At 62.7% G+C, this 57,091-nt stretch carries 51 protein-coding genes, 1 tRNA gene and 1 pseudogene (2 of these 53 only partly in view); 32 read left to right on the forward strand and 21 right to left on the reverse strand.

Annotated features, from left to right (window positions below; all coding sequences use genetic code 11):
- The 4 genes from BLQ92_RS33745 to BLQ92_RS33760 all read left to right on the forward strand — a co-directional run.
- A protein-coding gene (locus BLQ92_RS33745) for a sugar dehydrogenase complex small subunit (RefSeq protein WP_090693292.1) crosses the window boundary here: on the forward strand, positions 1-284 show its final stretch. Its footprint begins 310 nt before the window's first position; 284 of the gene's 594 nt are visible here — the last part of the coding sequence; the start codon falls outside the window, past its left edge; it ends in the stop codon at positions 282-284.
- Between the two features lie 199 nt (positions 285-483).
- On the forward strand, positions 484-2,085 hold the full coding sequence (locus BLQ92_RS33750; protein ID WP_090693295.1) for a GMC family oxidoreductase: 1,602 nt from the start codon (positions 484-486) through the stop codon (positions 2,083-2,085).
- 24 nt (positions 2,086-2,109) lie between these two features.
- Complete coding sequence (locus BLQ92_RS33755) at positions 2,110-3,582, forward strand: cytochrome c (protein WP_090693299.1); 1,473 nt, start codon at positions 2,110-2,112, stop codon at positions 3,580-3,582.
- A 164-nt stretch (positions 3,583-3,746) separates the two neighbouring features.
- Positions 3,747-4,484 (forward strand): metallophosphoesterase, encoded by a 738-nt coding sequence (locus BLQ92_RS33760; protein ID WP_090693302.1) that lies wholly within the window; start codon positions 3,747-3,749, stop codon positions 4,482-4,484.
- Positions 4,485-4,554: 70 nt separating this feature from the next.
- On the opposite strand, the gene BLQ92_RS33765 is transcribed toward BLQ92_RS33760, so the two are convergent.
- Positions 4,555-5,256: an RES family NAD+ phosphorylase gene (locus BLQ92_RS33765; RefSeq protein ID WP_090693306.1), complete on the reverse strand. Its 702-nt coding sequence runs from the start codon at positions 5,254-5,256 to the stop codon at positions 4,555-4,557.
- Entirely contained in the window at positions 5,253-5,690 is a 438-nt protein-coding gene (locus BLQ92_RS33770; RefSeq protein WP_425194968.1) for an MbcA/ParS/Xre antitoxin family protein, read from the reverse strand. Before BLQ92_RS33770 ends, BLQ92_RS33765 begins: the two co-directional genes overlap by 4 nt.
- 117 nt (positions 5,691-5,807) lie before the next feature.
- Here BLQ92_RS33770 and BLQ92_RS33775 point away from each other — a divergent pair, with 117 nt between their 5' ends.
- Positions 5,808-6,413, forward strand: a complete 606-nt coding sequence (locus tag BLQ92_RS33775; RefSeq protein WP_143016728.1) for a hypothetical protein — start codon at positions 5,808-5,810, stop codon at positions 6,411-6,413.
- An 89-nt stretch (positions 6,414-6,502) separates the two neighbouring features.
- Here the strand turns inward: BLQ92_RS33775 and BLQ92_RS33780 are convergent, their stop codons facing one another.
- The 3 genes from BLQ92_RS33780 to BLQ92_RS33790 all read right to left on the reverse strand — a co-directional run bounded on the left by BLQ92_RS33780 (position 6,503) and on the right by BLQ92_RS33790 (position 8,947).
- On the reverse strand, positions 6,503-7,444 hold the full coding sequence (locus BLQ92_RS33780) for an HTH-type transcriptional regulator ArgP (RefSeq protein ID WP_090693318.1): 942 nt from the start codon (positions 7,442-7,444) through the stop codon (positions 6,503-6,505).
- Between the two features lie 91 nt (positions 7,445-7,535).
- The gene (locus BLQ92_RS33785; protein ID WP_175772960.1) at positions 7,536-7,937 is read right to left on the reverse strand and encodes a DUF2442 domain-containing protein; all 402 of its coding nucleotides are present in this window, start codon (positions 7,935-7,937) and stop codon (positions 7,536-7,538) included.
- Between the two features lie 155 nt (positions 7,938-8,092).
- Positions 8,093-8,947 carry a LysR substrate-binding domain-containing protein gene (locus BLQ92_RS33790; RefSeq protein WP_090693327.1) on the reverse strand — a complete coding sequence of 285 codons (855 nt, stop codon included), beginning with the start codon at positions 8,945-8,947 and terminating at the stop codon, positions 8,093-8,095.
- 99 nt (positions 8,948-9,046) lie between these two features.
- On the opposite strand from BLQ92_RS33790, the gene BLQ92_RS33795 reads away from it, so the two are divergent.
- Positions 9,047-9,430 carry a tautomerase family protein gene (locus tag BLQ92_RS33795; protein WP_090693331.1) on the forward strand — a complete coding sequence of 128 codons (384 nt, stop codon included), beginning with the start codon at positions 9,047-9,049 and terminating at the stop codon, positions 9,428-9,430.
- 376 nt (positions 9,431-9,806) lie between these two features.
- Positions 9,807-11,438: a CHAD domain-containing protein gene (locus BLQ92_RS33800; RefSeq protein ID WP_090693334.1), complete on the forward strand. Its 1,632-nt coding sequence runs from the start codon at positions 9,807-9,809 to the stop codon at positions 11,436-11,438.
- Positions 11,439-11,465: 27 nt separating this feature from the next.
- Here BLQ92_RS33800 and BLQ92_RS33805 read toward each other — a convergent pair.
- Positions 11,466-12,176: pseudogene (locus BLQ92_RS33805) on the reverse strand (phosphatase PAP2 family protein).
- A 409-nt stretch (positions 12,177-12,585) separates the two neighbouring features.
- Here BLQ92_RS33805 and BLQ92_RS33810 point away from each other — a divergent pair.
- A complete protein-coding gene (locus BLQ92_RS33810; RefSeq protein ID WP_090693338.1) occupies positions 12,586-13,779 on the forward strand; it encodes an extracellular catalytic domain type 1 short-chain-length polyhydroxyalkanoate depolymerase in 1,194 nt (397 codons plus the stop codon).
- Positions 13,780-13,909: 130 nt separating this feature from the next.
- Complete coding sequence (locus BLQ92_RS33815) at positions 13,910-14,086, forward strand: DUF3563 family protein (protein WP_090693341.1); 177 nt, start codon at positions 13,910-13,912, stop codon at positions 14,084-14,086.
- A 119-nt stretch (positions 14,087-14,205) separates the two neighbouring features.
- Here the strand turns inward: BLQ92_RS33815 and BLQ92_RS33820 are convergent, their stop codons facing one another.
- From BLQ92_RS33820 to BLQ92_RS33845, 6 genes are all read right to left on the reverse strand, one after another.
- A complete protein-coding gene (locus tag BLQ92_RS33820) occupies positions 14,206-15,699 on the reverse strand; it encodes a cryptochrome/photolyase family protein (RefSeq protein WP_090693345.1) in 1,494 nt (497 codons plus the stop codon).
- A 107-nt stretch (positions 15,700-15,806) separates the two neighbouring features.
- Positions 15,807-16,226: an organic hydroperoxide resistance protein gene (locus BLQ92_RS33825; RefSeq protein ID WP_090693348.1), complete on the reverse strand. Its 420-nt coding sequence runs from the start codon at positions 16,224-16,226 to the stop codon at positions 15,807-15,809.
- A gap of 147 nt (positions 16,227-16,373) precedes the next feature.
- Positions 16,374-16,826, reverse strand: coding sequence for a MarR family winged helix-turn-helix transcriptional regulator (locus tag BLQ92_RS33830; RefSeq protein WP_090693352.1), 453 nt, complete (start codon positions 16,824-16,826; stop codon positions 16,374-16,376).
- A gap of 205 nt (positions 16,827-17,031) precedes the next feature.
- Positions 17,032-17,838: a BPSS1780 family membrane protein gene (locus BLQ92_RS33835; protein ID WP_090693356.1), complete on the reverse strand. Its 807-nt coding sequence runs from the start codon at positions 17,836-17,838 to the stop codon at positions 17,032-17,034.
- Positions 17,829-18,824: a homoserine kinase gene (locus BLQ92_RS33840; RefSeq protein WP_090693359.1), complete on the reverse strand. Its 996-nt coding sequence runs from the start codon at positions 18,822-18,824 to the stop codon at positions 17,829-17,831. The genes BLQ92_RS33835 and BLQ92_RS33840 overlap by 10 nt, the downstream gene beginning before the upstream one ends.
- A gap of 150 nt (positions 18,825-18,974) precedes the next feature.
- Positions 18,975-19,370, reverse strand: coding sequence for a hypothetical protein (locus BLQ92_RS33845; RefSeq protein WP_090693362.1), 396 nt, complete (start codon positions 19,368-19,370; stop codon positions 18,975-18,977).
- A gap of 197 nt (positions 19,371-19,567) precedes the next feature.
- On the opposite strand from BLQ92_RS33845, the gene BLQ92_RS33850 reads away from it, so the two are divergent.
- A complete protein-coding gene (locus tag BLQ92_RS33850; RefSeq protein WP_090693366.1) occupies positions 19,568-21,094 on the forward strand; it encodes an AMP nucleosidase in 1,527 nt (508 codons plus the stop codon).
- 204 nt (positions 21,095-21,298) lie between these two features.
- Here the strand turns inward: BLQ92_RS33850 and BLQ92_RS41305 are convergent, their stop codons facing one another.
- The 4 genes from BLQ92_RS41305 to BLQ92_RS33870 all read right to left on the reverse strand — a co-directional run bounded on the left by BLQ92_RS41305 (position 21,299) and on the right by BLQ92_RS33870 (position 24,038).
- Complete coding sequence (locus BLQ92_RS41305; RefSeq protein WP_208449403.1) at positions 21,299-21,559, reverse strand: VRR-NUC domain-containing protein; 261 nt, start codon at positions 21,557-21,559, stop codon at positions 21,299-21,301.
- Positions 21,534-22,562 carry a hypothetical protein gene (locus BLQ92_RS33860; protein WP_090693369.1) on the reverse strand — a complete coding sequence of 343 codons (1,029 nt, stop codon included), beginning with the start codon at positions 22,560-22,562 and terminating at the stop codon, positions 21,534-21,536. Before BLQ92_RS33860 ends, BLQ92_RS41305 begins: the two co-directional genes overlap by 26 nt.
- 379 nt (positions 22,563-22,941) lie before the next feature.
- Complete coding sequence (locus BLQ92_RS33865; protein WP_090693373.1) at positions 22,942-23,472, reverse strand: chromate transporter; 531 nt, start codon at positions 23,470-23,472, stop codon at positions 22,942-22,944.
- Positions 23,469-24,038 (reverse strand): chromate transporter, encoded by a 570-nt coding sequence (locus tag BLQ92_RS33870; RefSeq protein WP_090693376.1) that lies wholly within the window; start codon positions 24,036-24,038, stop codon positions 23,469-23,471. Before BLQ92_RS33870 ends, BLQ92_RS33865 begins: the two co-directional genes overlap by 4 nt.
- 98 nt (positions 24,039-24,136) lie before the next feature.
- Here BLQ92_RS33870 and BLQ92_RS33875 point away from each other — a divergent pair, with 98 nt between their 5' ends.
- Entirely contained in the window at positions 24,137-25,036 is a 900-nt protein-coding gene (locus BLQ92_RS33875; protein ID WP_090693380.1) for a transcriptional regulator GcvA, read from the forward strand.
- A gap of 88 nt (positions 25,037-25,124) precedes the next feature.
- Here the strand turns inward: BLQ92_RS33875 and BLQ92_RS33880 are convergent, their stop codons facing one another.
- Positions 25,125-25,868 (reverse strand): LOG family protein, encoded by a 744-nt coding sequence (locus BLQ92_RS33880; RefSeq protein ID WP_090693383.1) that lies wholly within the window; start codon positions 25,866-25,868, stop codon positions 25,125-25,127.
- Between the two features lies 1 nt (position 25,869).
- On the opposite strand from BLQ92_RS33880, the gene polA reads away from it, so the two are divergent.
- The 3 genes from polA (at position 25,870) to BLQ92_RS33895 (ending at position 31,172) form a co-directional block, all read left to right on the forward strand.
- Positions 25,870-28,635: a DNA polymerase I gene (gene polA / locus BLQ92_RS33885; protein WP_090693387.1), complete on the forward strand. Its 2,766-nt coding sequence runs from the start codon at positions 25,870-25,872 to the stop codon at positions 28,633-28,635.
- Between the two features lie 170 nt (positions 28,636-28,805).
- Complete coding sequence (locus BLQ92_RS33890; RefSeq protein ID WP_090693391.1) at positions 28,806-30,167, forward strand: NAD(P)/FAD-dependent oxidoreductase; 1,362 nt, start codon at positions 28,806-28,808, stop codon at positions 30,165-30,167.
- A 132-nt stretch (positions 30,168-30,299) separates the two neighbouring features.
- Positions 30,300-31,172 carry a dienelactone hydrolase family protein gene (locus tag BLQ92_RS33895; protein ID WP_090693395.1) on the forward strand — a complete coding sequence of 291 codons (873 nt, stop codon included), beginning with the start codon at positions 30,300-30,302 and terminating at the stop codon, positions 31,170-31,172.
- Positions 31,173-31,250: 78 nt separating this feature from the next.
- On the opposite strand, the gene BLQ92_RS33900 is transcribed toward BLQ92_RS33895, so the two are convergent.
- Positions 31,251-32,120 carry a sulfurtransferase gene (locus tag BLQ92_RS33900; protein WP_090693399.1) on the reverse strand — a complete coding sequence of 290 codons (870 nt, stop codon included), beginning with the start codon at positions 32,118-32,120 and terminating at the stop codon, positions 31,251-31,253.
- Positions 32,121-32,283: 163 nt separating this feature from the next.
- Complete coding sequence (locus BLQ92_RS33905) at positions 32,284-33,390, reverse strand: aromatic ring-hydroxylating oxygenase subunit alpha (protein ID WP_090693476.1); 1,107 nt, start codon at positions 33,388-33,390, stop codon at positions 32,284-32,286.
- A 284-nt stretch (positions 33,391-33,674) separates the two neighbouring features.
- Here BLQ92_RS33905 and BLQ92_RS33910 point away from each other — a divergent pair, with 284 nt between their 5' ends.
- The 4 genes from BLQ92_RS33910 to folE2 all read left to right on the forward strand — a co-directional run bounded on the left by BLQ92_RS33910 (position 33,675) and on the right by folE2 (position 37,916).
- Entirely contained in the window at positions 33,675-33,980 is a 306-nt protein-coding gene (locus tag BLQ92_RS33910; protein ID WP_090693403.1) for an exodeoxyribonuclease VII small subunit, read from the forward strand.
- On the forward strand, positions 33,977-34,858 hold the full coding sequence (locus tag BLQ92_RS33915; RefSeq protein ID WP_090693407.1) for a polyprenyl synthetase family protein: 882 nt from the start codon (positions 33,977-33,979) through the stop codon (positions 34,856-34,858). Before BLQ92_RS33910 ends, BLQ92_RS33915 begins: the two co-directional genes overlap by 4 nt.
- 85 nt (positions 34,859-34,943) lie before the next feature.
- Positions 34,944-36,851 (forward strand): 1-deoxy-D-xylulose-5-phosphate synthase, encoded by a 1,908-nt coding sequence (gene dxs, locus BLQ92_RS33920; protein ID WP_090693409.1) that lies wholly within the window; start codon positions 34,944-34,946, stop codon positions 36,849-36,851.
- A 252-nt stretch (positions 36,852-37,103) separates the two neighbouring features.
- Positions 37,104-37,916: a GTP cyclohydrolase FolE2 gene (gene folE2, locus BLQ92_RS33925; RefSeq protein WP_090693413.1), complete on the forward strand. Its 813-nt coding sequence runs from the start codon at positions 37,104-37,106 to the stop codon at positions 37,914-37,916.
- A gap of 17 nt (positions 37,917-37,933) precedes the next feature.
- Here folE2 and tsaD read toward each other — a convergent pair whose 3' ends face one another.
- The gene (gene tsaD / locus BLQ92_RS33930; RefSeq protein ID WP_090693416.1) at positions 37,934-38,962 is read right to left on the reverse strand and encodes a tRNA (adenosine(37)-N6)-threonylcarbamoyltransferase complex transferase subunit TsaD; all 1,029 of its coding nucleotides are present in this window, start codon (positions 38,960-38,962) and stop codon (positions 37,934-37,936) included.
- 181 nt (positions 38,963-39,143) lie between these two features.
- Between tsaD and BLQ92_RS33935 the strand changes: the two genes are divergently transcribed.
- The 12 genes from BLQ92_RS33935 (at position 39,144) to BLQ92_RS33990 (ending at position 53,665) form a co-directional block, all read left to right on the forward strand.
- On the forward strand, positions 39,144-40,370 hold the full coding sequence (locus BLQ92_RS33935; protein WP_090693420.1) for a BaiN/RdsA family NAD(P)/FAD-dependent oxidoreductase: 1,227 nt from the start codon (positions 39,144-39,146) through the stop codon (positions 40,368-40,370).
- Between the two features lie 97 nt (positions 40,371-40,467).
- Positions 40,468-40,680, forward strand: coding sequence for a 30S ribosomal protein S21 (rpsU, locus tag BLQ92_RS33940; RefSeq protein WP_074266548.1), 213 nt, complete (start codon positions 40,468-40,470; stop codon positions 40,678-40,680).
- Positions 40,681-40,904: 224 nt separating this feature from the next.
- Positions 40,905-41,351: a GatB/YqeY domain-containing protein gene (locus BLQ92_RS33945; RefSeq protein ID WP_090693425.1), complete on the forward strand. Its 447-nt coding sequence runs from the start codon at positions 40,905-40,907 to the stop codon at positions 41,349-41,351.
- A 77-nt stretch (positions 41,352-41,428) separates the two neighbouring features.
- Positions 41,429-43,297, forward strand: a complete 1,869-nt coding sequence (gene dnaG / locus BLQ92_RS33950; RefSeq protein ID WP_090693429.1) for a DNA primase — start codon at positions 41,429-41,431, stop codon at positions 43,295-43,297.
- A gap of 81 nt (positions 43,298-43,378) precedes the next feature.
- A complete protein-coding gene (gene rpoD / locus BLQ92_RS33955) occupies positions 43,379-45,763 on the forward strand; it encodes an RNA polymerase sigma factor RpoD (protein ID WP_090693433.1) in 2,385 nt (794 codons plus the stop codon).
- 169 nt (positions 45,764-45,932) lie between these two features.
- Positions 45,933-46,020, forward strand: a tRNA-Ile gene (locus tag BLQ92_RS33960).
- 261 nt (positions 46,021-46,281) lie between these two features.
- Positions 46,282-46,992, forward strand: a complete 711-nt coding sequence (locus BLQ92_RS33965) for a haloacid dehalogenase type II (RefSeq protein ID WP_090693437.1) — start codon at positions 46,282-46,284, stop codon at positions 46,990-46,992.
- Between the two features lie 341 nt (positions 46,993-47,333).
- Positions 47,334-49,610 (forward strand): TonB-dependent hemoglobin/transferrin/lactoferrin family receptor, encoded by a 2,277-nt coding sequence (locus BLQ92_RS33970; protein WP_090693441.1) that lies wholly within the window; start codon positions 47,334-47,336, stop codon positions 49,608-49,610.
- Positions 49,611-49,671: 61 nt separating this feature from the next.
- Complete coding sequence (locus BLQ92_RS33975; RefSeq protein ID WP_090693445.1) at positions 49,672-50,748, forward strand: hemin-degrading factor; 1,077 nt, start codon at positions 49,672-49,674, stop codon at positions 50,746-50,748.
- The gene (locus tag BLQ92_RS33980) at positions 50,745-51,647 is read left to right on the forward strand and encodes a heme/hemin ABC transporter substrate-binding protein (RefSeq protein WP_090693449.1); all 903 of its coding nucleotides are present in this window, start codon (positions 50,745-50,747) and stop codon (positions 51,645-51,647) included. Before BLQ92_RS33975 ends, BLQ92_RS33980 begins: the two co-directional genes overlap by 4 nt.
- A gap of 55 nt (positions 51,648-51,702) precedes the next feature.
- Positions 51,703-52,797: a FecCD family ABC transporter permease gene (locus BLQ92_RS33985; protein ID WP_425194967.1), complete on the forward strand. Its 1,095-nt coding sequence runs from the start codon at positions 51,703-51,705 to the stop codon at positions 52,795-52,797.
- Between the two features lie 37 nt (positions 52,798-52,834).
- Positions 52,835-53,665 (forward strand): heme ABC transporter ATP-binding protein, encoded by an 831-nt coding sequence (locus BLQ92_RS33990; RefSeq protein ID WP_090693457.1) that lies wholly within the window; start codon positions 52,835-52,837, stop codon positions 53,663-53,665.
- Positions 53,666-53,697: 32 nt separating this feature from the next.
- Here BLQ92_RS33990 and BLQ92_RS33995 read toward each other — a convergent pair whose 3' ends face one another.
- Entirely contained in the window at positions 53,698-55,275 is a 1,578-nt protein-coding gene (locus BLQ92_RS33995; RefSeq protein WP_090693461.1) for an acid phosphatase, read from the reverse strand.
- A 216-nt stretch (positions 55,276-55,491) separates the two neighbouring features.
- Between BLQ92_RS33995 and BLQ92_RS34000 the strand changes: the two genes are divergently transcribed.
- Together BLQ92_RS34000 and katG are read left to right on the forward strand one after the other, a co-directional pair.
- On the forward strand, positions 55,492-56,874 hold the full coding sequence (locus BLQ92_RS34000; protein WP_090693465.1) for a cytochrome-c peroxidase: 1,383 nt from the start codon (positions 55,492-55,494) through the stop codon (positions 56,872-56,874).
- Between the two features lie 190 nt (positions 56,875-57,064).
- On the forward strand, positions 57,065-57,091 hold the 5' end (the start) of the coding sequence (katG, locus tag BLQ92_RS34005; protein ID WP_090693468.1) for a catalase/peroxidase HPI. Its footprint extends 2,154 nt past the window's final position; only the first 27 of its 2,181 coding nucleotides appear in the window; the start codon lies at positions 57,065-57,067; the stop codon falls past the right edge of the window.

Below are 57,091 nucleotides of genomic sequence, written 5' to 3' on the forward strand. Positions count from 1 at the left end.
TCGCGCAGAATGTCGCCGCCCTCAACACCTGGCTGCAAGGTCACGGCGGCGTGCCTTCCGACACCGTCACGCAAGCCTTGCAGGTCGACCAGCCGGCGCTCGCGAAGACCGTCGGCGCCATCATGCGCGCCTGGTATCTCGGCCTTGTCGGCGACATGCCGCATGTGCAAGTGGTGGCCTACGAGAGCGCGCTGATGTTCGATCCGGTCAAGGACGTGCTGACGGTTCCGTCCTATTGCCGCGACGTGCCGTTCTACTGGACCCAAAAGCCCGCCGGCGCTTGAAGCACGGCATGCCTCTCGCGCGTGTCGACGGTCGTGTCGGTTGCGACTGCGGCATGCACAAAACAAGCAAGCAGCAATAAGTGCGACAAGTTGCATGGGACCGGAGTAAGTGCGGTGCATGGGACCAGAGCAATGCGCTAAAGCGCGAACTCTGGTCGACAGGTGAAGCGCTGACTCTGTTCGACATAAGAGGGCAACAATGGCAAATTCCAATTCCGCCGACATCGTCGTAGTCGGCTCGGGCGTGGCAGGTGGTCTGGTGGCGCATCAGATGGCGCTAGCAGGCGCCTCGGTCATTCTGCTTGAAGCCGGGCCGCGCATTCCGCGCTGGCAGATTGTCGAGAACTTCCGCAACTCCCCGGCCAAGTCCGACTTTGCCACTCCGTATCCTTCCACGCCTTACGCGCCCCATCCCGAGTATGCGCCGGCTAACAACTACCTGATCCAGAAGGGCGACTATCCGTACAACTCGCAGTACGTGCGGCTGGTGGGCGGCACCACCTGGCACTGGGCGGCTGCTGCGTGGCGGCTGCTTCCTTCGGACTTCCAGTTGAATAAGCTGTACGGAGTGGGCCGCGACTGGCCCTATCCGTATGAAACACTCGAACCCTGGTACTTTGCCGCTGAAGAGCAGCTCGGCGTGTCCGGTCCCGATAGCGGCATCGATCTCGGCTCGCCGCGCTCAAAGCCCTATCCGATGAGCCAGTTGCCGTTGTCGTATATGGATCAGCGCTTTAGCGACGTGCTCAACGCACAAGGTTTCAAGGTGGTGCCCGAGCCGGTGGCGCGCAACAGCCGTCCCTACGATGCGCGCCCCACCTGCTGTGGCAACAACAACTGCATGCCGATCTGCCCGATCGCGGCCATGTACAACGGCGTGGTGCATGCCGAGAAGGCGGAACAAGCGGGCGCGAAGCTGATTCCACAAGCGGTGGTGTATCGCGTCGAAGCCGACAATAAAGGTCTGATTACCGCTGTCCACTACAAGGATCCGAACGGCAACAGCACACGGGTGAGCGGCAAGCTGTTCGTGCTTGCGGCGAATGGCATCGAAACGCCCAAGTTGATGCTGATGTCGACCTCCGACAAATTCCCGCACGGCGTCGGCAACAGTTCCGACCAGGTGGGCCGCAATCTAATGGACCATCCGGGCACGGGGGTGACCTTCCTTGCTAACGAGCCGCTATGGCCCGGACGCGGGCCGATGGAAATGACCTCGGTGGTGAACTTCCGCGACGGCGCGTTCCGCTCGGACTACGCGGCCAAGAAGCTGCATCTGTCCAACGGCGTGCCGACCATGTCGGTGGCCGCCGAACTCATCAAGCAGGGCCTCACCGGCGCCGAACTGGACCGCCAGATCCGTGACCGCGCGGCGCGCACGCTGAACATCAACAGCTTTCACGAGCACCTGGCCGAGCCGCAGAATCGCGTCGTGCCTTCGGCGGATCACAAGGATTCGCTCGGCATTCCGCAGCCCGAGATCTACTACTCGATCAACGACTACGTGAAGAAGAGCGCAGCGAACACGCACGAGCTCTATGCGCAGATCGCGGCCCTGTTCGGCGGCGCCGAAGTTTCGTTCGACGACACCTTCGCGCCGAACAATCACATCATGGGCACCACCATCATGGGCAGCGATCCGGCGGATTCCGTCGTCGATGCGGATTGCCGCACGCACGACCACTCGAATCTGTTCATTGCGAGTAGCGGCGTGATGCCCACGGCGGCTTCGGTGAATTGCACGCTGACAATTGCGGCCTTGTCCCTGAAGCTGGCGGACAAGCTCAAGCGTGAAATCTGACCCGCGCCCTGACGGAGAGCCACAATGACGAACGAGACGTCTCGCGTGCAGCCGGCCGGTTCGCCCGCACAGGCCACGCGTCGCCGCCGTATCCGGGTGGCCACCTGCGCCGCCGCTTTTTCGCTGTTTGCGTTATACGTTGCGTGGCATGCGGCGTATGACCCGCCGACGCGCCAGGACGACGAATCACCGATTACGCAGGCGCGAGCCGACGACGCTTCCCAATCCGGACAGGCTGGACAACCCGCGCAGCCTGCACAGGCCGCGCAACCCGCACAACCGGCTGCAAGCGGCGCGGCTCTCGCCGAGCAGGATCTGGTCAAGCGCGGCGAATACCTCGCCCGCGCCGGCGACTGCGTCGCCTGCCACACGGCCGACAAGAGCCGCCCCTTCGCCGGCGGTCTGCCGATCAACACGCCGTTCGGCACGATCTATACGCCGAACATCACGCCTGATCCGGACACCGGCATCGGCCAATGGACCGACGCCGATTTTCAGCGCGCGATGCATGAGGGCATCGGCAAGGGCGGCGAGCGGCTTTACCCCGCTTTCCCCTACGCCGAGTACACCAAGGTCACCGGCCAGGACGTGCAGGCGATTCGTGCCTATCTGAACACGCTGACGCCGATCCATTACGTGCCGCCGCGCAATGACATGCGCTTTCCGTTCAACCTGCGCTGGCTGATGGTGTTCTGGAATCTGTTCAATTTCAACGAAGGCCGCTTCGTGCCCGATCCCAAGCAGAGCGCGGAATGGAATCGAGGCGCCTATCTGGTGCAAGGGCTCGCGCACTGTGAGGAATGCCATACACCGCGCAACATCCTGCAAGGGCTTAAGACGTCCGAGCGCTTCTCCGGCGCGGCCCAGGCCGGCTGGCATGCGTTTAACATCACGCCGGACAAGAACAGCGGGGTGGGCAACTGGAGCGACGACGAACTGGTCAGCTATCTGTCCACCGGGGTAGTGCCGGGCCGCGCGAATGCCGCGGGGCCGATGGGCGAAGTGGTCGCGGACAGCACGCAGTATTTGACGCCCGAAGATCTGACCTCAATCGTCACGTATTTGCGTTCGGTCGCGCCGGTTAGCGGTGGCGAGACGCATCCGCGCGACCAGTGGGGCACGCCCGCGCATGACGTGACCGCGCTGCGCGGCACGGAGATTACCGCGGTGAATGGTGCGCAACTGTTCGTGGCCAATTGCGCCTCGTGTCATAACTGGACCGGGCAAGGCATCGGCGCGAGTGCACCGGGCGCGTATCCGTCGTTAATTCACAACAGCACCGCAGGCGCCAGCAGCCCCGACAACCTGGCGATGGTGATCCTGCACGGCGTCAGTCGTACGACGAAACAGGCCGATGTGCTGATGCCGGCGTTCGGCGGCGAACTCACCGACGATCAGGTGGCCGCCATCACGAACTACGTGACCAAGCAGTTCGGCAATCCGCAAGCGGTGTTGACGGTCGATCAGGTGGCCAAGCTGCGTGCACAGCAACAATGACCGCTTGAGACCGTAGGCGTAAGGCGCAATCCGGCATGGTTTTCCGGCTGCGCCGCAGCACAGCCAAAAAAGGGACAGCGAAGCGGCGCATGGCGCGGCCAAGCGTCTGAGAAAAGATAGAAACCGCGCATACGCGCTTTGCGTTCGCGTTCTATCATGCTCGAATGGTTACCGCACTCGTCAACACTGTCGAGCATCACGCTGTCAATCGCACCGGCCGCGATTTTGTCGTCGGCGATCTGCACGGCTGCGTCGATGCGCTGCGCTACCTGCTGCGTGAGGTGGCGTTCGATCCCTCGCACGACCGGCTGTTCTCAGTCGGCGATCTGATCGACCGCGGCACCCAGTCCGAAGAGGCGCTGGCGCTGCTCGACAAGCCTTGGTTTTACGCGGTGCTCGGCAATCATGAGGACACCTTGTGTGCGGTCGCCGAAGGGCGTCTGCGCCGGCAGTGGTGGTACGGTATTGGCGGCTCGTGGGCAGCGCAATTGTCCGACGAGAAACTACGCCAGTATGCGCAGCGCTTAAACCGATTGCCGCTCGCGCGGGTGATCGGCAGCGGCAATGAGCGCTTTAATGTGCTCCATGCCGAATTCTTCGGCACCGACGCAGATCTCGACGTGGGCGAGTTTACCGCCGACGAACGCCAGCAACTGCTGTGGGGTCGCCAGCTCGCAATGGGTAACGGTGACCCGAGCCGGCAGCGCAGTCTGTCGCTGACCTACTGCGGCCACACGCCAATGCGCAGCATCCAGCAGATCGGCGCTCAGGTGTTCATCGATACCGGCGCGTTCGGACCCGGCGGCAAGCTGACCATGGTCGAAGCCCGCCGGCCGCAACGCTGGTCCGTAACGGTGGATATGGCGCGGGCGGAAGGGGCGGCGGCGCTGGCCTTGCCTTGAGCGCTGGCGCGGCCTCGCGTTGAGCTGCGTGTTGCGTTGCACTGCGGTGTTGCACCGCGCTTTGCGCCGCCTATCCCACCTGATTCAATTCGAACACCATATCCACCGCGTTGCCGTTCCAGTTGTATTCCAGATATGCCGCGTGATGGCAGTCCCGCAGCAGTGAAGTTCTGAACGCCGCGAGACATTCGCCGCCCGGATCGCGCACCGACGGATAAGCGAGCCCCGGCGCCCCGGCGGCGCGCACCGCCCGCCCCAGCGACTGGCCGGCAACATAGTCGTGCGGCGACAGAACGGCTGCGTCGAGCGACGCGTCGTCGCGCAAATCGACCACCACTCCACTGGCGATCACCGTGTATAGCCGCATCTGCTGGCGCATCGGCGCCTCGGCCGTGGCCGCGAGGAATTTGCCGGTGTGATAGCGCGTTTCGGCGATGGCAGTGGCGCGCGAACGGGCGCAGTAGAACACGCCATAGCTGCCGTCCGAAAAGCGGCTGCCGAGCGGATTCAGATGCGTGAGCGCCGCCATGATCGGCCCGTAGCCCGGCCCGAAGCGGCGCTCTTCGCGCGGCACCAGATCGATTTCGCCGACCTCGGTGCGCAGACGGTCGTTGGTCATCGCTTCGAGGGCGTAGAGCGCGTCGAAGTCTTCGGGCGAGGCTACCCGGTCGAACAGGTTCACGGCCGGAAAGCGTGTCGGAATCACGCGATACGCAGGCGACCAGTCGAGCGGCGCGACGCGCCAGCGGTCTTGCCAAGTCGGTTCAGTCACGCCCAGCCGCCTCGCATTGCGTCGAGATACTGGCGCACGGCGACGAGGTCGCTGACATTGCCGGCGAGCATCCGGTCAAGCGCGCGGCGCCCACCGAACGGCGCTGCGCTGTTGGGACGTTTGATCCAGCCGTCGGCCGCGGCGGGTTGCGGCAGCAGGATTTGCAACGCTTTGTAAATACCAAGCACCAGCGACAGCCGTTCTAGCGTATCGTGCCCGAGCCGCGCCGATTGCGGTTCGGCTTTCCACTTGAAGAAGGTCGAGCGGCCCGGCGAGCCGAGCAGGACGATCTGTTCGTCGGCGCTCAAATCCCAGTCGCTTGCGATCTTGAAGAACGCACGCAAGCCTGCCGCCGACATCTCGGTCAGTGAGGGTTCTGTGACGGGCCGGCGCAGTGGCGGATCGTCATGAGGGGCACGGGCGGCATGAGACATGGAGGCTGGTCCTTATTTGTACTTTGTCTCAATAATAGTCCAGATATGGATTATTGCAAGGGTGGATTGGGTATAATCGCGTCCCGACCAGGCGAACGAGACGACGAGGAGCGGCAGGTGATGTGGGTGCGAGCAGTAGCGGTAGCGTTGGCAGTAGGGTGCTGGGCAATGGGCGCGCAGGCCGCGCAGTACGCCGAGGTGTGGAATCCGCCTGAAACGAGGCATGCGCCGAAGAAGGTGAAGCCTCATGCGCCGGCGGGTAAGAAAGTGGTGGCCAAGGGGGCTGGCACGGCGGGCAAGAACAAGCCGCATAAGCCGGCAGCGAAGAAGGTGGCGCCGCACGCCGATCATAAGGCTGCGCCACATGCCGGGCATAAGACGGCAACGCACGCTGAGCATAAGACAGCAACGCACGCTGAGCGTCAGGCGAAAACCCACGTCAAGGTGGCGGCGAAGGGTGAGCAGAAGAAGCCGCTGAAGATGGCGCAGTCGAAAGACGCGCATGTCCATGCGGCGGTTCATCCGAACGGGCAGAAAGTGGCTGTGAGGCATGCGGTCGTACATACCGGCTCCAGCAGGGCGAGCGGTTCGGTGAAACCTGCGGCGACACAAGCCACAACACAAGCGGCGACATTCGTGCCCGTTCAATCCGCTCAAACGATGGCTAGCACGGCGGCGAAGCCCGCCGCCAGCGGTGGCAATCTACCACCTATCCTGCACTGAGCTGCACTGAGCTGCACTGAGCTGCACCGAGCTGCACCGAGCTGCACCGAGCTGCACCGAGCTGCACCGAGCTCAAACGGGCCGCCTTCTCAGGCGGCCCGTTTGCGTTTGCCCTTGGCGCTGGCCGCGCCCGAGGCGGCGGGCCCGGCAAGCGCCGCGCGTCCCAGTTCGACAATGCGCGCCGACAGCTTTTCAAGCCGCGGCGACTGCACCTTCCAGGCGTGCCAGTACAGCTCGACATCGGTCGGCTGCCTGGGCGCCAGATCGACCAGCTCACCGCGATGGACCGCATCGCCGAACTCGAGCTCCGGCACCATTCCATAGGCAAGACCGCGCTGGATCGCCATATAACGCGGCACCGGGGCGGGAACGTAGTGGCAGGGGTACGCTTCGGGCGGCAAACCAAAACGCGTCTCCAGGAAGCGCGCCTGCAATGCATCTTTGCGCGATGACAGGATCACCGGCGCGCGGCGCGCCGCGTCTCGCGTGAGCCCGTTCGGAAACCAACGTTCGACGAAGGCCGTCGAAGCCACCATCCGGTAACGCATCGCCCCCAGCCGCTCGGCGAAGCAGCCGCGCATGGGAGCCGGTTCGGTGGTGATGCAGCCGATTGCCAGGCCCGACGCGAGTAAAGCATGCGTGTGATCCTGATCGTCGACGGTCAGGTCGAGCAGCACGTTTTCCTGCAGAAGGATCTCGGAAAGGGCAGGGAAGAACCAGGTGGACAGCGTGTCCGCATTCACCGCTGCGGCAACCTTAAGCAGTGCTTCATTGGCGCCCGCCAGGTCGCTGGCGAAGTCGTCTTCCAGTAAGGCCGTGCGGCGCAGGTACTGCAACAGGCGCTGACCCATGCTGGTGGCCCGGCAGGGGCGCGTGCGCACGATCAATGGATTGCCCAGCCGGGTTTCGAGCGCGCGCACACGCTGTGAGACTGCCGAAGGCGTGATGTTCAGACGAGCGGCAGCCTGCTCGAAACTGCCGGTTTCGATGACGGCGCGAACGGCGGTGGTCTGGCGGGGGTCGAGGTCCACGTGGTGCCTTGGAGTAGCTGCTAAAAACAACGGCTGGATAGGGGCGCGGCGAGCGGTTGCGGCAAAACAAACGCGAAGCCGGCCGCTTGCTTTACGCCGCATTGCGCGGACGACCGCCCTTCTTGCCGTTCTCGCGTGCTGCGGACGATTTCGCTTCGGACCGGACGCTCCCGCCTGCCCGGCCAATGTCGCGCATCCAGGCTTTGGAGCCGAACACGCCGTCGATCAGACCGTGTACGGAAACCACTTCGTCCAGTTTGGGGAAGACGAGCGCGGAGCCCAAGCCGAAAATCTCGATCTCACGAAGATCGGCCGCTGCGGCCGCGTGCAGGCCTTCGATATAGGCGATCGGAACCAGCAGCGAGATGCCGTTGGTGAGCGTGATTTCGAGCCGCTTCGTGCGGGGTTTATAGCAAGCCGTGCGGGCGGCGGGCCGCTTCGCGGTTTCTGCCCCGCGCTCGCGGGCGAGGCGCCATTCTTCTTGCGGATTCATGGGTGGATTCCCTTCCATGCGGAGCACAGGAACGGCACCAGTTCGTTCACGCGCCTAGCGAGCTTACGTGCCTCGCGTTCTAGCGATAATATACCCTAGCAGCTTGGGTTTCTCGGGACTGTACTCCGGAAGCGAAGACTTCGCTTCAGTACAAATCAAAGCCCACTCCCCAGTCCCCCCGCCAACATCCTCAACGTCTCCACCGAACGCGGATCGCGCAGCCGCGAATGCAGCGTCACACGCGACTCCGGCAACGTCGGCAAGTCGATCCTCGCACCGACATCAACGAGCCCTCGCGGCGCCACCCGCCGCGCCAACGGCGCTACCGCCAGCCCTGCCGCCGCTGCGGCGCCGACCGCCGCCACCCCACCGCCGACGAACGCCTCGCGCCACGCAATACCCGCTTCATCCAGCGTATGAATCGCGACAGCGCGGACGTTGCACGGCGCGGTAAGCAGTGCGAGCGGCAACGGCTCGCCGACCCGCAGCAGCCATTGCGGTGCGGCGAGCCAGCCGAGCGGTTCGCTGAAAAGCACGGTGGCGTCTTCGCGCGGCGCGTCATCCGGTTCGTAGCGGACGATCACCGCATCGAGCCGCCGTTCGTCGAACTGCGCAAGCAGCGTCGCCGACGAGCCAAGGTGCAACTCGATCACCAGCGCCGGATCGTAAGCGTTCAGCTTCGCCAGCAAATCCGGCAAGTCCGTCCCTGCCACGTGCTCGCTTAGGCCCAACGTGAGCCTGCGCCTCTCGACTGACAACGAACCGAGCGCCCGTTCATGCGCGTTTAACAGGTCGCGGGCGGCGTTGAGAAAGACATGGCCATCTGCCGACAGACGCACCACGCGCGGCGTGCGTTCCACTAACTGCTTGCCGAGATGCGATTCCAGCCGCTTGAGTTTCAGGCTGACGGCCGACTGCGTGGTATCGAGCGCATCCGCCGCCCGCGTGAAGCTATGCAGATCGGCGACCAGAACGAAGGCGCGCACGGCATCGAGATCGAGGACTTTCATTTCTATTGGAAATAGATGAAATCATAATGAATGTCTGTTTATTATGACTGACGAGACCTAAGCTGTGTACTTCATCTTCTTCAACAGAGGGTCTTCATCATGCCGTTCACCCGTATTGCAGTGCGCGCCGGCAAGCCGGCGGCTTACCGGAAGGCCATCACGCAGGGCATCCACCGTTCCTTGATGGAAATTTTCAACGTGCCGGAAGACGACATCTTCATGGTCATCACCGAACACGATGAGGACAACTTCTTTTACGGCAAGCACTACCTGGACATCCACCGTAGCGACGACCTCGTGCTGATCCAGATCACTGCGAACAACACGCGCACGGTCGAGTTGAAGAAGGCGCTGTACAAGCGGATCGCCGAACGCCTGGCGGAGAGTCCGGGCGTGCGGCCGGAAGACGTGTTTGTGAACCTGGTGGATGTGCCCAAGGAGAACTGGTCGTTCGGCAATGGGATCGGGCAGTACGCGACCTAGGCTTGGCCGTGGTTCGAGACATATGCCGCTGCTAGGCGGCGCTGGAAACCTTGGCTTCGGATAGCAACCAGGCGCGGAAGGCCTCGACATCCGGTCTTTCCGCAGCGGCGCGTGGGTTTCAGTTGGCGGGTCTCGCCTGTCACTTTCCGTGGATTTACGGCGGCAAAGTTATCCTCGGGCGGTTCGTTTCGGAGCGCGCGGTGCGCCTTTAGGGCTGGGTGTTTGGCGCCTGCATGCTGCTGGCGGCGGCGCACATCGTGTTCGCCCGAGTTTGACGGGGGATGTGTCGCGCGTTGTAGCGTCCATGTAACATGAACAAGGGGCTGCGCGTCGTTCCTCTGCGCGTGGCCTCGTCCTCTCCAACGTTGAGGCGTTCATGGCCCGGGTCTACGAGCTTGTGCTGGATATCCCAACGCCCGCCGCGCAGGCGTGGTTGCTGCAGCTCAACCGGAGCAAGCGTCCTCATACTGCGAACAGGCTCGATGCGGCTCTCGTCAAGGCGCTTACCGGATTGCCAGCAACCATGCGCGCGCGACGTGCCCGCTCGCCTGATGTCGGGGCCGTCTATGTCCGTGCGAAGGTGTTGAGCAGCGTTCCCGATTGCAACGAGAAGCTGGCCGCTGCTGGCTTGCAGATCATGCTCGACACTTCGACGAGCAGGCGCCGCGTGGTGGTTTGTCAGCAAGCACGCTATTCACCCGGCGTCACCGTGCGCGAGATTCTCTTTGAGGCACCGCTGGAAGCGGGCGTGCTGGTTGGCGAGGCTCTCGCGGCAGCACCCGAAGAGTTGCGGCACACGTTGGCCGAAGCGGGCGAGTTTGCGCCGCTCACGACGCTGGCCAGCCAGCGCGATCATTGGCAGTGGTGCGTGACGGACGACATCGTTGTCGATATCGTCTTCGAGCGCCCGATGGCTGCGTCGTCTGGCGAAGCCCCGCTGCATCGCGAACTGCACCTGAGTACACCTTGCGTGGAGAATGCTGCTGGCCCGTCGCTGAGCGCGCTGTTCGCGGTGGCGTACGAACTGGTTGCTGCATTACCTGCTTTTCCTGTGCTGCACTCGGCGCTCGCGGGTGCGCACCACGGTGCCGACGACCCCAAGGATGACCCCGCTACACCGGTGCGCGCCGCACCGATCCACCTGAGCGGCATCTCGACCCCGCACGCGGCGTTGATCGCCATCGGCGAGAACCTCGCGGAGCACTGGTTCGGCAACGATGTTGGCGTCCGCGATGCCGTCAGCACCGAGTTTGTCCATCAGATGCGCGTCGCGCAGCGGCGTCTGAGAACGGCGCTGCGAATCTTCCCGCACTGGGCCGACGAAATGTGGAAGACGCGTATCGCGCCCGATCTCAAGTGGCTGGGAACGGTCCTCGGCGAGGCGCGCGACTGGGACGTATTCGTCGATACGACGCTGCCGGGCCTTGCCGCTGCGGATCTCGACAGCGCCGCCTGGGATACGACTCGCGAACTCGCCGATGCGCAGCGTCTCGAAGCCCGTGAGCGCGCTTGCAGCGCAGTGGGCTCGGCCCGCTATGCGCGGCTTGCGCTTGCATGGCTCGAATGGCTGAGCGGCTTGCTATCGCGCGAGCCGCCCGCCAAAACGTCGGGTCATTCGCTGCGCGCATACGCACGCAAGCGGGTGAACAAGTACTACAAGCGGCTGGTTGGCGCACCGAAACTCACGACGCTCGACGAAACCGCCCGCCACCAGGAACGGATCCAGGCAAAGTACCTGCGCTACACGCTGGAATTCTTCGAATCGATCGCCTCGCGAAAGACCCGTAGCGAGAGCGTGAAGACCGTCTCGCGGATGCAGAGCGTGCTTGGCGAAGGTAACGACGCGGTGGTCGCCTTGCGGCACCTCGAGCAGATCGATGTGCCGCCCTACCAGTCGGGTTTCGCTCGTGGCTGGTGTGAGGCGTCGCAACGCTACACGGCGCAGGAAGGCGAACGCTTGCTGCGCAGGCTGTGCAAACCCAAAATATCAGGCGGTGCGGCTCGTTGATTAAAAGCGGTGTTTCGACGATGCGCGTTAGACGCTGTCGGTGTCCACCCGAACCGGCGCCGCGAGCGTATTTTGCGTCTGCGACAGGGGTGCCGCGCTCGGCGTGTCGTAGTGGCCCGCCTTCCAGCGAGCGCGGATGAACGGCCGTTCGTGGCCGGAGACTTTGAGGGCGATGTGGGTGACCCAGCGCTGCGTCGGCAGGTGGACGCCGTGCAATCCGACGGTGAGCATCATCAGGCTCACGGCCACTGGCACGGCCGACAGCTTGCCGGGCTCGGCATCCCACGACCAGCGGATGAACATTAGCGCGGTCACGGCGCCGACGATGCATCCCGTGATGGCTTCAGACGGCGAGTGCGCATCGAGCACCACCCGCGACAGCCCGACCGCGATCCCGGCGGCGAGGCCGAGCACGACACCGACGAGGCGAAACGCCGGCCGCGCGGGCAGCAGCATCAGGAACAGGGCCACCGGATAGACGGCGGTGGAGAGCACCGCGTGACCGCTCAGGCCCGTGAAATCCAGCTCGCGCACGCCGACGCCTCAGCCAAGAAAGGCCAGCTTGGTGAGGGTCACGACGCCGATCGCCGCCCCCAGCAACAACAGCCAGCCCGCTGCCATCCGCCATGAGTAGCCGAGCGCCAGCCAAAGCGCGATGGCGATCGCGAGCGGCAGCGTCAGACCGGCGCCGCCGAGGCTGGTGATCGAATACCAAAGGTGGGAGGGCAAGTCAGGCATGGCAAAAAGCGCGACAAGCGCCGCGTAGAATCAGGACCGTGGTTGTTTAACGCGCCAGCCATCCATCTGGCCGACAAACGAACGAGACACGCTGCACGTGTTTCATGCATCTGACTGTCAGTATAGACGGGAGTGCCCGACGGAGCTTGTGGCGCGACGTTATGGCGCCCACATTGGCGTACCGTGCCAGCACGGCGGCGACGTCTGGATGCATATGAAACACTGGGCAAAAACACTTGGCAATGCGACGGGCGGCAGCAGTCAGGTGAGCGCGCAACTCGTCTGTGTGAGCAATCCGGTGTCGCCGATCCGGTCGGCATGCTGCCGGGATTGATGTTATTGTGCAATGCACAACGATTGACCTGTTCTACAGGACAGCATCGGTCCCTTTTTGCGAGGTCACCATCCGATGGCAAAAAGTCTGACAAAAATCTGGCTGGGCGGTTTGAAGCGCCTGATCTCGATTCAAGCCCAACATGCGCGCGATTCGGTCAAGCGCACTGCCGCACGGCCCGCGCGGCCGACCGGCAAGGTATCCGCCAAGCTCAAGCCGGTCAAACCGGTCACCACCGTTCGTTCGCCGACCAAACGCGAGGCGCCGCGTCCGGGCGCCCGCGAATCCCGGGTCCGTCCGAGGGCGGCCGCGTGGGCGAGCGGCGCCTGGACCCGCTCGTTCCATTCGGCGCCCGCTGCGCCCGGGCGTCTGGTCAATCATCTGCAATACGGCTTATATGTGCCGGCTGCGGCGACGGGCGCGCCGATGCCGCTCGTCGTCATGCTGCACGGCTGCAAGCAATCCATCGAGGAGTTTGCCGAAGGTACACGCATGAACCTGCTGGCCGACCGCTTCGGCTTTGCGGTGGTGTATCCCGAGCAGTCCAAGCACGTCCACGCGCACCGCTGCTGGCACTGGTACGACGCCAGCGACACCGCAGGCGGCGCCGAGACGCGCGCGGTGGTGTCGTTGGTCGATGCGCTCGTTGCCGGGCATGACTTCGACGGCGAGCGGGTCTATCTCGCAGGGTTGTCGGCAGGGGCCGGTTTGGCGACCTTGCTGGCGGCCCAATACCCGGAGCGCTTCGCGGCGGTTGCCTTGCATTCAGGACCGGCTTTCGGCGAGGCCCATTCGGGGATCGTCGCGATGGATGTGATGCGCCGCGGCGCCCGGCACGACCCGGTTGTGCTCGTGGACGAAGCCGTCGATGTGGCGGCTTACCCCGGGATGCCCGCCGTCATCGTTCATGGTGACGCGGATCATGTCGTCGCGCCCGCCAATGCGGAGCAGTTGACGACCCAGTTTCTGCGCCTGAACGGCTTGATCGACGCCGAGGGCGAACGCATCGCCGGCGACGTGCGCGAGGAACGCAAGGCGGGCGTGATCACACGTGACTACGTGCGCGGTGGGCGGCGTGTGGTGCGTCTGTGCCGGGTTCAGGCGCTGGGTCACGCATGGAGCGGCGGTGACGACGCGGTGCCGTTTCATTCATCCAAAGGGCCGGATGCGAGCGCGTTGATCTGGGAATTTTTCAGGTATCAGCGGCGCCAGGCAAGGGCTTTGGAGACCGAGAGTGTTTCGGCAGGAGCCGCGTCGGGCGGGGCTTAGCGGGATCCCCGCGGGTAGGGAGAGCGATAGAGCAACACTTCAGAAAAGATGGCTTGGCATCACCTAGGGTTTTCCCTATAATACGGGTTATTCACTAGGTGTAAACCCTAGACCATTTTCGAGGTTGATCATGTATCTCCTGAGCCGCTTGTTCCTGTTCCTCACGAAGTCTGCTGACCAGATGGCTAAAGAGCGTAGCGACGCTTACCTGGCCGAAGCCACGGATCTGTACGATCTCGAGTTCCGTATGCGCAAGCTCGACCGCGAAGCGGCGGTGCGCCATCCGTCGTGGATGACCCAGCACTAAGCGGGTGTCGACAGAACCGCCGGGGTTGCCGGGGTTCAACAATGTGAGTGGTCACTATCGTGCTCTCGTCGATTGAGCCGTGTTGTGGAACTTGCGTTAGTGTTAGTTGATGTGATCTGTCATTTGCCAAAGCGCGCCAAGGTCCGTTCCTGCGCATGATCGACAATCGGCTCTGGATAGTCCTTGCCGAGCGTCACACCGAAATCCGCCAGCCGATCCGCCCCTGCCAGCCACGGTGCGTGAATCCACTTCGGCGGTATCTTTGCCAGTTGCGGCAGGTAGCGCTTGATAAAGCGACCCTCCGGATCGAACCGCTCCGACTGCGTGACCGGGTTAAAAATCCGGAAATACGGCTGCGCGTCGCATCCCGTGGATGCCGCCCATTGCCAGCCGCCGTTGTTCGCAGAAAAGTCGAAATCGTTCAGTTGTTCGGCGAAATAGCGCTCGCCGAGCCGCCAGTCGATTCCCAGGTCCTTCACCAGAAAACTCGCCGTCACCATCCGCAGGCGGTTGTGCATGTAGCCCGTCTGGTTCAATTGCAGCATGGCCGCGTCCACCAGTGGGTAGCCGGTGCGCCCATCGCACCACGCCGCAAACGCGGCGTCGGCGTCCGGGCCGGTTTCCCAGCGCAGCGCGTCGTACTCGGCTTTGAATGCCGACCCGCTCGCCAGCTTCGGGTGGTGCGACAAAATCATGAAGTAAAAATCCCGCCAGATCAGCTCCGACAACCACGTCGCCGAGCCCTGTCCGTCCGGCTGCAGCGAGAGTTCGTGCGCCAGCCGCGCCAGCGTGCGGATCGACACGGTCCCGAAACGCAGATGCATCGATAGATAGCTGGGTCCTTTTACCGCTGGGAAGTCCCGCCGCTCCGCGTAGCCGGCAATCCGGGTGAGGAAGTCGTCGAGCAGTTGTTGCGCGCCGCTCATGCCGGTGGGCAGCTTCAGGTCGGCGAGGTTGCTGGGCGCGAAGCCGAGTTGTTCGAGCGTCGGCAGGCCGCGTGCGAGGCTGGCAGGAGGCGCGGCGAGATTCGACAGATACGACTCGACTGGATACGGCTTCAGATCGAAGGCGTCGAGCTGCTTGAGCCACGCGTTCTTATATGGTGTGAAAACCGTGAACGACTTGCCTTGTCCCGTGAGAATTTCGTCGCGCTCGAAGATCACCTGATCCTTGAACGTCAGCAGCTCGCGACCCTGTTCGGCCAGTTGGACGCGCACCGCTTCGTCGCGCTCGAGTGCCGCCGGTTCATAATCGTGGTTCGTGAAAACCGCTGCGACTCCGAGTTGCGCGGCCAGCGCGGGAATGGCGCTGCGCGCGTCGTCGTGCAGCACGATGAGGCCACCGCCGTTCTGGCGCAGTGTCTGATGCAGCTCTTCGAGCGCGGCACGGATGAACTCGATGCGCCGGTCCTCCGGTGTGCGGTCCGGCTGGCGGCTGCGCCATGTGTCGCGGATCGGCTGCAGGATGGTCGTGTCGAATACGAAGACGCACCAGACCTGGCGGCAATGCTTCAGTGCGTAGTAAAGCGCGGCCTGGTCGGTGCTCCGCAGGTCGCGGCGGAACCAGACGAGGCCTGTGTCGAATTGGTTGTGCAGGCGTCGGACGCGCGTCATGAGTATCGATCGATGAAATGGACGCGCCGCATCGGTTGAATGCGGCGGCGGCTTGGCTGCCCGACGATACCACTGTCGCGCGGGATGCCGGGGGCGCTTCACCCAGCTCAGGCAACCTGAACGCGCACGGCGACGTTGTTGCGCGTGGCGTTCGAGTACGGGCACACCTGATGCGCGGCGTCCACCAGTTCGCGTGCGGCTGCGGCTTCGAGGCCCGGCAGGGAAACGCGCAGTTCGACGTCCAGCGCAAAGCCGCCGTTGTCGTTCGGACCTACGCCGACATCCGCCGTGACCGTGGTGTCCGCGGGCAATGCCTGCTTGCGCTGGCCGGCGACGAACTTCATTGCGCTCAAAAAGCATGCAGAATAACCCGCAGCGAAGAGCTGCTCGGGATTCGTGCCGACGGCGCCGTTGCCGCCCAGTTCACGCGGCGCGGCCAGCTTCACGTCCAATACCTGATCCGACGAAACCGCGCGGCCATCGCGTCCACCCGTGCTGGTGGCGGTTGCTTTGTAAAGTACGTTCATTTTGCTGCTCCTTTGTCTGGGTTATGGGGATTGCCTGGGTCTGCGGCGGTCGCCGTCGAACCGGCATGATGTAAACATAGCGTACAAATCATTAGTGTGCAAATTAAATTTCAAATCGGACGGATAGCCCCGGCCCGGCCGTTCGAGTCAGTGGTCGAGATAGTCGTTGAGTGTGCCGCGCAGCCGCGTCAGATCGTCGCGTAGCTTGATCAGGAATTCCGGTGTTTGCTGGGTCGCGCAGAAGATTTCGGCAGGCACTTCCCGCGCTGCACGTTTAAGCGCCGCGCCGGTCTTGGTGAGGCGGATATAAACCAGCCGCTCGTCCTCGACGCCGCGTACCCGTTCCAGATACCCCTGCGCCTCGAGCCGTTTGAGCAGGGGCGTGACGGTGGCGGAATCGAGATTTAGCCGGGCGGCCATGTCCTTCACGCTCAGGTCGTCGCTCTCCCACAGCACCAGCATGGCGAGGTATTGCGGATAGGTCAGCCCGAGGTTTTCCAGCAACGGTTTATACGCCTTCGTCATGGCGAGCGAGGTCGAATAGAGCGCGAAGCAGAGTTGCTCGTCGAGCGTCTGCGGGAGGATGGGGCGTTGGGTCATGATGCGGCTCGGTAGGATAGGAGCGTGCAAATGGCTTGCGCGCAAATCAATTGTGCCGTATTCGCGCCTGACTGACGAGTAGAGGGTGGGGATAGAGTGCGACACCTGCGACGTGGACCGCCGGCGGTGCGGGGGCCACGAGCGAGGCGTGCGCCGCGTATGCCGGAGGAGCGCGACGTTGGCGCCGCCCCGGCATACCGGTAGGTCAACTGGCGGGCGTAGTGGGCAAATCGGGCGCGTCGGGCGTTTGCACGCCGAAACAGCCGCGGTACGTCGCGTAGAACGAGCAATAGAGCATCGTTGTGACGATGATGGTGGCGGGCATCAGCACCGCGACCGCGAAGTCGACGGCGCCGAGCGCCTGCATCAGCGCCGTCAAGCCGAACGAAACGGCGGTGGCCACCACAAACCACAAGGCGCCGAAGACGATGAACGCGCCGCGGTTGCGCCAGCAACTCACGAGGCTAAAGAACATCGCCTTGATGGGCGGTACGTCGTGCCATGCGGCGAGCACCGGCGCGAACCAGAACAGCATCGCCACCGGAATATAGAACACCAGCGCTGCCAGAAAACCCATGGTGATATTGCTGTTGGCGATCGTCTCGGGCTCCATCGCCGTGGTGCCGAGCATGACTTTCAGCAGCATGCCGCCGTCGGCGAGCGCCGAGCCGGCCAGCACGAGCGCCATGGCGGCGACGTACAGCAGGCCGAGCAGCAGCAGGCGTTTGGCGACCACCGAGCCGTATGAACGGAAGCCGTCCACCAGCATGGTGGGGAACACCGGCTTGCCCGCGATGGTGTCGCGGCAGGCGGCCATAAAACCGACCGCCACGCCCGGAATGAACGCGAGCGGCAGCACGCCGCCCACGTACGGGATCTGGGCGACCAGCGTCATCACCAGCAGATACGCGAAGAACAGCGTCAGGAAGGCGAGCGGGTTTTTGCGGAACAGCCAGATGCCTTGCCGGAACCATACATAGCCGGTCTTCGCGGGAACTTCAATTAATTGCATGAGGTATGGATGCCTGGAAGTGCAACGCCGGAAAGGCGTTGGCGCAGAATGCGCTCGAAATGGCCCGGGTCGTGCGGCTTGAGCAGTTCGGCCGCGCGCGGCATATAAAAATCATACAGGCGCGAGACCCAGAAGCGGTAGGCGCCTGCGCGCAGCATGTCGCCCCAGTGACGGTTCTCTTCCGGCGTGAACGGCCGCACGGTCTGATAGGCGCGCAACATTGCCTCGACTCGCGCCTCGTTCAGCTTGCCGGTGGTCAGATCGACGCACCAGTCGTTGACCGTGACCGCGACGTCGAAGAGCCATTTGTCGCAGCCGGCGAAATAGAAGTCGAAGAAGCCGCCGAGGCGCACCTCGTGGCCGCTGTCCGGCGCTGCGTGCGCGAACAGAACGTTGTCGCGGAACAGATCGCAATGGCACGGACCTTCGGGCAGCGCGGCGTAATCGACCGAGGCGAAAAACGCCTGCTGGTGCGCGAGTTCCGCACTGAGCAAGTCGCGTTGCGCGTCAGCGAGGAACGGCAGCACGGTCGGCACGGTTTCCTGCCACCACGTGAGGCTGCGCAGATTCGGCTGATGACGCGCGTAATCACGCCCGGCGAGGTGCATGCGCGCCAGCATCTGCCCGACTTCGATGCAGTGCTCGATGCCCGGCGCGAGTTCCGGGCCGCCTTCGAGCTTGGTCACGATGGCGGCCGGCTTGCCTTGCAGCATGCCGAACAGCGCGCCGTCTTCGCGCGGCATCGGGTCCGGCACCGGCACGCGGTGCGCCGCCAGGTGCTGCATCAAGTCGAGGTAGAACGGCAGTTGCTTAGCCGTCAGCTTTTCGAAAATCGTGAGGACGTATTCGCCGCGCGTCGTCGTCAGAAAGAAGTTGCTGTTTTCAATACCCGAAGCGATGCCGCGAAACTCGACGACGTCGCCGAGATCGTAATGCTGCATCCATTCTGCGAGTTGGGGTTCGGTAACAGCGGTGAAGACAGCCATGCGGGAAACGTCGGGTCAGGTGGTCGGGCTGGCGCGGTGCGGCCAGTGCGGCAACGTATGGGTAATCAGGGCAAACAGGCTGAAGGCCCGGGTGCCGGGCCTTGCAGGGCGCGAGCGGGACGAGCCGGCGCCCCGCCGCAGGATAAACGATCAGTAGGTCAGGCTAACCGACGGCAGACGATTGCTCGGACGGGCGCTGCTATTCGCGCTCGGCGACGTGTCGAGCGGCGCGCTCATCTGATAGCGCGTGCCGAGGTTCGAATGCACGTTGATTTCGACCGGCTTGCCCTTATCGCGGTATTCCGTGATTTCGGTGCCGTTCGGGCTCTTTTCATAAAAGCTCGGCAGGCGCGGCTGGTTGATTTCGACCTTCGAGCTGACCTCAGCGGCCGGACGGTTGATCGCGGCCAGGTCCGGCAGACCAGCCCGTTCGTTGGCGGACATGGGCTGATCGGCGGGCGGCGGTGCGTCCACAGGCTGGGCAGCCATCGCGGTGTTGGCGACGGCAAGCGCCAGCGCAACGGCGACGGGAAGGAACGGCTTCATGGTGATTCTCCAATAAGGTGCCCCGATTCTAGCAAATCCAGCCTTGCCCACGGGCGCGATAGCCTTATTTTGCGCTGCTTTCGCGCGGCGTGCGCGCGACATGCGCGCAAATTCGCTGCCCTCGACTGGTCCGTCCCCGATGAGCAATCGGGCTGGGTTCCGTGGTAATGTCGTTTCATTAATAGAGGCGAACGAAGATGAACAACAACACCAATCAGCGCGCGGTGCAGACGCCCGCCAATGACTTCCCAACCGAGGCCTTCGAAGACGCAGCGGATGCCGTCACTCATCTGTCCGCTATCTACGAAGCGAACACCTCATTCTTACGCGACGCGTTTGCGCGTTACAGGCGTAATGAACCGTTCGAGCGCCGGGTGCGCGCGTGTTACCCGTTCGTCCGGGTGTGCACCGAGGTCAATACGCATATCGATTCGCGCCGCTCGTACGGCTTTGTGGCCGGCCCCGGTGTGTTCGAAACCACGGTGACGCGGCCCGACCTGTTCGGCAACTACTATCGCGAGCAGTTGCGCTTGCTGGCGAAGAACCATCATGTGCAGATCGAAGTAGGTGTCTCGGATCAGCCCATTCCGGTTCATTTCGCGTTTGCAGAAGGGATCCACTTGGAGGGCGACCTCGATCGCGAGCGGCTGCTCGGTATCCGCGACGTATTCGATACGCCTGATCTGCGCTTTCTCGACGACCGCATTGTCAATGGCACGTTTGAGCCTGGGCCTGGCGAGCCGCATCCGCTCGCGCTCTTCACCGCGGCGCGGGTCGATTTTTCGCTGCACCGGCTGAAGCACTACACGGCGACTTCGCCCACGCACTGCCAGAACTACGTCCTGTACACGAACTACCAGTTCTACATTGACGAATTCGTCAAACTCGGCCGCACGATGATGGCCCATACCGACGACGAGGACCTGCGCGCTTATCGCAGCGAGTACACGTCGTTCGTGGAGCCGGGTGACGTGATCACCTACAACGCGAACCTCGGCGAGCAGGCCGACGAAGGCACGCCGCCGCCGCGCTTGCCGCAGATGCCTGCGTATCACCTGAAGCGCGCGGATGGCAGCGGTATCACGATGGTCAACATTGGGGTTGGGCCGTCGAACGCCAAGACCATTACGGACCATATCGCGGTGCTGCGTCCGCATGCATGGATCATGCTTGGGCACTGCGCCGGCTTGCGCAATACGCAGCGCCTTGGCGACTATGTGCTGGCGCATGGATATGTGCGGGAAGATCACGTGCTCGACGATGATCTGCCGCTGTGGGTGCCGATCCCGGCGCTGGCGGAAGTGCAGGTGGCGCTGGAGCGGGCGGTTGCGCAGGTGACGCAGCTTGACGGTGTTGAGCTCAAGCGCGTGATGCGCACGGGGACGGTGGCGAGCGTCGATAACCGCAATTGGGAACTGCGCGATCATCGCGAGCCCGTGCAGCGGCTGTCGCAGAGCCGTGCGATTGCGCTGGATATGGAAAGCGCGACGATTGCCGCGAACGGTTTCCGTTTCCGAGTGCCTTACGGCACCTTACTCTGCGTGTCGGATAAGCCGCTGCATGGTGAATTGAAGCTGCCGGGTATGGCGGATCAGTTTTATCGGGCACAGGTCGATCAGCATCTGCAGATCGGCGTGAAGGCGATGGAATTGCTGCGGATGAACGGCTTGCATCGTTTGCATAGCCGCAAGCTGCGCAGCTTTGCGGAAGTGGCGTTCCAGTAACGAAGGGTTATCCGGCGGGCCTTTACGGGGTCCGCCGGATTGCGCCTCAGTCGTCAGGGCGATCATCGAAGACAGGTGGACCAAGATCAACACGGCCGTAAACGTATCAGATCATATGGACTCCTTATTTACAAGGTGGGATGGCTTGTGAGCGGAGAATCAACTGGTGGAGAATTTCGCGCGAGTTCGCGGCCGGGCCCCGCGTCATTTCGTCGCCGTCGGAGCCCCCGCAATCGGACGATCCCATTTGACTGACTTGTCCGGCTCGCCCGCGATTTCTTCGTACGCGGCCTGCTGTTTGAGGTCAACCTTGTCCGGCGGAAACTTGATCTCGACCACGTTTTTGATGTTGTCCTGGGTAGGCGGCAGCGATGGGTTGTTGACGATCACCACGTTCGGCCGACGAATGTCGCCCTCCCCAGGAGTGTATTCGTCTGTTTCATTGATCATCGTCATTTCCATCATGTTGCCGGCCTCCTCTCGACCGGACCGCGATCCCGCCCAGGGTGACTGGACCGGGGGTGGAGTCCTCGATGACCTGAGACGGCGCCACATTGCCCCTTGCCCCCGGCGCGAACGCGAGAATGCGCAGGTTCGGCTCGGCATCAAAGAGCCGCCCGTCCGAGGAGATGGCGATCTTGTTTCCCGGCAAGCCAGAGCCAGTGATTCCCGTGGCTGGACCGCTGATTGTCCGTATCGGCGGCACGTCGCCGTTCGCCTTGGCGGCGAAAACGCTCACCTGGATCTGCGTCGCGTCCGCGGTCTGGTTGTAGACGAATAACTCGTCCGTACGCGGATCGACAGCGATCGTCATGTTGTTCCTTGCAAAAAGTCCGGCCCCCGGCAGCAGGCCGGTTTTGCTACCCGCGAGGCTGCGCAAAAGCGGCGGCGAGGTAATGCTCCGACGCGTGCCAAACGTGTCGATGATCGCCGCCCCCCGTATGTCATAACCCGCAATCAGCAGATTGTCTTCGCTGTCAATCGCAATGCTCACGTACTGGACGATATTCGGATCGGTGATGTGAATCGCATTGTTTACAGGCCCGGAGCTGTTGGCGGGAGCGACCAGCACCCCCGCCTCCGAGGGGCGAACGGTCAGGACGAAGTCGTTGAGGTGGGAATCCACCGCGATGCTGAGCAGGTCATTTGTTATCGTCAACATGAACGACCGACTGGGCGCCTCATTGCCCTCGGCCTTTCGCGGAAAGATGTCGACCGTGCTGCTGGTAAGAAACTGTGCGACGTGAAAGGAGTCCTTCTTGTCGATCACCGTCGCGCCAGCGGTCATGAGGGTGGTGAGCGGTCCTTGCAGCACCTGGCAGGGCTCGGTCGCTCCGTTGGCGCGCAAGGAGTAACCGCGAATCTGATCACCGAGAACGAGGAAGACGGCGTCGTTGGGGCAGGCGGCGTGCGCCAGTTGGACCCCGAACAGCATACTGACGACGGCGACACATAGCGCGGGTTTCATGACACGCCTCCTTGGTCATATTGTGCGAATGCGCCAATCAAGCATAGACCCCGGGCGGAGGCTGAACGGTGTTCCGGCAGTTGGAACCTGTGTTGTGGCGGATCGCTGGTAAAACTCCGAAGGCAGTGTTCGCGCAACGTCCAAGAGGCGAACAACGCTGTCTAACTTGCATCAATAAAACACGGAAGAACCGTGTCAAATTGGGTTTGAAAGTGGCGAATTTAGTTAGACAAAATTGCGCAACCTGTTGATTCATAAAAAAATGAGCAAGCAAGCTGCGCGGCTTTGCGGAAGTGGCGTTCCAGTAAGCTAGTCGTGGCTTAAGCCGGCACGGTTGCGGACGCATACGCGGTCCGCGTCCGCGCCGACACACAAGACCCTAGAACTGCCCGATCCCGGTCAGCCCGATCAAGCTGCCGGCGGCGAGCAGCCACAACGGATGAATGCGCGTCTTGCTCGCCAGCACCGCACACACTGCCGTAATCGCCCACGCGATCATCGTCGTATCCGACGCATGCGCGATCAGCGCCGCACTCGCGGCCACCAGCCCCGCGGTCACCGGTACCAGCCCCGCTTGCGCGTAGCGCCGCCACGGCCGATCCTTGAAGCGTTCCCATGCCTTGAGCGCGAGAATCGTCACAATCGACGACGGGCCGAACTTCGCCACCGAACTCACCAGCATCCCCGCCCATCCAGCCACGTGCCATCCGACCAGCGTCACGACCATCAGGTTCGGACCAGGCGCGGCCTGCGCCAACGCAAAGAGTGCGCTGAACTCGCTGGCCGGCATCCAGTGATGCACCTCGACGACCTGGCGCTGCATCTCCGGCAGGATCGTGTTACCGCCACCGAAAGCGAGCAGCGACAACTGACTGAAAATGATGGCAAGTGAAATGAGGGTGTCGTTCATCGTACGGTCCTCGAAGCGAGGTAGATGCTAAGCGGCGTGAGCACGAGCATGGTAGGCAGCAACGGAAAGCGCAGCAGCGCGATCGCCACGAAACCCAGCACGGCGATGACCGCCGCGACCGGCTTGCGCCACAGCGGCAGCACGATCTTCACGGCCATCGCGATCAGCAGCCCTGCAGCTGCCGCCGCGAGCCCCGCAAACAGATGACGGATGTGCGGATCGCTTTGCGTGTGCTCGTACAACACGCCGAGGCCAATTACCACCAGCGACGGCCCTGCAATCAACCCAAGCAAGCCCGCCAGCGCGCCGGGCAATCCGCGAAAGCGCATCCCAATCGCCACCGAAAGGTTGATCACATTGCCACCCGGCAGGAACTGGCACAGGCCCAGCAGGTCGGTGAAGTCCGAGGCACTGAGCCAGCGGCGCTGTTCGACGATCGCGCGCCGCGCCAGCGGCAGGGCCCCGCCAAACGAGATCAGCCCGAGGCCGAGAAAGCCGCTGAAAATCTCGCTGACGGTGGGTGGGGGCGCGAGGCCGGCTTCGGCGGAGGAGAGGTGTTGATCCATGTTGTCGGCTATTTTTTCCATCCTGCGGAGGTTAACGCCGTTCCGCCCGTATGCAAAACGATTTTTCGGGGGGCTCCTTGTGATCTAGAATCACAAGCATGACCCGCAATCTTCCCCCCTTTCCGGCGCTGCGCGCCTTCGAAGCCGCCGCGCGGTACGACAGTTTCACCGCTGCCGCGAACGAATTGCATGTGACGCACGGTGCAATTAGCCGGCAGGTTGCCGCCTTCGAGGCGTGGGTCGGCGTGCAGGTGTTTCACCGCATCGGCAAGCGCGTGCGGCTTACCGAGGACGGCAGGCGCTATCTGGCAACCGTCCAGGCCGCGTTCGACAGCATCGCCCTTGCGACCAATCAGCTACGCGATACCGGCGTGGTGCATGTGCTGCGCGTCAACGCGCTGCCTACGTTCGCGATGAAGTGGCTGCTGCCGCGGCTCAACCAGTTTCAACGCAAGATGCCCAATGTGGAACTGCGGCTGTCCACCTCGAACGCGCCCGTCGAGACACTGGAAGGCTATGACGTAGCAGTCAGGCGCGGGCCGGCGCATTGGCCGAATTGCGTAAGCGGACACTTCCTTGGCGAAAGCGAACTGCCGGTGTGCAGTCCCACGCTATTGCAGCGCTCGCCGATCAAGGTGGCCGACGATCTCGCGCGGCACGTGCTGTTGCATTCGGATACGCGGCCGGACGCGTGGCGCAACTGGCTGACGGCGGCGGGCGTGAAGGCAAAATGCCGCAAGAAGCAGTCTTTCGATCACTTCTATCTGGCGTTGCAAGCAGCCGTGGATGGGCTGGGTGTCGCGCTCGGCCCATTGCCGATGCTCGCCGATGAACTGGCTTCGGGCCGGCTTGTGACGCCGCTTGAAGGTCCGCTTATCGATGCGCGCGGCTATTGGTGGGTCGCGCGGCGCGAAGTTGCGCAGGCGCCGCTGGTGGAGCAGTTTTGCCGCTGGCTGCAGGAGCAGGGCGATCAGGAGGACGAGGTCGAGCACGCGTGAAGCGTCGCGGGGCTTGCTTTGCCGCTCAGAGGTGCAACGACGCGGCAGGCAGCGCCACGCCGCCCGCCGCTTCACATTCCGTCATACGTTACAGGTAGAACATCCGGTCTTCATCGGACTTCGCCGGATGCGGTTCTGCCTCTTCACGGTCTTCGTAGAACTTCAGCACCGCTTCGAGCACCTGGTCCGGATCGTCGATCACCTGCATAAGGTTCATGTCATCCGGATTGATGAGGCCCATCGGCACCAGCGACTCCTTGAACCAGCCAAGCAGGCCTTGCCAGAACTCGCCGCCCACCAGGATGATCGGCACGTGGCGCGACTTCTTGGTCTGGATCAGCGTGAGCACTTCGGCGAGTTCATCCAGCGTGCCGAAGCCGCCCGGCATCACGATCACCGCATCCGAATTCTTCACGAACGTCACCTTGCGCGTGAAGAAGTGGCGGAAGCGCAGCGAGATGTCCTGCCACTGGTTGCCCGATTGCTCGTGCGGCAGTTCGATGTTCAGGCCCACCGACGGCGCCTTGCCTGCATGTGCGCCCTTGTTGGCCGCTTCCATGATGCCGGGGCCGCCGCCGGAGATCACCGCAAAGCCCGCGTCGGACAGCTTGCGTGCGATCTGCGTGGCCAGTTTGTAATACGGCGAGTTCGGTTTCAGGCGCGCTGAACCATAGATGCTGACAGCCGGGCGAATCTCCGAGAGGTACTCGGTCGCCTCAATAAACTCTGCCATAATCGTGAACATCTGCCACGATGCGCGAGCCTTTTTGGCTGTCGCGCGCTCTTGATCTGCGAGTGATCGCAGACTCGGAATCACTTTTCTCTTTGTCATAATGCCTGAAGAACGAGTCCTGGAAACTAAGCTGGGCACCGAGCTGGAAGGGAAGACCCTGCTATTGGTCGACGGTTCGAGTTATCTGTACCGGGCCTACCATGCGATGCCTGATCTGCGCGGACCCGATGGCGGACCTACGGGTGCGCTGTACGGGATCATCAATATGCTGCGGCGCATGCGCAAGGAAGTCACAGCAGAGTATAGCGCGTGCGTGTTCGACGCCAAGGGCAAAACGTTTCGCGACGACTGGTATCCGGACTATAAGGCCAACCGCCCGTCCATGCCGGAAGACCTCGCGCGGCAGATCGAACCGATCCACGTTGCCGTGCGAGCGCTCGGCTGGCCATTGCTGATGATCGACGGCGTCGAGGCCGACGACGTGATCGGCACCTTGAGCGTCGCCGCTGAAAAGCGCGGCATGAACGTGATCGTCTCGACCGGCGACAAGGACCTGGCGCAGCTTGTGACCGATCGCGTCACGCTCATCAACACGATGACCAACGAGACGCTCGACCGTGCCGGCGTGCTGGCCAAGTTCGGCGTACCGCCGGAGCGGATCGTCGATTACCTGTCGTTGATCGGCGATACCGTCGATAACGTGCCCGGCGTTGAGAAGTGCGGCCCCAAGACGGCGATCAAGTGGCTCACGCAGTTTGAGACGCTCGATGGCATCGTCGCTCATGCTGACGAGATCAAAGGCGCGGTAGGCGACAACCTGCGCCGTGCGCTGGATTTCCTGCCCATGGCGCGCAAGCTTGTGACCGTGGATACGGCCTGCGATTTGACGCCGCATCTCACGTCGATCGAAGAGAGCCTGGCCAGCCGTCCCGAAGCGCGTGATGAACTGCGCGATGTTTTCGCGCGGCATGGCTTCAAGACCTGGTTGCGCGAAGTCGAAACGGCCGAGGTCGTGGAAGGTCCGGGCGCCAGCGTAGATGTGGCGCCTGTGATCGACGGCGAGCGTCACTACGACACCGTGCAGACGTGGGAACAGTTCGACACGTGGCTCGCGAAGATCAACGCGGCTGAGCTGACCGCTTTCGATACCGAAACCACCTCGCTCGATCCGATGACGGCGCAACTGGTGGGCATTTCGCTGGCGGTCGAGGCGAACTCGGCGGCGTACATTCCGGTTGGGCATCGCGGGCCGGACCATCCGGTGCAATTGCCGCGCGACGAAGTGCTCGCGAAATTGAAGCCGTGGCTCGAAAGCGCCGACCACAAGAAGGTCGGCCAGCACATGAAGTACGACGAGCAGGTGCTGGCGAACTACGGCATCGAAATGAGCGGCATCGAGCACGACACGCTGTTGGAGTCGTATGTGCTCGAGTCGCATCGAACGCATGACATGGACAGCCTCGCGCTGCGCCATCTCGGCATCAAGACGATCAAGTACGAAGAGGTGGCGGGCAAGGGCGCGGGGCAGATCGGCTTCGACGAAGTCGCGCTCGAACAGGCCGCCGAATACGCAGCCGAAGACGCGGATATCACCTTGCGTCTGCATCACGCCTTGTATCCGCAGGTTGCGGCGGACGCGGGCCTGAAGCGCGTCTATAGCGAGATCGAGGTTCCCACCTCCCGCGTGTTGCGCAAGATGGAGCGTAACGGCGTGCTGATCGACGCCGAGAAGCTGCGTCTGCAAAGCAATGAAATCGCGGCACGTTTGATCGAGCTGGAAACCGAGGCCTATGTGCTGGCTGAGGGCGAATTCAATCTCGGCTCGCCGAAGCAGATCGGACAGATTTTCTTCGAGAAACTGCAGTTGCCGGTGGTCAAGAAGACGCCGAGCGGTGCGCCCTCGACGGATGAAGAAGTCCTGCAGAAGCTGGCTGAGGATTATCCGCTGCCGAAGCTGTTGCTCGAACATCGGGGCCTGTCGAAGCTGAAGTCCACCTATACGGACAAGCTGCCGCGCATGGTCAACGCGCAGACGGGCCGCGTGCATACCAACTATGCACAGGCCGTGGCGGTCACTGGGCGGCTCGCTTCGAACGATCCGAACCTGCAGAACATCCCCGTGCGCACCGTGGAAGGCCGCCGCATTCGCGAGGCGTTCATTGCGCCGCCGGGTCACAAGCTCGTTTCCGCGGATTACTCGCAGATCGAATTGCGCATCATGGCGCACATCTCTGGCGATGCTTCGCTGTTGCGCGCTTTCGCGCAGGGCGAGGACATTCACCGCGCCACTGCCGCCGAGATCTTCGGTGTCACGCCGCTTGAGGTGTCGAGCGACCAGCGGCGTGTCGCCAAGGTGATCAACTTCGGTCTGATCTACGGCATGAGCGCATTCGGCCTTGCCGCCAACCTCGGCATCACGCGCGATGCGGCGAAGCTTTACATCGACCGCTACTTTGCGCGCTATCCGGGCGTTGCCAGCTACATGGACGAAACCCGGGCGAGCGCGAAGGCCAAGGGCTACGTGGAAACCGTGTTCGGCCGGCGCCTGTGGCTGCCGGAAATCAACGGCGGCAACGGGCCGCGCCGTCAGGCTGCCGAGCGCGCCGCGATTAACGCGCCGATGCAGGGCACTGCCGCCGATCTGATCAAGATGTCGATGATCGCCGTGCAGAACTGGCTCGAGGCGCAGAAGGTCGGTACGCGCATGATCATGCAGGTGCATGACGAACTAATCCTCGAAGTGCCGGATAGCGAGTTGTCCGAGGTGCGCAAGCGTTTGCCGGAACTGATGTGCGGTGTCGCTGCGCTGAAAGTGCCGCTGGTTGCCGAAGTCGGTGCCGGCGCCAACTGGGAAGAAGCGCACTAAGAGACACGGGGGCACGCACTTCACGCGATATCGTCGAGCACATGTCACACATGTGCTCCGACGACTTGTGGCACGCCGTGCTGCGCGCGGACAATCACTGACAGACGGCCCGGCGCGGGTGACGTGGGCCGTCTCGACGCATAACCGATCGGCAAACACGGAGAACTACGATGCATCGTTTTATCGTCGTTGGTGGAGGTGCGGGCGGTCTGGAATTGGCGACGCGTCTCGGCGATCGCTATGCCCCACACAAGAATAAAGGCGCGGTGACTGCGCAGGTCACGCTCGTCGATCGTAATCCGACCCATATCTGGAAGCCGTTGCTGCACGAAGTGGCCGCCGGCAGCATGGACCCGTTCACGCAGGAGCTCGAATATGCCGCGCAGGCGCGCTGGCATCACTTCGAATTTCAGCAGGGCGAGCTGCAGGCCTTGGACCGGGCGGCGAAGCGCATTACGCTCGCGCCAGTGATCGACGACGACGGGGCGGAACTGCTGCCGCAACGCGTGCTGGAGTACGACACGCTGGTGATTGCGATCGGCAGTACGACGCATTTCTTCGGCGTCAAAGGCGCGCCGGAGTATTCGCTCGCGCTCGATACGGTCGGTCAGGCAGAGCGTTTCCGCAAACGCCTGATCGCGGCCTGCATGCGTGCCGAGTATCAGGTGTATGAGCCGGTGGAGTCAGCGCCGGACGCGTCGACGCCGCCGACTCCGTCCACGGAGCCGCGCATCCAGGTGGCGATTGTCGGCGCCGGCGCGACGGGCGTCGAATTGTCTGCGGAATTGCGCAATACCGCTCAGGTATTGTCCGCGTATGGGCTGCATAAGCTCGACCCACGCCATGACGTGGGTATTGTGCTGATCGAGGCGGGGCCGCGGATCTTGCCGGCGTTGCAGGAGCGGGTGTCTACCTCGACCGCCGAGTTACTGACGAAGCTGGGCGTCAAGCTGATGACCGGCGAAACGGTTGCCGAAGTTGCGCCGGGCGTGGTGCGGACCGCCAGCGGCCAGGCGATCCGCGCCGACCTGACGGTGTGGGCGGCGGGTATCAAGGCGCCCGCGATCCTGTCGCAGCTCGACGGCCTGCCGGTCAACCGGCTCGGTCAACTGGTCGTGCGCCGTACCCTGCAGACGGAGACCGACGACAATGTTTTCGCGCTGGGCGATTGCGCCGCCTGCCCGTGGCCGGGTAACGAACGCAACGTGCCGCCGCGCGCCCAGGCCGCGCACCAGCAGGCGAGCTTCCTGCTGAAGGCGTTGGCTGCACGGCTCGAAAATCAGCCGCTGCCGGAATTCACCTATCGGGACTTCGGCTCGTTGGTGTCGCTCGGACATTTCAGTGCGGTCGGCAATCTGATGGGCGGGGTGATCGGCGGCAACATGCTGATCGAAGGCCTCTTTGCGCGCTTTATGTATATGTCGCTGTACCGGCTGCATATTGCCGCGCTGCATGGCTACGCACGGATGGTGCTCGACACCTTCGCGCATTGGCTGCGCCGCACGACGCTGCCGCGGGTCAAGCTGCACTGAGAGTCGCGCAGACGGTTCTCCGGACCGGCGAGCTTCTGCAACGGGATGCGCGCGAGCGTATCCTGTTGCCATTCAATTCGTCGTTCACAGTCCTTCACCGCCGATCACTGCTCTTCATTCAAGGAGTGCCGCATGCTGAAACCCGAAGTCGACAGCCTGGTCCCGCACGTGCCCTTCAATCGACGTACCTTTATCAAGGCTGCGCTCGGCACTGGATTCGCCGCCGCCGTCTTGCCGGTATCCGCGCAAACCATCCATACCGATAGCGAAGGCCTCGAAGCTGGCGAAGTCGCCGTGCATTCCGGCGACACGCTCGTGCCGGCTTATCGCGCGCAACCCGCAGGCAAGACCCACTTGCCGGTGATCATCGTCGTGCATGAGATTTTTGGCGTGCACGAGCATATCGCCGATGTCTGCCGGCGCTTTGCCAAGCTCGGCTATCTGGCGATTGCGCCGGACCTTTATGTCCGGCAAGGCGATGCGTCGGTGTATCCGACGATCCAGCAGTTGAGCGACCAACTGGTCAGCAAGGTGTCCGACGAGCAGGTGATGGGTGACCTCGATGCCACCGTCGCCTGGGCAGGCGCGAACGGCGGGGACTTGAACCGCTTGGGCGTTAACGGCTTTTGCTGGGGTGGGCGGATTACATGGCTGTACGCCGAGCACAATCCACGCGTGAAGGCGGCGGTGGCGTGGTATGGCCGAGTGGCTGGCGCTCACACGGCGATGACGCCAGCCAACCCGATCGACCGGGTGGCCGATCTGCATGCGCCGGTGCTGGGCCTTTACGGCCTGCAGGATCAAAGCATCCCGCAGGACACGCTCGCGCAAATGAAGCAGGCGATTGCGCAGGGGCCTGAGGCCGGGCGTGGCTCGCAGTTCGTCGTCTACGACGATGCGGGGCACGCGTTCTTTGCCGACTACCGGCCGAGCTATAAGAGGGCCGATGCCGAAGACGGCTGGCGCCGCGCGCAGGTCTGGTTCAAGCAGCACGGCGTGGGTTAGGCGCGGTAGGCTATGGCGGTAAGGCGTTGCCGGGCGCGGCGCGGCCGGGTCGGCAAGCCTCCAACCCGCCCACTGTCCTTACGGATTCGGCCCGGTCGCAACCGGCCTTGCCGGATCCGAACTCCATTCGCTCCACGATCCCCCATAAAGCGCTGCGCCGTGCAGGCCGGCCACTTCCATTGCCAGCGCGTTGACGCAGGCTGTCACGCCCGAGCCGCATTGCAGCACGACGCGATCCGGTGCGATGCCCGGCAGCAGCGCCTGGAATTCCTCGCGCAGCGAATGGGCCGGCTTGAAGCGGCCATCGGCCGTGAGGTTGTCCTTGAAGAAGCGATTCAAGGCACCCGGGATGTGCCCGCCCACCTTGTCGAGCGTTTCGTTCTCGCCGCGATAGCGATCCGCGGCCCGCGCATCGATCACCACCCGCTCATGCGTGCTGAGGTTGCGCTCCACGGCCTGCACGTCGAAGGTGACCGCGAGCGGCGCGCCCGCCTTGAAGTCGCCGGCGCTATGCGGCACGACATCCTGGGTCAGTGGCTGACCCGCTGCCTGCCAGGCTTGCAGCCCGCCGTCAAGCACGGCCACTGAGTCGTGGCCTAGCCAGCGCAACAGCCACCATGCCCGCGCGGCGTACATGCCGCCTTGCGCATCATAGGCGACGACCTGCTGGCCCTGCTTGAGACCACGCGCGGCCAAGGCCGCGACCAGCTTGGCGCGGTCGGGCAGGGGATGGCGGCCATTGGCGCCGGTCTTCGGGCCAGACAGATCGCGGTCTAGATGGAAATACTGCGCACCCGGCAGATGGCCGGCCGCATAGGCCTTTTCGCCGGACTCGGGATCGGCCAGATCGAAACGGCAGTCGATCACGAAGACGCTGCCTGGCGCAGCGGTGAGCCGTTCCGCGAGGTTCGTCGCGGAGATCAGTGTGGTGTAGTGAGTGTGCGGCATGACGGCTCCTAAACAGGCGGCTTCGGCGCGGTTCAAGCCAAGGCTTATCGCAAGCCCAGGCCACTCAACCGAATCATGTTGTTAGTCTAAACAAAAAAAGACGGGTCGAAGCCCGTCTTTCCATGATTGCTGCCCGCGCGCCTGTTCCAGGCGGCGTTGCCGCTCAGATCGTACCGAGTTCGCGCCGCAGGAACTCGTGGAAGTGCTGCATGCCGTCTTCCATCGGGCTCTGATACGGGCCGACCTGCGACTCGCCACGTTCCATCAGTGCGCGGCGGCCAGCGTCCATCCGCTCGGCGATCTCGTCGTCCTCACGGGCGGTTTCCATGTAGGCGGCGCGCTCAGCCTCAATGAATTCACGCTCGAACAGCGCGATTTCCTCAGGGTAATAGAACTCCACCACATTGGTGGTTTTCTGCGGACCGCGCGGAATCAGCCATGACACGACCAGCACGTGCGGGTACCACTCGATCATCAGACCGGGGTAGTACACCATCCAGATGGCGCCGAACTCGGGGGCCTTGCCCTCGCGGAAGCGCAGTACCTGGTCGTGCCATTTGCGATACGTCGGGCTGCCCGGCTGCTCGAGGCCCTTGTGGACTCCGACCGTCTGCACGCTGTACCACTCGCCGAACTCCCACTCCAGGTTGTCGCACGACACGAAGCTGCCGAGTCCCGGATGGAACGGCGCGACGTGGTAGTCCTCGAGGTAAACCTCGATAAACGACTTCCAGTTGTAGTTGCACTCATGGACTTCGACGTGATCGAACATGAAGTTCGAGAAGTCGAAGTGCTGCTTGGTGCCCAGCCGTGCGAGATCCTGCGCAACGTTGCGCCCCTGGGCCTCGAACAGCAGCCCTTGCCAGTTCTGCAGCGGCGTAGCGCCGAGATTCAGGCAGGGGTTGTCAGCGAAATGGGGTGCACCGAGCAACTGGCCGTTCAGATCGTACGTCCAGCGGTGCAGCGGGCAGACAATATTCTCCGACTGGCCGCGCCCCTTGAGCATGATGGCTTGCCGGTGGCGGCACACGTTCGACAGCAGCTCAACTTGTGACTGCTTGTTACGAACGAGCACACGCCCCTCGCGCTCGCTGGGCAGGGCAAAATAATCCCCCGCATCCGGCACCATGAGTTCGTGCCCGATGTAGCGAGGACCTTTCTTGAAAAGGGTTTCGATTTCGCGCGTTAGAAGCGCTTCGTCAAAGTAAGCCGTGACTGGCAGCTGGCTGTGGACAGACCGCAACTGCAATGCATTGCTCAGATTGGACATTCCCACTCCCGTGAAGATGAAAGCAGTGAACAACCCAACCATCGAAGATTCGATTTAGGGAGCCCGCGATTATACCCGTTTCCCCCTCCTTGGGGCGACTAAGTGTCTGATTTGGGTCAAAATTGTGAAGATGGTTCACTCTTTTCGTGCGAGCAAAAAGGATTTTTTTCTGTCAGGCTCTGGGTGGGCCGTAAGGTAAGCAGGCAGGGCGAGGAGCGGCGAGCGGATCGGATTTGTCGCTTTTGCCGTAGAATGTCCGACTTGTTTTAATTTTGCGACCATTCATGGCGAAGACCGCATCAAAAGAATCCGCTGCAACACCCGAGGGCGCCGACAGCACCCCGCTGCCCGAGAACTATGAAGCGGCGCTGGCGGAACTGGAAGGACTCGTTGCGCGGATGGAGGGCGGCAGTCTGAGCCTCGAGGAATCGCTGTCCGCGTACCGGCGCGGCGCGACCCTCGTGACCTTTTGCCAGCAACAACTGGAAAAGGTCGAGCAGCAGGTAAAGGTTCTCGACGGCGAGACCCTCAAGCCGCTGCCCATGGGTGGCGCAGGCACAGCCGCTACAGAGAGCGGGGACGACCTATGACTTTCGAACAATGGATGCACTCGGTGCTCGAGCGCGTCGAGACAGCACTCGAACACTATCTGCCAGCGCCGAGCGTGGAGCCGGCGCAACTGCACGAAGCCATGCGCTACGCGGTGCTGGGCGGTGGCAAACGGGTACGCCCGTTGCTGTGCCATGCGGCAGGGGAGCTGACGGGCGCGCGCGTCGAATGCCTCGATGCAGCGGCAGCGGCGCTGGAGATGATCCACGTCTACTCGCTCGTGCATGACGACATGCCGTGCATGGACGACGACGCGCTGCGGCGCGGCAAGCCCACCGTGCACGTTAAGTATGATGAACCGACCGCGCTGCTGGTCGGCGACGCGCTGCAATCGCAAGCTTTCGTCGCGCTGACAGCGGATGTGGTGGCGCCTGCGCAACAGGCGGCGCTGGTGCGCGAACTGGCGCTGGCGAGCGGCTCGATCGGCATGGCAGGGGGCCAGGCCATCGATCTGGCGAGCGTCGGCCACACGCTGACGCGGCCGCAACTCGAGACGATGCACCGCATGAAGACCGGCGCGCTGCTGCGCGCTTCGGTCCGCATGGGGGCACTGGCGGGCGAAGCGCCGAGCGCGGACGCAATGCGTTCGCTCGACGCGTACGCGGCCGCTGTGGGCCTCGCGTTTCAGGTCGTGGACGATATTCTCGACGTCACGACCGATTCCGCGACGCTCGGTAAAACGGCAGGCAAAGACGCAAAGGACGGCAAGCCGACCTACGTGTCGATCATTGGGCTGGAAGCGTCGCGCGAACTCGCCGCGCAACTGCGCACCGATGCCCACGCTGCGATTGCGCCGTTCGGCGCGCGTGCGCAGCGTCTTGCCGAACTGGCTGACCTGGTGGTGAACCGGGTTAGCTGAACGCGAAAGCCCGCCGCCGCGCATTCGCCACGATGAATGCGTGAATGAAGTGCGGGCGCGTAAGTTTTCCTACAATGGAACGACGATGTACGACTTGCTGAAAACCATCGACGACCCGGCAGCCTTGCGCCGCCTCGATCGCCGCCAATTGCAACCGCTTGCAGACGAGTTGCGTGCCTTCGTGCTCGACAGCGTCTCGCAGACGGGTGGACATCTGTCGTCCAATCTTGGCACGGTCGAACTGACGATTGCGCTGCACTACGTGTTCGACACGCCGCGCGACCGGATCGTCTGGGATGTCGGCCATCAGACCTATCCGCACAAGATCCTGACCGGCCGCCGCGACCAGATGCATACGCTGCGTCAGTACGGCGGCATCTCCGGTTTTCCGCGCCGCGACGAGTCGGAGTACGACACGTTCGGCACTGCGCACTCCAGCACCTCGATCTCCGCTGCGCTTGGCATGGCGATCGCCAGCAAGCTGCAAGGCCAGAACAATATGGGCATCGCCGTGATCGGCGACGGCGCGATGACGGCCGGGATGGCCTTCGAGGCGATGAACAACGCAGGCGTCGAAGACGACGTGCCGCTGCTGGTCATCCTCAACGACAACGACATGTCGATTTCGCCGCCGGTGGGCGCGTTGAATCGCCATCTGGCGCGCCTGATGTCGGGCCGCTTCTACGCAGCGGCGCGTGCCGGCGTGGAACGCGTGCTGCGCGTCGCGCCGCCGATGCTCGATCTCGCCCGCAAGCTCGAAGAGCACGCGAAGGGCATGATCGTGCCGGCTACGCTGTTCGAAGAGTTCGGCTTCAACTACATCGGCCCGATCGACGGTCACGATCTCGATTCGCTGATTCCGACGCTGCAGAACATCAAGGAACTGCGTGGTCCGCAATTCCTGCACGTGGTGACCAAGAAGGGCCAAGGCTACAAGCTGGCCGAAGCGGATCCGGTGCTGTACCACGGCCCAGGCAAGTTCAACCCGGCTGAAGGTATCAAGCCTGCCACCACGCCTTCGAAGAAAACCTACACGCAAGTGTTCGGCGAATGGCTGTGCGACGCGGCGGAACTCGACTCGCGTGTTGTTGGCATTACGCCGGCCATGCGCGAAGGCTCGGGCATGGTGGAATTCGAGAAGCGCTTCCCGGACCGTTACTTCGACGTCGGCATTGCCGAGCAGCACGCGGTGACCTTCGCGGGCGGTCTGGCGGCGGAAGGCATGAAGCCGGTCGTGGCGATCTACTCGACGTTCCTGCAGCGTGCATACGACCAGCTGATCCACGACGTCGCCCTGCAGAACCTGCCGGTGGTGTTCGCAATCGACCGCGCGGGCCTGGTCGGCGCGGACGGCGCAACCCACGCGGGCGCATACGATCTGGCGTTCCTGCGCTGCATCCCGAACATGACGGTGATGGCGGCTTCGGACGAAAACGAGTGCCGTCAGATGCTGTACACGGCGCTGCAGCAGCCGAACCCGACGGCGGTGCGCTATCCGCGCGGCGCCGGCACGGGCGTGGCGACGGTCAAGCAGATGGCTGCGCTGCCGCTTGGCAAGGGCGAAGTGCGTCGCGAGACCACGCAACCTGCCGGCAAGCGCATTGCGATTCTGGCGTTCGGCACGATGGTGGCGCCCTCGCTGGCGGCTGCGGAGCAACTGGACGCCACTGTGGCGAACATGCGCTTCGTCAAGCCATTGGATGAGGCACTGGTGCGCGAACTGGCGGAAACCCACGACTACCTCGTCACCGTCGAAGAAGGCTGCGTGATGGGCGGTGCGGGTTCGGCCTGCGTCGAAGCCCTGCTTGCCAGTGGGGTTATGCGTCCCGTACTACAATTGGGCCTCCCCGATCGCTTCATCGATCATGGGGATCCGGCCAAGCTGCTCGCGGAGTGCGGTCTGGATAGCGCGGGCATTGCTAAATCGATCCGCGAACGCTTCCTGGATCACGCCACCGGCGCGGCAGGCAAGTCGGTCAAGCGCGTCGCCTAAACAGGCCGGCGAGCGAGTCGTAGGACCGAGCCGGGCGCCGAGGTTTGCAGGCGCTATCGCGGCTATAGCAATCTCCAACTTGAATCGATGGGCCTTCGGGCCCATCATGCAACGCCGGCCTCAGCCGGCGTTCGCCGTTGCGTGCGTCGATCCGCTCGGCCGCTGAGCAGTCCCAACTTGTCGCGGTGAGACAGCCTCCCGAGGGGGCAAGAACTTGGGGCGGCCCGGTGTTTTCCTGAAAGGAACAAGAACATGAATCAGATGAACCCCGCCTTTGTGATGCCCGACGTGCAGAGTACGGTCGACACCCGCCAGATCCCGATTCAACGGGTCGGCGTGAAGGCGGTGCGCCATCCGCTGACGGTGCGTACACAGGGTGGCGACGTGCAGCCGACGGTCGGTACGTGGAACCTCGACGTCCACCTGCCTGCCGATCAGAAGGGCACGCACATGTCGCGCTTCGTGGCGCTGCTCGAAGAGAACAAGGCGCCGCTGGAGCCGTCGACGTTCCGCACGATGCTGGCGGCGATGCTCGAGAAGCTCGAAGCCGAAGCGGGCCGCATCGAAGTGTCGTTCCCGTACTTCGTCAACAAGACGGCGCCGGTGTCGGGCGTGCAAAGTCTGCTGGACTACGAAGTGACGCTGACGGGCGATACCCGTAACGGCGTGACGCGAGTGTTTCTCAAGGTGTTGGTTCCGGTCACGAGCCTGTGCCCGTGCTCGAAGAAGATTTCCCAATACGGCGCGCACAACCAGCGCTCACACGTGACGATCAATGCCGAGCTGGCCGATGAGGTGCCGGTGGAAGACCTGATTCGGATTGCCGAAGAAGAGGCGTCGTGCGAGCTGTGGGGCTTGCTGAAGCGCCCGGACGAGAAGTTCGTGACCGAGCGCGCGTATGAAAATCCGAAGTTCGTCGAGGACCTGGTGCGCGATGTGGCGCAGCGTCTGAATGCGGATGCGCGGATTGTGGCGTATGTGCTCGAGGCTGAGAACTTCGAATCGATCCACAATCACAGCGCGTACGCTGTGATCGAGCATGACAAGCGGGTTGCTTCGCGGTAAGCCGATGTTTGGCTCGCTCAGCGTGCGAGTGATGTCAAATCCCAGCGCGGCTTCACCGTGAACGCATAGTCCTTGCCGCTTTGATCGGGCCAGCGCTGCAGACGCAGCGCGCCGGCCAGCGCGATCATCGCGCCGTTGTCGGTGCACAGCGACAGGTCCGGATAGTGGACATCGAAGCCGCGCTTCTTCGCAGCGGCCGAGAGGGCTTCGCGCAACTGCCGGTTTGCCCCCACCCCGCCCGCGACCACCAGGCGCTTGAGTCTGGTCTTCTTGAGCGCGGCAAGCGACTTGGCGGCCAGCACATCCACGGCCGCGTCGACGAAACCTCGGGCAAGGTCAGCCTTGGCCTGCTCCGTGATATCCGCGCCGCCGAGCTTCTTCACATGAGTCAGCACAGCCGTCTTCAGGCCGCTGAAGCTGAAATCAAGGTCGCCCGAATGCAGCATGGGCCGCGGCAATACCACCGCGCCGGGCGTGCCTTTTTCGGCCAGCTTCGAGACTTCCGGACCGCCGGGATAGCCGAGACCGAGCAGCTTCGCGGTTTTGTCGAAGGCTTCACCGGCCGCGTCGTCGAGCGTTTCGCCGAGTGTTTCGTAGACGCCCACATCCGTCACGCGCATCAACTGCGTGTGACCGCCGGATACCAGCAGGGCGACGAACGGAAACGGTGGCGGCTCGTCGACCAGCAGCGGCGACAGCAAATGCCCTTCAAGATGGTGAATGCCGATGGTGGGCTTGTCCCACGCCATGGCGAGCGCATTGGCGATGCTCGCGCCAACCAGCAGCGCACCAGCCAGACCCGGACCCTGCGTGTAGGCAATCGCGTCGATTTCGCCGCGCGCCGTGCCGGCGCGCTCCAGCACTTCTTCGAGCAGCGGCAGCGCGCGCCGGATATGGTCGCGTGACGCGAGTTCCGGTACCACGCCGCCGTACTCCCGGTGCATCGCAATCTGCGAATGCAGGGCGTGCGCCAGCAGGCCGCGCTCCGTGTCGTAGAGCGCGAGTCCGGTTTCGTCGCAGGAGCTTTCGATGCCGAGAACGAGCATGATGTGTGGGCTGCACGGGCGCGGCCAACATGCGCTTGAGTTGCAGCTTGGGGCACAGCGCGGCTTCTAGCCGGTTGCGGCCCAGCCTGCTTCCGCCGGCATGTTCAGGTGCCCGAAAAGTGAAAAGGCAAGCCTGAAAGTATAGCAGTGCGGGGCAGGGGCCGCAGGTACAATGCGCGCCATGGAATCCTTCGATATCGCGGTCATCGGCGCGGGCGCAGCCGGCATGATGTGCGCGGCGGTCGCCGGCCAGCTTGGCCGGCGCGTCGTGCTGATCGACCACGCGCCGCGCCTCGCGGAGAAAATCCGCATCTCCGGCGGCGGCCGCTGCAACTTCACGAATCTGTACGCGGGGCCGGCCAACTACCTGTCGGCGAACCCCCATTTCTGCCGCTCGGCGCTCGCACGCTATACGCCGCGCGACTTCATGGCGCTGCTCAAGCGCTATCGCATCACGTGGCACGAGAAGCACAAAGGGCAACTGTTCTGCGACCAGTCGAGCGACGCGGTCATTGACGTGCTGAAAAGCGAGTGCGACGCCGGCGGTATTGTCTGGCGCCGGCCGCTCGCGGTCGAGCAGGTGCGGCACGACGCAGCCGACGGCTACACCCTCGATACGCACGCCGGCCCGATCCGCGCCCGCGCGCTGGTGGTGGCGACCGGTGGCCTGTCGATCCCGAAGATCGGCGCAACCGATTTCGCCTACCGGCTTGCCAAGCAGTTCGGCCACAAGCTGATCGACACTCGTCCGGCCTTGGTGCCGCTGACCTTTGCCGCAGCCGACTGGGAGCCGTTTGCCGCACTATCCGGCGTTTCGCTGGAGGTGCAGCTTGCCACTGGCAACAAGAAAACCGGCGCGGAGTTCGTCGAAGACCTGCTGCTGACGCATCGCGGCTTGTCCGGACCGGGCGTTCTGCAGATTTCGAGCTACTGGCAGCCCGGCGAGCCGATCCACGTCAATCTGCTGCCGGAGCGCGACGCCACGGCCGCGCTGCTGGAAGCCAAAACCAGCACCAGGCGCCAGATTGCCAACCTGCTGTCCGAATGGGTGCCCACCCGGCTTGCACACGTCTGGCTGGAAACCCACCAGATTCCGGCGGAGGCGCGCATCGCCGACCTGCCTGACAAGACCCTGCGCCGCATCGGTGAGGCGTTGTCGCGCTGGACTCTCACCCCGAACGGCACCGAAGGCTACCGCAAGGCCGAGGTGACGCGAGGCGGGATCGATACCCGCGATCTGTCCTCGACCACGATGATGAGTGCCCGGGCGCCGGGCCTCTACTTCATCGGCGAGGCGGTGGACGTAACAGGCTGGCTCGGCGGCTACAACTTCCAGTGGGCGTGGGCATCGGGCGTGGCAGCCGGCCAGGCCGCCGCGGAGTATGCTCGGGCCGGCGCAAGCCTCTGATAAGCGTGAACCGGCATTGGGGGGCTTGACGCGGACGTGTGTTTGTGAGAAAGGTCTGCTATACTCCCCAACCTTTACGAAGTTCCGTTATTGAAAAATGACGATCATCCGCGTAAAAGAAAACGAGCCTTTTGAAGTCGCGATGCGCCGTTTCAAGCGCACGATCGAGAAGAACGGGTTGTTGACCGAACTTCGCGCGCGCGAGTTTTACGAAAAGCCCACGGCCGAGCGCAAGCGCAAGAAGGCATCGGCGGTGAAGCGTCACTTCAAGCGGCTGCGCAGCCAGATGCTGCCAAAGAAGTTTTACTGATTCTGACGTCGCTGCGGTTCCTACGGAGCGTCGGCACGCAACCGGTGGCGGCACTAAACGCTGCCCCGTGCGGACAACCTGGCCGTCAAGGCCACCCTGGTCACGCCGCATCTACTCCGCGAATTCGCGCCAACCCGCTTGAGGAAGCAGTCCCAAGCGGGTTTTTGTGTTGATGCACCGGGCATGGCCAGACCTTTTTACATTCCAACGCATTCAGGTGAGTAATGAGTCTCAAGGATCGGATCAACGACGACATGAAGGCCGCCATGCGCGCCCGCGAAACCGAGCGTCTCGGCACCATCCGCCTGCTGCTCGCCGCGATCAAGCAGCGTGAAGTCGACGAGCGCGTCGTGCTCGACGACGACGCCATCACCGCGGTCATCGACAAGATGATCAAGCAGCGCAAGGACTCCATCAGCCAGTTCGAAGCGGCAGCGCGCGCCGATCTGGTCGAGAAGGAAAGCGCCGAGCTCACCATCCTCTCGGCGTACATGCCGGAGCAGCTGTCCGACGCGGAAATCGCCGCCGAAGTGCAGGCCGCGGTTGCGCAAACCGGCGCTGCCGGCCCGCAGGACATGGGCAAGGTGATGGGCGTGCTTAAGCCGAAGCTCGCGGGCCGTGCCGATATGACCGCCGTATCCGGGCTGGTCAAGGCTGCGCTCGCGAAGTAACGTCGGTTCAACGGACTGTACGGCCTGCCTTTGCGCGGGCCGCGCAGCCTTCAGGCTTTCAAGGTAGCGCCCCCACTGTGATTCCGCATTCGTTCCTGCAGGATCTGCTGAACCGCGTCGATATCGTCGACGTGGTCGGCAAGTATGTGCAACTGAAAAAGGGCGGTGCGAACTTCATGGGGCTCTGCCCGTTTCATAACGAAAAGAGCCCCTCGTTTACCGTTAGTCCGACTAAGCAGTTCTATCATTGCTTCGGTTGTGGTGCGCATGGCACGGCAATCGGCTTTTTGATGGAACACGCCGGGCTGTCCTTTCCTGAAGCCGTCAACGATCTGGCCCAATCGGTCGGTCTGACGGTGCCACAGGAGCCGTCGCCACATCAGGCTGGCGGTGGCAGTGGCGGCTATGCGCCGGCCGTCTCCAAGGCCGTGACCACCGCGCTCTCCGATGTGATGCAGACGGCTTGCGACTTTTATCGCAAGCAACTGCGCGGCGCGCCCAGCGCGATCCAGTATCTGAAGAAGCGTGGCTTGACCGGCGAGATCGCGGCCCGTTTCGGGCTCGGTTATGCGCCGGACGGCTGGCAGAATCTGGAAGCCGCATTTCCTAATTATCGGGACGATGCGCTGGTCGAGTCGGGACTCGTCATCGTCAGCGAGAAGTCCGACGCCCAGGGTCAGAACCGCCGGTACGACCGCTTCCGCGAGCGGATCATGTTCCCGATCCGCAATGTCAAAGGCCAGGTGATCGGCTTCGGCGGCCGGGTGCTGGACGGCGGCGAGCCCAAGTATTTGAATTCGCCCGAAACGCCTCTATTTAACAAAGGCAGCGAGTTGTACGGGCTGTTCGAGGCGCGTCTCGCGATTCGTGAACAGCAGTACGTGCTGGTGGTCGAAGGGTACATGGATGTAGTCGCGCTGGCCCAATTGGGGTTCCAGAACGCGGTTGCCACGCTGGGTACGGCGTGTACGCCGATTCATGTACAGAAATTGCTGCGCCAGACCGATACGGTGATTTTCAGCTTCGACGGCGACTCGGCGGGCCGCCGCGCGGCGCGCCGGGCGCTTGACGCCTGCCTGCCGCATGCGGCGGACAACCGGACCATCCGCTTCCTGTTCCTGCCCACGGAACACGACCCGGACAGCTACGTGCGCGAATTCGGCACTGAAGCCTTTGCCGAGCAGGTCGAGCGGGCCATGCCGCTGTCGCAGTTCATGTTGAATGAAGTGCTGGCCGGCAAGGAGCTGGACCAGCCGGAAGGCCGGGCGCGCGCGCTGTTCGACGCGAAGCCGTTGCTGCAGGCGCTGCCGGCCAATGCGCTGCGTGCGCAGATCATGCATATGTTCGCCGACCGGCTCGACGTGCCGTTCGACGAGGTGGCCGCGTTATGCGAGGTGGATGCCCGGATCGCCGCGGCCGCCCGCCAGGCCCCGGCCCGCAAGGACCGCCGCAGTGTGACAGGGATCGAGGAAAAGACCCTGCGCAACCTCGTGATGCATCCGCGGACGGTCGCGGTGCTGGACGAAGAGGCCGAGCAGGCGCTGCTGGCGGTGACCCGCCACGGCGAGCTTTTTGAGGAAGTCACGACCCATGCCCGCGCGCTGGGCGACGCGGCGGAGTTCCAGTTGCTGTCCGATCTCTTGCGAAATGGCGCCAACGCCCCGACTTTCGAGGAAATCTTTCGCAAAATTCTGGACTATGATGAAAACGTTCGGGATTTGTTGCTGAAGGACCCTACGGACGCGGCCGTCATCGAGGAACGGCGCGAGCAGGAACGGATTGTTGGCGAAGAGTTAAAAGCGGCAATCCTGAAGATGCGCTATGACGCCTATTGTGAGCGACTCGAGCAACTTTCACGGCAATCGAGGCATACCGCCGAGGAGTTTGCCGAGCTGACGGATCTGAATCAGAAACGGGCTGACATGAAGCGTCAGCTTGGGCTGTAGAGGGGAGGGCTGAGGCCTAGGTGCTATAATAAAAGGTTTTCAGCGGTTTGTTTTCCAGGCAAAAGGCGAAAGGCGATTGCAATGGCAAAGACTACAGGCGGAAAGAAAGGGACAGGCACAGGTTCTGAGGAGCCGACCACCAAGGTCACCCCGGCCAGGCCCGCTTCTTCCGCGAAAAGAGCGTCTGCCGCGAGCGTCACACCTTCTGTGAGGAAGAAATCCTCGACTACTTCCGCCGCGCAAGCGGCGTCGGTGAGTACGGCGAAAGCCGCCACGCCGGTCACGAAGCGGCCGAGTACCAGAAGCGCAAGGGAAGCCGTTGCCGCCCAGGACGATGCGGTAACGCGCGAGACTCCAGTATCCACGGTTCTGCAGGCTGTTGTCCAACAGCCGGGAGTCGAGACTACAGCCGGTACGGCGAACTCCATGACGAAAAAGCTGAATGAAGTATCCGTCGATGACGACGCAACCCCGAGCGAGGAAACTGCTGCAGCTCCGGGAAAAGGCGAAAAGGCCAAGGCACGCGACCGCCGCGCGAAGGAGAAAGCGCTGCTGAAGGATGCTTTCGCGTCTACCCAACCTGGCACCGCTGAAGAACTGGAAGAAAGGCGCGCGAAACTACGGGCGCTGATCAAGCTCGGCAAAGAGCGCGGCTTCCTGACATACGCTGAAATCAACGATCACCTCCCGGACAACTTTGCCGAGACTGAGGCGATCGAAGGCATCATCAGCACGTTCAACGACATGGGCGTGGCCGTCTACGAGCAGGCGCCCGACGCCGAAACGCTGCTGCTGAACGACAACGCGCCGGCGGCTTCGTCAGACGACGAAGTTGAAGAGGAAGCCGAAGTAGCGCTGTCCACTGTCGATTCCGAATTCGGCCGCACCACCGACCCGGTCCGCATGTATATGCGTGAAATGGGTACGGTCGAGCTGCTCACGCGCGAAGGCGAAATCGAAATCGCCAAGCGGATCGAAGACGGCCTGAAGCACATGGTGATGGCCATCTCCGCGTGCCCGACGACGATCGCCGACATCCTCGCGATGGCCGAGCGGGTCGCAAACGAGGAAATCCGCATCGACGAACTGGTCGACGGCCTGATCGACGCCAACGCAGAAGATGCCGACGGCTTCTCCGCGCAGGAAGCGGAAGCGATTGAGAGCGAAGAAGAGGAAGTCGAAGAGGACGAAGAAGAAGACGAGGAAGACGACGATGGCGCGGCGCAAGCCACCGCCAACGCAGCGCAGATGGAAGCGCTGAAGCGCGCCTCGCTCGAGAAGTTCGCCCTCATCAGCGAATGGTTCGACAAGATGCGTCGTGCCTTCGAGAAGGAAGGCTACAAGTCCAAGTCGTACCTGAAGGCTCAGGAAACGATCCAGAACGAGCTGATGACGATCCGCTTTACCGCGCGTACCGTCGAGCGTCTGTGCGACACGCTGCGGGCTCAGGTGGACGAAGTGCGTCAGGTCGAGCGTCAGATCCTGCATACGGTGGTCGACAAGTGCGGCATGCCGCGTGCCGAGTTCATCGCCCGTTTCCCGGGCAGCGAAACGGACCTCGAATGGGCCGACAAGATCGTTGCCGAAGGTCACGGGTACAGCGCCATCCTCACGCGTAACATCCCGGCGATTCGCGAACAGCAACAGCGTCTGCTGGACCTGCAGGCACGTGTGGTGCTGCCGTTGAAGGACCTGAAGGAAACCAACCGTCAAATGGCGGCTGGGGAGTTGAAGGCGCGTCAGGCCAAGCGTGAAATGACCGAGGCCAATCTGCGTCTCGTGATCTCGATTGCGAAGAAGTACACGAACCGTGGCCTGCAGTTCCTGGACCTGATTCAGGAAGGCAACATCGGCCTGATGAAGGCGGTGGACAAGTTCGAATATCGTCGCGGCTACAAGTTCTCCACGTACGCCACGTGGTGGATCCGTCAGGCCATCACGCGTTCGATTGCGGACCAGGCGCGTACGATCCGGATTCCGGTTCACATGATCGAAACGATCAACAAGATGAACCGCATCTCGCGTCAGATTCTGCAGGAAACCGGTCTCGAGCCGGATCCGGCCACGCTGGCAGAAAAGATGGAGATGCCGGAAGACAAGATCCGCAAGATCATGAAGATCGCGAAGGAGCCGATCTCGATGGAAACGCCGATCGGTGACGACGACGATTCGCATCTGGGCGACTTCATCGAAGATACCAACACGGTTGCGCCGGCTGACGCAGCGCTGCATGCCAGCATGCGCGATGTCGTGAAGGACGTGCTCGACTCGTTGACGCCGCGCGAAGCGAAGGTGCTGCGTATGCGTTTTGGTATCGAGATGAGCACCGATCACACGCTCGAAGAAGTCGGTAAGCAGTTCGACGTGACGCGTGAACGGATCCGTCAGATCGAGGCTAAGGCGCTGCGCAAGCTGCGTCACCCGAGCCGTTCTGACAAGCTGAAGTCGTTCCTCGAAGGGAATTGATCGAGGGGCATCCGGCTGCTGCTGCGGATATAGGGGCTTCCTGATTGTTTTGCTCACGCGAAGCGGTCACGGAAGCCCCTTTTTCGTGTAGTATGTCGCCCAATCAGCGAATAGGCCCGGCCTTCAGACCGGGTCTTTTTCTTGGTTTCAATCTAAGTTTCAATTCTCAGGGCCGGACGCCGTGCTGGTTGCAGGCAGCGGACTCATAATCCGCCTCCGAAAGGACACCGTGGGTTCGACTCCCACCCGGCCCACCAAGGGTTTTAGCGGCTCTTTGTTCTAAACTTCGCTTCGCAAATTACCTCCGCCCCGCAATTCACCTCTATCGGGTCGATCCGACCTGGTCTCCGAAGCACGTTCCGAACGTAGTTTTCCTCGTCGCGAGCAACTCATGTCCCGGCTGCTCTTGCATCTCTCCCGTGCTCGAAGAATAACTCTTCAACGTTGCGTATGCTCAACGGAAACCGACCGCAGGCTCAGCACGGTACGATGACTCGACATCCACCGGGAGCAATCTCATGAATCCCCCACGCGCATTGTTGTTTGATACGTTCGGCACGATCGTTGATTGGCGTACCAGTCTGATCGAGGAATTGGAGAATTTCGGAAAGGAGCGGCGTATTCCCGCCGACTGGAGGGCCTTGGTCGATGCGTGGCGTGGCGCTTATGCGCCATCGATGGACCAGGTGCGTCGCGGTGAAATGCCGTGGACGAAACTAGACCATCTTCACCGGGCTACGCTGGACAGGCTGGTTGCGGAGTTCGGCATCAGTGGTTTGTCGGAAGACGACCTGCGCTGGATCAACCTCGGCTGGCATCGCTTACGCCCATGGCCGGATGCGGTGCCGGGGTTGGTTCGGCTGAAACGACACTTCATTATCGGTCCGCTGTCGAACGGCAATGTGTCATTGCTCGTGAATCTGGCGAAGTATGCTGGCCTGCCATGGGACATGATCTTTGGGGCTGATCTCTTCCAGCATTTCAAACCCGACAGAGAGACGTATCTCGGTGCATGCCAACTGCTTGACTTGCAGCCCAACGAGGTGATGCTCTGCGCGGCCCATAACAGCGATCTGCGGATGGCCCGATCATTGGGACTACGTACGGCGTTCATCACCCGTCCGACGGAATACGGGCCGGCCCAGAGCCGCGATCTTCAGGCGGACGAGCCATGGGATCTGATCGTCGACAGTGTCGAACAGCTCGCGGACGAGCTGCGCGCAGATTAGTTTTATGCGGGGCGGCCCGCCGTACTGGCCGAGTTAGGCCAAGCAACGCGTGAATCAAGCCCCGCCGAACAGCCAATCCCTCCGCGCCTATCTGCTAGCGGAGCGGCGGCAGGACACCCAAGAGTGGGTCGCAGGAATGAACCAGCTATCCGACGACGTGCTCTCCTTAGTTGACAATGATTCTCATTACGCATACAGTACAAATCTTTCATTGAGCTAACGCGTTTGTTAGCTAAGCCTTACTCATTAACCACGCCCAGCCCAACCTCCATTGGGCTGCCAGCCAGGTGCCGTGAATCACCCAGCCAGCTTTTTCGGGTCTCTTCACCGGGGATTTTCACGTGCATCATTTTCGTCTGGCGCGACGTCCGCTGTCCGCCATGCTGGCTGGCGTCTATGGCGTCGTCGGCTTCTGGTCTCACGCATCAGCAGCGACCGATTCGTCTGCTACAGCTAGCAGTCAAGGCGCCGCACAGTACGCCGAGTTGCGCAGTAGCTCGAACCTGCTCGACCCGGTTACGGTTACGGCAACGCGGACCGCATCGAAATCGAGTCATACCGCAGCCAGTGTCTCTGTCATTACGGCAGAAGACCTGGAAGAACAGCAGGCAGAGAACATCAAGGAGGCGCTGCGCTACGAACCGGGCGTGACGGTGCGACGCGCGCCTTATCGACCGACGTCGGCAGCCACAGGCGGCGGGCGCGATGGGGACTCGAGCATCAATATCCGCGGTCTCGAAGGCAATCGCATCCTGCTGATGGAGGACGGTATCCGGTTGCCGAATTCCTTCTCCTTCGGCCCGCTGGAAGCAGGTCGCGGCGACTATGCTGACATTGGCACACTGAAGCGCATCGAGATTCTGCGAGGTCCGGCCTCTGCACTTTATGGCAGCGACGGACTGACCGGCGCAGTCAACTTCATCACCAAAGACCCGGAAGACCTGCTCAGCATCTACGGCAAAAAGACGTACTTTTCGCTGCGGCCAAACTACGAGTCAGCCGACCGCAGCTTCGGCGCGACCGTTCAGGCCGCTGTCGGTAATGACATGATTCAGGCCATGGTGGTCGCCGACGGTCGGCGCGGTCACGAGCTGGACACCAAGGGTTCCAACAATTCGTCGGGTCCCAACCGGACCACGGCCAATCCGCAGGACACCTACTCCGAATCGCTCCTCGGCAAGCTGGTGGTCAAACCCACGGCGCACGACACGTTCAAGTTCACCGCTGAAACCGTCAAGCAGCGTATCGACACCAATGTGCTCTCAGCGGTCAGCCCGCCTACAACGCTCGCGCTAACGGCAAACGATCGCCTCGAGCGCAACCGTTACAGCCTCGACTACGACTTCAGTGATGAATCTGCGCGATTCTTCCAGACCGCGCATGCGCAGTTCTACTATCAGGACGCTTCGCAGGACCAGAATTCTTACGAGACGCGCGGCTCACAACCGTCGCGAACCCGCCAGAACAACTACAGCGAACGCATCATAGGCGGCTCCTTGTTTGCGGAGAGCACCTTCCACACCGGAATTCTCACGCACAAGCTGCTGTACGGCGGCGACGGCAGCGTCGACCGGGTGACCAACCTGCGCAACGGCACCGTGCCAGGTGCGGGCGAAGCGCCGTTCCCCAACAAGGCGTTCCCGGATGCCGACTACAGGCTGCTCGGTGCATTCCTGCAGGACCAGATCAGTCTCGGCGCGTTGACGGTCACACCAGGGCTGCGCTTCGACAGCTACCGGCTCAGCGCCAAGACAGGTGACCCGCTGTACACCGGTAAGCCGGTTTCATCGAGCGACAACGCACTGTCGCCGCGTCTTGCTGTGCTTTATGAAGTGTCGCCAGCGCTGATTCCGTACGCGCAATATGCGCATGGCTTTCGTGCGCCGTCGCCGGATCAGGTGAACAACAGCTTTGCCAATCCGCTTTACGGCTACACGTCGATTGGTAACCCGAATCTCAAACCAGAAACCAGCGACACGATTGAAGCCGGTCTGCGCGGAAAACTCGGCACCGGTCTCGGACCCTTGAGCTATAGCGCGGCGGCATTCACCGGGCGCTATCGGGATTTCATCTCGCAGCAGACTATTGCCGGCACGGGCAGGCCGACCGACCCGCTCGTGTTCCAGTACGTCAACTTTGGGAAGGCTCGCATTCATGGTCTCGAAGGGCGGGCTGAATGGTTCCTGCCGAAAGGCTTTTCGGTGAAGGCCGCCATGGCTTTCACGAAGGGCAGCGTCGAGAACACGGGTGCCGCTAATCAACCGCTGAACACCATCAATCCATTTTCTGCCGTATTCGGCGTGCGTTACGAGCCGAGCGAGCGCTGGTTTGCGCAGACGGACCTGCTGTTCCAGGCGGCGAAGAAATCCAGCGACATCGCGCCGAAAAGCTGCGCTTCGGCAACGTGCTTCGCACCGCCGTCATCGTTCGTGGTCGACCTGCGTGGCGGATATCGCTTCAGCAAGCACGTGGTCGCGTATCTCGGTGTCTCGAACCTGTTTGACCGGAAGTACTGGAACTGGTCGGACGTGCGCGGCATCGCCGATACGTCGTCGATCAAGGACGCGTATACCGCGCCTGGGCGCAACGTCTCCGTCAGCATGAAGATCGACATGTGATGCCGAACCCTTCGACCTTTGCCATTTTTATTGTGTCATCGCTCAACCTTAGGAGTCTGCCATGCTAAACACCGCTCGCTTCGACGCGACTTCACTACAACAGTTGCGTCATGCCTTCGTCACGCTCAAGACCGAGCAGAAGCTGCGTAATCGCGAAGCTGCGCACGCACTCGGCGTGAGCGAAGGCGAAGCACTCGCCGCTTTTACCGGCGAGCATGTTGTGCGCCTGACGCCGCGCTTTATCGAGCTGTTCGAAGAAGTGCCGCTGCTCGGCACGGTCATGGCGCTCACGCGCAATGAAGCCGCCGTCCATGAAAAGGACGGCCAATATGAAAAGATGAGCCACGACGGGAGCGTCGGTCTTGTACTGGGCGGCGCTATTGATCTGCGTGTCTTCTATCAACACTGGGCGTCGGGCTTCGCGGTGCGTGAAGCGACTGCTAACGGCGAACAGAAGAGCCTGCAGTTTTTCGATGCGCAAGGCCACGCGGTGCACAAGGTTTTCCTGCGTGAGCATAGCAATCACGCGGCATTCGATGCTTTTGTCGAACGCTGGAAAGCGGCGGACCAGGCGCCGGGGCTAACGGTGGGCGAACCCGCACCCGCGCCGATCGTGAAAGACGATAGCGAAATCGACGTGCCTGCCTTTCATGGGGCGTGGGACGCCATGAGCGACACGCATCAGTTCTTTGGCATGCTGCGTAAATTCGGGCTCGCCCGCACCCAGGCGCTGCGTTTGGCGGAACGCCGCTATGCGCAACCCGTTTCTACGGAAGCATTGCAGAACCTGCTGGTCCGCGCGTCCGAGGTCGCGGTACCGATCATGGTATTCGTCGGCAATCGAGGCATGATCCAGATTCACAGTGGCCCGGTTAAGACCATTCGTACCATGGGCCCGTGGCTCAACGTGCTGGAGCCAGGTTTCAACCTGCATCTGCGCACCGATCTGATTGCGAGTGCGTGGACCGTTCGCAAGCCGACGTCCGACGGCATCGTCACGTCGCTGGAGTTGTTCGATGCGCAGGGTGAGAACATCGCCATGTTGTTCGGAGCGCGCAAGCCGGGGTCACCGGAACTCGAAGGGTGGCGCGAACTGATCGAAGAGATCGAACCCGTGCGCGATGAGGTTCCGGCATGACTCCCGGGCGCGTTAATGGAGCGCGCCGCGCGTTCGTCTTCGGCAGCGGCGCACTGTTGCTTGCTGGAATGTCCCTGCGCGCGAATGCGCTATCGGGGCCGCGGCGCGTAATCGTGGTGGGCGGCGCGCTGGCCGAAATCGTCTATGCGCTTGATGCGCAAGCGAATGCGCGCGGCGTGCTGGTCGCAACCGATACGACCTGCACGTTCCCCGCGGCTGCAGGCGCCTTACCGAAGGTAGGGTATCAGCGAGCGCTATCGGCGGAAGGCCTGTTGTCGTTGCGGCCCGACCTGATCCTGGCGTCTTCGGAAGCAGGACCGCCAAACGTTCTGAGTCAGGTGAAGCAGGCGGGCGTGGAGGTGGTGACGTTTGCTGAGCGCCATGACGTCGATTCCGTACGCGAAAAGATTGCCGGCATTGCCCGTACGCTCGACGCGAGCGAGGCGGGCAAGGCGCTACAAACGCGCTTTGACGACCAATGGCAGGCGGCCCGCAAGGCAGTCGACACATCGCCACTGACCACACGCCCCCAGGCGCCGCGCGTATTGTTCGTGCTGAACAACGCCGGCAATCAGGCGTTTGTCGCGGGACAGCGCACCGCCGCCGATGCCATGCTCGCCTATGCCGGCGCGCGCAACGCGATGCAGGGCTTCAACGGCTACCGGCCGTTGTCCGCCGAAGCGCTGGTCAGTGCAGCCCCCGACATCGTGCTCACCACCGACGAAGGGCTGAGCGCGATGGGCGGTGCTGACAAACTGTTCTCGAGTCCTGGCTTTGGCGCCACGCCTGCGGGCCGGGCGAAACGGGTTGCGTCACTCGACACGCTCTTTATGCTCGGCTTTGGTCCCCGGTTGCCTGCTGCCGTGACGGCGCTCAACCAGCGCTTGACGCAGGTTTGACGAACAACGTTTCCCACCCGATCCGATGAATACACCAAGCGCAGCGCGTTCCGGTATGCCGACGGACCATGCCTCTCATGTGGAATTACCCACACTCGCTGAGCGACGGAGCCGGATGGCGACCGTGTTGCTGTGCGTCCTTGCCGTAGCGCTTTGCGGGGCGACGCTTGCGGCAGTGTGTATTGGCGCTTACGGTATGACGCCGCAGGTAGTCTGGTCCGCGCTAACCGTGAACTCCGATGCTGCGGTGAATGACCCTGCGATTCAGCAAGCTCAGGCCGTGCTGTTCAGCATCCGGTTGCCACGCGTGGTGCTCGCCATACTCGTCGGTGCGGGCTTCGGTGCTGCCGGTAGCGCCTTGCAAGCCCTCTTTCGCAATCCGCTGGCTGACCCGGGACTGATTGGCATTTCGAGCGGCGCCGCCCTCGGTGCGTCCACGTTGATCGTGCTTGGGCCGCTTCTGGGTGCGTCGTTTGCTGTGGCTGGCTTGTATGTCTTGCCGGTTGCTGCGTTCGTTGGCGCGCTGGCGGTTTCCGCGCTGGTCTATCGACTTGCCGCCGCACGCGGACGGCTTGCATTGCCGTTATTGCTGCTGGCGGGGATCGCGATTAACGCGCTGGTGGGCGCCGTCATCGGGCTGCTCACCTATATCGCCGACGACACCCAGCTCCGCTCGCTGACGTTCTGGAGCCTCGGCAGTCTAGGTGGCGCGCAATGGCCGATGCTAGCCGCGGTGATTCCATTCGTTCTGCTAGGCATCGTCCTGATCGCCCGCAACGGCCATGCACTCAACGCGCTGCAACTTGGCGAGACGGAGGCTCAGCATCTGGGCGTACCGACTCAACGCGTCAAGCGCACGGTGTTGGCCGCTTCTGCCTTGAGCGTGGGGGCCTTAGTCTCATGCACCGGGGTGATAGGTTTTGTCGGGCTGGTGGCGCCACATTGCGTACGGCTTGCGTGCGGCCCGAACCAGCGCGTGGTGATGCCCGGCGCCATGCTCCTTGGGGCGACCTTAACGGTGCTCGCCGACCTGGCTGCACGCACGGTGGCCGCCCCGGCAGAAGTCCCGCTCGGCATCTTCACCGCGTTGCTAGGGGCACCGTTCTTCCTCGTGCTGTTGTGGCGAAGCCGCGGTCAGCTCGGCTTGTGAGCGGGCAGCTCAATGAACCGGATGGAGCAGAGATAGGATGTTGATCGCGAGCAATTTGAGTGTGACGCGAGGCGAAACCGCGGTATTGCGGAGCCTTTCGCTAGCCGTGAAGCCCGGCGCTTTGACGGCGCTCCTTGGACGCAATGGCGTCGGTAAAAGCACGTTGCTCAAGGCGCTGGCGGGAGAGTTTGACGGCGCAGGCGCCATGCGGGCTTTGCGCATGAGCGGCGAGCTGACGCTCAACGGCGAACCGCTGCATGCGATTCCGCCGCAACGCCTTGCTCTGTTGCGCGCCGTGTTACCGCAATCGTCCCAGCCTGTGTTTCCGTTCAGTGTTGAAGAGATCGTCCTGCTTGGGCGCTACCCTCATGTCCGCGGCGGCGCGCCTTCAAGGCGCGATCGGGAGATCGTCGGCGAGGCGCTGGCACTCGCGGAGGCGAGTGGACTCGCCGGGCGCGAGATCACCACGCTGTCCGGGGGCGAACTGGCGCGAGTCCAGTTTGCCAGGGTCCTTGCCCAGCTCTGGCCTGTTGCCAGTGTCAATCCAGATCAAGGCGGGGCCATGCCCCGCTATCTCCTGCTGGACGAGCCGACCGCTGCCCTTGATATTGCGCACCAGCACGGTCTGCTTGCCACAGTCCGGGACATGGCGCGCCGCTGGAACCTCGGTGTGCTGGCAATCGTGCATGACCCGAATCTCGCGGCGCGGCATGCCGACACGATCGCCCTGCTTGCGCAGGGCACGATAATCGCGCAAGGCACACCGCACGAAATCATGCGGCCGGAGTTGATCGAGCGATGCTACGGTTTTGCTGTGCGCATGCTCGACTCCGGCACGGAGACGGCACCCGTCGCGGTACCCGCTTAGGCGCCTAGTGCAAACCGCTTACTGCAAACCGCTTAGTGCCTGATATCCAGCGCAGCCGTCAGATCGCCCATCGGCGCGGCGCCGTTGCTGGCTAGCGCCGCGTCACGTGCCGCGAGGCCCGGCAGCGTCGGCAGAGAGAAGCGGTGCGTGATGAAGCGCAGGATCGAGGTCGTGTCGTATTGCGTGTGATCGACGTAACCTTTCTTCGCAAACGGCGAGATGATCAGCGCCGGGATGCGCGTACCCGGACCCCAGCGGTCGCCCTTCGGCGGAGCGACGTGATCCCAGAAGCCGCCGTTTTCATCGTAGGTGACAACCACGAGCATGTTGTTCCACTGCGGGCTCTTCTGCAGATGCGAGATCAGGTCCGCGATATGTTGATCGCCCGAGGCGACGTCGGTATAACCCGCGTGTTCGTTCAGGTTGCCCTGCGGCTTATAGAACGACACCTGCGGCAGCGTCCCGGTATCAATCGCCTTGATGAACTCGGAGCCGGCGAGACCACCGTCGAGCAAATGCTGCGCGCGATTCGCGGTGCCTGGTGCGAGATCGGCGAAGTAATTGAACGGCTGGTGGTGCGGCTGGAAGTTCGGTGCAGTGAGATTCGACCCATAGATCACACCCGATGTGCCGTTTTGCGCCGACGATAGCGCCGCGCCCCAGGCGCCGCCGTACCACGCCCAGGAAACATGGGCGTTGTTCAACAGATCGCCGATGTGTTGCTGGGTCTGCGGTGGCAGGGTCGTCGCAGAGGTCGGATCGGCCAGGTTCGCATCGCCGCCCGCTGCTGCCTTGTTGCCGCTCGGCTGATACGGCGGCTGCATCGTGTTGATCGCGTAGAAGTCCGGCGTCAGGTTGCCCGAGAGCACGTATTTAGGCGGCCCGTTCAGCGACGACGCTGGCGAGTTGACCGCGAGCTTGAGCGTGACACCGTCGCTCTCCACGGCCGAGATCGAGCCGGCTGCCGGACTCGTGTTCGCGTTCGGATAAGTCGGCGTGCACGCGCAGACCAGCCATTGGTGGTTCAGGAACGAGCCGCCAAACGCGCCCATAAAGAAGTTGTCGGCCAGCGTGTATTGCTGGGCAATCTTCCACAATGGCAGCTTGTCGGCATTGAGCGTGTAGTGACCCATGACGAGGCCGCCGGAGTCGGCCCATGCCGCGAACTTGTCGTTCTTGCCGCCGTCGATCTGCATCTGGTTCTCGTAGAACCGGTGATACAGATCGCGCGTCGTCGCGCTGATCGGGGTGTTGAAGCCGTTCGGATCGTCGATGGCGAACGGGCTGTTCGGCAAATTGGCGGTCATGGCTTGCGTCACGACAGGTGTCACGCCGGTTTGCGTCAGACCGTTCCACACGCTCGGCAGCGTTGCGAGCGTAGAGCCGTCGCGATCGACCTGCTTCGCGCTGGCGGCCGTGACGTTCGCCAGGCCGTTGGCGCTGGGGAAGTTACCGTACAGATTGTCGAAGCTGCGGTTTTCCGCATAGATCACCACAACCGTCTTGATAGACGTCAGGTCGGGTTGGGTAACGCCGCTGCCTCCGCACGCATAAAGGCTTACTAAAGCGGCGATCGCGACAGGCATCGCGCAGATCAATCTCTTATCCATTGTGTGTGTTCTCTCTCTCTCGCGTTGTGGGCGGGCCGCGTGCAGTACCTGCTCGAACGGCCGCGTGCGAGATTCTGGCGAGAGAATTTGACAGGAAAATGTAAATAATTACAAAAGCCATTCTTGTACGTTTTGTTCGTATGGCAAATGTCATATTTAAGTAACGCATATGCAATACGATCGAGAACTTCATCATGGCAACCCCACACCATCTCTATGCGGCTTGGTCTCACGAGGATTCGGAAAACTTTTGTTCGACCAACGGCACTGCGTCGCGGCTGGGCGGGGGGACTTCAAGCGGCACTGGCGATCGCATTGACGACGATATTTGCGGCGTGCGATGCCGGCGCACCGACAGCGTCCAGCGCTGCGGCCGCGTCGTCGGCTGCCGTGCCTCTGGTCGCAGCGCCGCCTGCACTAGGCTCCGCCGTGCAGGCGGCCGCACGAGAGGGCGCTCAGAGCCGCGCGCAGGTTTACGAATCGGTGCGTCAAATGGCGGCGCTCGGCAAGCAGATCTTCTTCGACGCGTCGCTCTCCGGTTCCGGCAAGCTCGCCTGCGCGTCGTGCCACGATCCCGGCCATGCGTACTCGCCGGCGAACTCGCTCTCCGTGCAACTGGGCGGCGCCGACATGCACCGCAGCGGCCACCGTGCCGCGCCGACGCTGAAATATCTGCAATCGGTGCCGGCGTTTAGCGAGCACTATCACGAGTCGGATGACGACGGCGACGAAAGCATCGATGCCGGCCCGACCGGCGGTTTGACGTGGGACGGGCGGGTTGACCGCGGCTCATACCAGGCGCGGATTCCGCTGCTATCGTCGTTTGAAATGGGCAGCACACCGGCAAAGATCACGGCGGCGGTGAAGGCCGCGCCTTACGCCGATGCATTCCGTACGGCTTTCGGCGAGCATGTTTTCGCTAGCGACGACGCCACCTTCAAGGCCGTGCTGCAGGCGCTGGAGACCTTCGAGCAGGCGCCTGAAATCTTCTACCCGTACACGAGCAAATACGACGCGTATCTGGCGGGCAAAGCGCAACTGACCCCAGCCGAACTACGCGGTCTGCAGCTCTTCAACGACGAGAAGAAGGGCAATTGCGCGAGCTGCCATATTAGCCAGCGCACGATGAGCGGCGCCCCGCCGCAGTTCAGCGATTTCGGTTTGATTGCGATCGGCGTGCCGCGCAATCCCGCGTTGCCGGTGAATCGCGATCCACAGTTTTACGACCTCGGCGCTTGCGGGCCGGAGCGTACCGATCTGAAGGGGCGCGACGAATTCTGTGGCATCTTCCGCACGCCGACGTTGCGTAACGTCGCGTTGAAGAAGAGCTTCTTCCACAACGGCATCTATCATTCGCTGGATCAGGTGGTGCGCTTTTACGTCCAGCGCGATACGAATCCGGAGAAGTTTTACCCGGTCGTGAAAGGGAAAGTGCAGAAGTTCGATGATTTGCCGCAGCGTTACTGGGCCAATCTGAATACCGATCCGCCTTTCGATCGCAAGCCTGGCGACAAGCCGGCGCTCGATGAGGCCGAAATCAAGGATGTAGTCGCGTTCCTGAATACGCTGACCGATGGCTACAAACCGGCGCAGCAATGAGTGGAGCGGGCCTGCAACGCTGTGCCCGCGGACATTTTGCTGCACCTGCACCTTGAAACTGCCACCTGTTTTCGCTATCAGTGCGTTTAGAAGAATTCATACTCATGAGCACTTTTCGGGCGCTAAACTGGTCGGAGTAGTTGCAACTCAGCCAAGTAGCTGAGTGAAAACGATCTCAAGGAGAAAACGCATGTCGACTGAAACGAAGTGTCCGTTT

It is taken from the genome of Paraburkholderia phenazinium (genome assembly GCF_900100735.1).
In the GTDB taxonomy this organism is placed as follows: Bacteria; Pseudomonadota; Gammaproteobacteria; order Burkholderiales; family Burkholderiaceae; genus Paraburkholderia; species Paraburkholderia phenazinia.

Coding starts and splice junctions, on each gene's coding strand:
- BLQ92_RS33750 (WP_090693295.1), top strand. CDS start 484: ATGGCAAATTCCAATTCCGCCGACATCGTCGTAGTCGGCTCGGGCGTG.
- BLQ92_RS33755 (WP_090693299.1), top strand. CDS start 2,110: ATGACGAACGAGACGTCTCGCGTGCAGCCGGCCGGTTCGCCCGCACAG.
- BLQ92_RS33760 (WP_090693302.1), top strand. CDS start 3,747: ATGGTTACCGCACTCGTCAACACTGTCGAGCATCACGCTGTCAATCGC.
- BLQ92_RS33770 (WP_425194968.1), bottom strand. CDS start 5,690: ATGTCTCATGCCGCCCGTGCCCCTCATGACGATCCGCCACTGCGCCGG.
- BLQ92_RS33785 (WP_175772960.1), bottom strand. CDS start 7,937: ATGAATCCGCAAGAAGAATGGCGCCTCGCCCGCGAGCGCGGGGCAGAA.
- BLQ92_RS33790 (WP_090693327.1), bottom strand. CDS start 8,947: ATGAAAGTCCTCGATCTCGATGCCGTGCGCGCCTTCGTTCTGGTCGCC.
- BLQ92_RS33795 (WP_090693331.1), top strand. CDS start 9,047: ATGCCGTTCACCCGTATTGCAGTGCGCGCCGGCAAGCCGGCGGCTTAC.
- BLQ92_RS33800 (WP_090693334.1), top strand. CDS start 9,807: ATGGCCCGGGTCTACGAGCTTGTGCTGGATATCCCAACGCCCGCCGCG.
- BLQ92_RS33810 (WP_090693338.1), top strand. CDS start 12,586: ATGGCAAAAAGTCTGACAAAAATCTGGCTGGGCGGTTTGAAGCGCCTG.
- BLQ92_RS33815 (WP_090693341.1), top strand. CDS start 13,910: ATGTATCTCCTGAGCCGCTTGTTCCTGTTCCTCACGAAGTCTGCTGAC.
- BLQ92_RS33820 (WP_090693345.1), bottom strand. CDS start 15,699: ATGACGCGCGTCCGACGCCTGCACAACCAATTCGACACAGGCCTCGTC.
- BLQ92_RS33825 (WP_090693348.1), bottom strand. CDS start 16,226: ATGAACGTACTTTACAAAGCAACCGCCACCAGCACGGGTGGACGCGAT.
- BLQ92_RS33830 (WP_090693352.1), bottom strand. CDS start 16,826: ATGACCCAACGCCCCATCCTCCCGCAGACGCTCGACGAGCAACTCTGC.
- BLQ92_RS33835 (WP_090693356.1), bottom strand. CDS start 17,838: ATGCAATTAATTGAAGTTCCCGCGAAGACCGGCTATGTATGGTTCCGG.
- BLQ92_RS33840 (WP_090693359.1), bottom strand. CDS start 18,824: ATGGCTGTCTTCACCGCTGTTACCGAACCCCAACTCGCAGAATGGATG.
- BLQ92_RS33845 (WP_090693362.1), bottom strand. CDS start 19,370: ATGAAGCCGTTCCTTCCCGTCGCCGTTGCGCTGGCGCTTGCCGTCGCC.
- BLQ92_RS33850 (WP_090693366.1), top strand. CDS start 19,568: ATGAACAACAACACCAATCAGCGCGCGGTGCAGACGCCCGCCAATGAC.
- BLQ92_RS41305 (WP_208449403.1), bottom strand. CDS start 21,559: ATGATGGAAATGACGATGATCAATGAAACAGACGAATACACTCCTGGG.
- BLQ92_RS33860 (WP_090693369.1), bottom strand. CDS start 22,562: ATGAAACCCGCGCTATGTGTCGCCGTCGTCAGTATGCTGTTCGGGGTC.
- BLQ92_RS33865 (WP_090693373.1), bottom strand. CDS start 23,472: ATGAACGACACCCTCATTTCACTTGCCATCATTTTCAGTCAGTTGTCG.
- BLQ92_RS33870 (WP_090693376.1), bottom strand. CDS start 24,038: ATGGATCAACACCTCTCCTCCGCCGAAGCCGGCCTCGCGCCCCCACCC.
- BLQ92_RS33875 (WP_090693380.1), top strand. CDS start 24,137: ATGACCCGCAATCTTCCCCCCTTTCCGGCGCTGCGCGCCTTCGAAGCC.
- BLQ92_RS33880 (WP_090693383.1), bottom strand. CDS start 25,868: ATGACAAAGAGAAAAGTGATTCCGAGTCTGCGATCACTCGCAGATCAA.
- polA (WP_090693387.1), top strand. CDS start 25,870: ATGCCTGAAGAACGAGTCCTGGAAACTAAGCTGGGCACCGAGCTGGAA.
- BLQ92_RS33890 (WP_090693391.1), top strand. CDS start 28,806: ATGCATCGTTTTATCGTCGTTGGTGGAGGTGCGGGCGGTCTGGAATTG.
- BLQ92_RS33895 (WP_090693395.1), top strand. CDS start 30,300: ATGCTGAAACCCGAAGTCGACAGCCTGGTCCCGCACGTGCCCTTCAAT.
- BLQ92_RS33900 (WP_090693399.1), bottom strand. CDS start 32,120: ATGCCGCACACTCACTACACCACACTGATCTCCGCGACGAACCTCGCG.
- BLQ92_RS33905 (WP_090693476.1), bottom strand. CDS start 33,390: ATGTCCAATCTGAGCAATGCATTGCAGTTGCGGTCTGTCCACAGCCAG.
- BLQ92_RS33910 (WP_090693403.1), top strand. CDS start 33,675: ATGGCGAAGACCGCATCAAAAGAATCCGCTGCAACACCCGAGGGCGCC.
- BLQ92_RS33915 (WP_090693407.1), top strand. CDS start 33,977: ATGACTTTCGAACAATGGATGCACTCGGTGCTCGAGCGCGTCGAGACA.
- dxs (WP_090693409.1), top strand. CDS start 34,944: ATGTACGACTTGCTGAAAACCATCGACGACCCGGCAGCCTTGCGCCGC.
- folE2 (WP_090693413.1), top strand. CDS start 37,104: ATGAATCAGATGAACCCCGCCTTTGTGATGCCCGACGTGCAGAGTACG.
- tsaD (WP_090693416.1), bottom strand. CDS start 38,962: ATGCTCGTTCTCGGCATCGAAAGCTCCTGCGACGAAACCGGACTCGCG.
- BLQ92_RS33935 (WP_090693420.1), top strand. CDS start 39,144: ATGGAATCCTTCGATATCGCGGTCATCGGCGCGGGCGCAGCCGGCATG.
- rpsU (WP_074266548.1), top strand. CDS start 40,468: ATGACGATCATCCGCGTAAAAGAAAACGAGCCTTTTGAAGTCGCGATG.
- BLQ92_RS33945 (WP_090693425.1), top strand. CDS start 40,905: ATGAGTCTCAAGGATCGGATCAACGACGACATGAAGGCCGCCATGCGC.
- rpoD (WP_090693433.1), top strand. CDS start 43,379: ATGGCAAAGACTACAGGCGGAAAGAAAGGGACAGGCACAGGTTCTGAG.
- BLQ92_RS33965 (WP_090693437.1), top strand. CDS start 46,282: ATGAATCCCCCACGCGCATTGTTGTTTGATACGTTCGGCACGATCGTT.
- BLQ92_RS33975 (WP_090693445.1), top strand. CDS start 49,672: ATGCTAAACACCGCTCGCTTCGACGCGACTTCACTACAACAGTTGCGT.
- BLQ92_RS33980 (WP_090693449.1), top strand. CDS start 50,745: ATGACTCCCGGGCGCGTTAATGGAGCGCGCCGCGCGTTCGTCTTCGGC.
- BLQ92_RS33985 (WP_425194967.1), top strand. CDS start 51,703: ATGCCGACGGACCATGCCTCTCATGTGGAATTACCCACACTCGCTGAG.
- BLQ92_RS33990 (WP_090693457.1), top strand. CDS start 52,835: ATGTTGATCGCGAGCAATTTGAGTGTGACGCGAGGCGAAACCGCGGTA.
- BLQ92_RS33995 (WP_090693461.1), bottom strand. CDS start 55,275: ATGGATAAGAGATTGATCTGCGCGATGCCTGTCGCGATCGCCGCTTTA.
- BLQ92_RS34000 (WP_090693465.1), top strand. CDS start 55,492: ATGCGGCTTGGTCTCACGAGGATTCGGAAAACTTTTGTTCGACCAACG.